A 42,861-nucleotide genomic window follows, 5' to 3' on the forward strand; every position below is an offset into this window, starting at 1 on the left:
CTACGTCGGCAACGGCCGACCATCAGGACCGCGTCCGAAGCACCCCGAATCGTCACCGAAGTCCTGACACATCAAGTGTCACCAATGTCCTGATGCAGAACTGTCACCTATGTCCTGAGACATCACACTCACGGCTGACTTTCCACGAAAATTCTCTCGAAAGTTTTTTCGCATAGCGTCTCACCACGTGAGATATGCACAGGTCAGGGACCTGCCACTGTCGGTGGGCTCTGGTTGAGTCAGGACATGGAGCAGCAGACCGGGACGCCGACCACCCCCGCGGGGGTGGTCGCGGCTGCCAATGGCCTGGTCGCGAACCTGGACGAGGCGCTGTGGGCGGCCAAGACGTCGGAGGAGCTGGTCGGCACCGTCGAGCAGCTCGAGACGCTCCGGGCGCACCTGGCCGGCCTGGAAGCGTCCGTGCTTGCGGAGGTGCACGCCCGGAAGGTCCCGAAGCAGGAGCTGGCCTGGTCCTCGACCGCCGGCTGGTTCACCCACCTGGCCGGCATGAAGCGGGGCCAGGGGCACCGCACCGTCGAGCAGGCCCCGCTCCTGGTGACGGAGCGGACCGCCACCCACGCCGCGCTGCTGGCCGGGCGGGTCTCCCCGGAGCAGGCCGCGATCATCGTGGCCGCGGTCGAGAAGCTCCCCCTCAACCCGTCGGTCCGGGCGGAGGGCGAGGAGCTGCTGTTGGAGGCGGCGTCCCGGCTCACCGCGACCGAGCTGCACCATGCCGCCAAGCGCCTGGTGCTGGTGGTCGACCCCGACAAGGCCGAACGCGACGCCGAGAAGGCCCTGGACCGCGAGGACCGGGCCGCGCACCTGCACCGGCACCTGTCCATCACCGAGGACGGCGCCGGCGGCGTCCGGCTCCGGGGCCGCGGCACCGTCGAGGACGCCGCCATCCTCAAGGCCGCCTTCCTGCCGCTCACCAAGCCCGAACCCGCCGTCGACCCCGAGACCTGCGAGGAGAACGTCGACCCCCGCGACCACGGCGCCCGCATGTGGGACGCCCTGGTGGCGACCGCCCAGCACGCCCTGGACACCGACCTCCCCCCGGACTGCCACGGCGCCCGCCCAAGGGTCACCGTCACCACGTCGCTGGAGGTGCTGCGCCAGAAGATCGACTGGGCCACCCTCGGCACCCCCGCCATCACCGATGACGGGCTCGAGCTGGCGCCCTCGGTGATCCGCCGGCTGGCCTGCGACGCCGACATCATCCCCGTCGCCCTCGGCAGCAAGGGCGAGGTCCTCGACGTCGGCCGCACCAGCCGCCTGGTCACCCCGCCCCTCTGGCGGGCCGTCGTCTGCCGGGACCGGCACTGCACCTTCCCCGGCTGCACCCGGACCCCGCTCATGTGCCACGCCCACCACATCACCCACTGGGCCGACGGCGGCCACACCAACCTCGAAAACCTCGTCCTGCTCTGCGGCCAGCACCACCGCGTCATCCACCACACCCCCTGGCAGGTCCGCCTCAACCCCCACGACGGCCGACCCGAGTTCCTCCCACCACCCAAACGCGGGCAACCACCACCCGAGTGGATCAGAAGCCGACCAAGACGCGAGTGACACCCCTTCCCCTCCCCTGCCGCCCGCGATGGAACCGATCGAGGGGCCTGAGCGGTCTTACGGTGTGACCGACGAGGGGAGGCCGATGGAGTTCACCGAGTACGTCGCCGCGCGGCGAACGGCGCTGGCAAGCACCGCGGTGCTGCTGGGCTGCCCGGCTGCCGACGCCGAGGACGTCGTCCAGACCGCGCTGCTCCGCTGCTTCCGGGCGTGGAGCCGCGTCACCAGGGCGGCGCAGCCCGAGGCCTATGTGCACAGGGTGCTGGTCAACACCCTCCACGACTCCGGATGTCCGTGCGCCGCGCCCTCGGCGCCATGAGCGCCGGGGAGACGGTTGATGTGGCACCGTTCGGGGGGATCGACATCCAGGAGGCACGACGAGCCTGGCCGCTGTTGGCCTCCTCGGCCGCCGCCGTACTCGTGGTGGCGGCCGTGGTCGCCGTCGTGGTCGGGAGCCCCGCGAACGACGGTCCGCCAACCGCCGTCGAGCCCGGCCAGGCACAACGGATCCCGCCCGTCTTCGGCTACCGGGCCAACGACGCCGCGACGATGCTCCAGGCGCTGGGCCTGCGGGCCACCGTGAGGAACCAGGACTCCTGCGAGGTCGCCGGCCGCGCGCTCGGCACGAGCCCGGCCACCGGTACGGCGTACTCCCGCGGCGAGGCGGTGACCGTGCTGCGCTCCACCGGGACCCATCCCTTGGCCTACTGCGCCTACCCGCCCGAACGCGTAGAGGCCTGGGCGTTCCTGGACTTCGCCAACGGCCGCGGTCCGGCGCCGCCCTTCGCCGAGCGGGTGTCACTGTGGGTCGATGGTGAGCACACCGCCACCCTCACGGGGGACCAGGCGACCGATCCGACCGCCTGGGGCGACGGCTCTGCGCTGCAGCGCCTGGCCTCCGACTCACGCCAGGTGTCCGAGGTCAACGGCCGCTACGTCTCCCCCGGCCTGACCACCGAGCCCGACGACGGCACCCAGTTCCTGTGCGGCGGCCAGGAGCTCCCGCTCGCCCTCAGCGGCAGGGCCTCGCAGCTGATCTACCTCGCGATCCCCGCCGACGGGGTGTTCGGCCATTGCGCCTTCGTGAACGTGTTCCGGACCTCGGGGAGGATCGACGCCGTGGTGCTGCGCACCGACGAGGGCGGCGTGCGTCAGCCTCGCTGACGCGCGCCGCCTCCCGGCGCTCTGCTCAGTGGGCTTCCATGTGCGCCGGGGTCTCCTCCGTCTGCACGTCGTCCGGAACCTCGACCGGCCGCAGCTTGGCCCAGGCAATGAAGATGGCGCCGGCGACCAGGAGCGCGAGGCCGGCCCACAGGTTGGCGTTGATGCCGCCGGTCTTGTCCTCCTGCGGATCGGCGAGGATGCCGAGCAGCGTCAGGATGACGCCGTAGATCCCCAGCAGTGCGCCGATGATGTTGCGGATGTCCAGGAGCCCGGCGGTGTGGTGACCGGTCTTGTTTGTCGACATGACGTCCTCCTCAGAACGCGGCGTTCAGCGCGATGACCATGACCAGTGCGACTCCGGCCAGGGGCAGGGTCCGGCGGTACCAGGGGTAGTCCGCCTCGCGGGCGTCCACGAGGTCCTCCTTCGGGGTCTCGGAGTAGACGAGGCCCTTGAGCTCGGAGGCGGGCTTCGGCTTGGTGACCAGCGACACCACCACGCTGAGCGCGATGTCGACGACGAAGGCGACGGACGCCGCGAGGAACGCCGCACCCTGGCCACTGACCGGGATGGTCCCGGTGCTCCACGACCCGAACGCGTCCTCGCTGAGGAACGCGACCGCGACCGCCGAGAGCGTGCCGGAGACCAGGCCGACCCAGCCGGCCGTCGCGGACATCCGCTTCCAGAACATGCCCAGGATGAACGTCGCGAACAGCGGCGCGTTGAAGAACCCGAACAGCGTCTGCAGGTAGGTCATGATGTTGGCGAAGTTGGCGGCCAGTCCCGCGGTGAAGATCGCGATGACGGTGGCGCCGACGGTCGCGACCCGACCGATCCGCAGGTAGTAGCTGTCGTCGCGGTCCTTGACGACGTAGTCACCCCACAGGTCGTAGCTGAAGACCGTGTTGAACGCGGAGATGTTGGCCGCCATACCGGCCATGAACGCCGCCAGCAGACCCGCGATGGCCAGGCCGAGCAGGCCGTTGGGCAACAGGTCGCGCATCAGCAGCAGCAGGGAGTCGTTGTAGGTGACGCCGCTGCCGGAGGAGCCTCCCGGGACGCTGCCGCCGGACTTCACCTTGGCGATCTCGCTGACCAGCACCGCGGCGATCATGCCGGGCAGGATCGTGATGAACGGGACGAACATCTTCGGGAAGGCGCCGATGATCGGCGTCTTGCGTGCCGAGGAGATCGAGTCCGAGGCCATGGCCCGCTGGACCTCGACGAAGTTCGTCGTCCAGTAGCCGAACGAGAGCACGAACCCGAGCCCGAACACGATGCCGATGACCGAGAGCACCGAGGAGTCGAAGCCCGAGAGCAGCTGGCCCGGCCAGGAGTTGAGCTGCTCGGACGCCGGCGCGGCGCCGTTCTCGCCCGCCGATTCTGTGAGCCTGTCCTTCAGGCCGCCCCAGCCACCGACCTGGTGCAGGCCGAGAAGGGTCAGCGGCAGCAGTGCCGCGACGATGACGAAGAACTGCAGGACCTCGTTGTAGATCGCCGCCTTCAGGCCACCCAGGGTGATGTAGGAGAGGACCACTGCGGCCGCCACGATCAGGGCCACCCACAACGGCCAGCCGAGCAGGGCGTGCACGATGCTGCCGAGCAGGTACAGGTTGATGCCGGCGATCAGCAGCTGCGCGACCGCGAACGACAGCGAGTTGACCAGGTGGGCCCCGGGACCGAACCGGCGGAGCATGAACTCGGGCACCGAGCGGACCTTGGAGCCGTAGTAGAACGGCATCATCACGACGCCGAGGAACAGCATCGCGGGGATCGCGCCCACCCAGAAGTAGTGGACGGTCGGGACGCCGAACTCCGCCCCCGAGGCCGACATGCCCATGATCTCGACCGCACCGAGGTTGGCGGAGATGAAGGCGAGCCCGGTCACCCAGGCCGGCATCGACCGGCCCGACAGGAAGAAGTCGAGCGACTCGGAGACCTGTCGGCCGGCCATCAGGCCGATGCCGACGACGAAGCCGAAGTAGATGACGAGCATCAGGTAGTCGGCGGCGTTCGCGTCGATGAGCGTGTCGGTCGCGAGGACCGTGATTCCCGAGCCAGCCATGCGCTGCCCTTCCGTGTCCGTGAGATGACGCCGTGGTGATCGCCCAGCACCGTAGACCGAGGCGGGGTCGACTCTTTCCAGTACCCCGTTCATGGGTGACCGACACCACCTGACATCGCGTGACATCACCTGACGTCACAAATGACGTCAAAGATGCTTGACATGACGTCACGGTGATGTCAGATTGATGCGCATGGACATCACGCCGTACATCGACAGCCTTCGCCGCGACCTCGTCGCGGCGGCCGAGGCCGCCGGCCCGGAGACCCGTCAGGCCGCCGAGCGCCTCACCTTCGCGCTCGACCCCGCTGCCCGGCTCGCTCTGATGGAGGCCGTCTCGCAGGCGGCGGCCGAGATCACCGCGGAGATGCCGGCCGGTGGTGTCGACGTCCGGCTCAACGGCCGCGAGCTCGACTTCGTCGTGCAGGCCGGCGCACCGGTCCCGCCGACTCCCCCCGCGCCGCCGACGCCGCCGAGCGCCGAGGAGGCCGAGGAGGAGGGCGGCACCGCCCGGATCACCCTGCGGCTGCCCGAGTCGGTCAAGGCCCGGGCCGAGGAGTTCGCGGCCCGGTCCGGGCACTCGCTCAACACCTGGCTGGTCAACGTCGTGCGGTCCGCGACCCGCGACAACGCCATCAACGTCGACATCGACCTGTCCAGCATCCCGTTCCTCGGCAACGACCCGTTCGGGGGCAAGGGCCCCGGGCGCGCCGGCCGCCGGATGAGCGGCTGGGTCTGACCCCCGCGGCGAGCCCGCAGGCACCGCAACACCCGTCAAGCACGACCGACGGGGCCGGCACAGGCTGGTCCCGCGGACGAACACACCCCGACACCAGGGAGCACACATGTCCGAGCACCACTTCGAGACCCACCAGCCGGTCGGCCTCTTCGTCGAGATCGGCAAGGGCAGCGTCACGATCGTGGCCACCGACACCACCGAGACCTCCGTCGAGGTGAACGGCCGCGACGCCGACTCGGTCCGCGTGGACCAGTCCGGCGACCAGATCAGCGTGGTCGCGCCCAAGCAGCGCACCGGCTTCCTCGCCGGCGACTCGCGCCTCGACGTCCGCGTCACCGTCCCCACCGACAGCGACCTGGCGGTGCGCACCGGCAGCGCCGACATCACCGTCGACGGCGTCGTCGCCGCCGGACAGGTCCGCAGCGGCTCCGGCGACGTGCAGGTCGACACCTTCGGCGGCCCGGCCGTCGTCGAGACCGGGTCCGGCAACGTCCGCGTGGAGGAGGCACGCTCCGAGCTGCGCATCAAGAGCGGCTCGGGCGACATCAACCTCGGTCACACGGGCTCGTCCGTCGCGGTGTCCACCGGCTCCGGCGACGTCGAGATCGGCACCAGCAACGGGCCGACCGTCGTGAAGACCGGCTCGGGTGACCTCGAGGTCGCCCACGCGCAGTCCGACGTCTCGCTCACCACCGGCAGCGGCGACTTCCTCATCCGCAGGGCCCTGCGCGGCCGGCTCACCGCCAAGGGGGCCTCCGGCGACGTCCGGCTCGGCATCGCGGCGGGCGTACCGGTGTGGACCGACATCTCGACCGTGTCCGGCGAGATCCGCAGCAACCTCAACGGCGCCGGCCGGCCCGAGGAGGGCGCCGACCACGTCGAGGTCCGCGCCAAGACCGTCAGCGGCGACATCGTCCTGACCGAGGTCTGAGCATCCACCCCACCACCCAGCAGCTGTCACTCAGGAGACCACCATGAACGACACCCACGCCCTGGTCGAGACCGAAGCCCGGCACCAGATCGCCGAGCGGGTCGCCCGCGCCGCCCAGCCCCGGGTCCCCACCGTGCCGCCACGCCACCGTCTGGCCCAGCGCCTGCGCAGGTTCGCCGACAGGATCGACAGCTGACCGGTCAGATGGTGGTGCGGTGGAAGTTCTGGAAGGAGCGCGACGGGGTCGGGCCACGCTGGCCCTGGTAGCGCGACCCGTACTTCGCGGACCCGTAGGGGTGCTCGGACGGCGAGGAGAGCCGGAAGAAGCAGAACTGGCCGATCTTCATGCCGGGGTAGAGCTTGATCGGCAGCGTGGCGACGTTCGCCAGCTCGAGCGTCACGTGCCCGGAGAAGCCCGGGTCCACGAACCCCGCGGTGGCGTGGGTGAGCAGCCCCAGCCGACCCAGCGAAGACTTCCCCTCCACCCGGGCCGCGATGTCGTCGGGCAGCGAGACCACCTCGTACGTCGAGCCGAGCACGAACTCTCCGGGATGCAGGATGAACGGCTCGTCCCCCTCGGGCTCGACCTGGCGGGTCAGGTCGGACTGGTCCGCCGCCGGGTCGATGTGGGGGTAGCGGTGGTTCTCGAAGACCCGGAAGAACCGGTCCAGCCGGACGTCGATCGACGAGGGCTGCATCATCTCCGGTTGCCACGGGTCCAGGGTGATCCGACCGGTGTCGATCTCGGCCAGGATGTCGCGGTCTGACAGCAGCACGTGCGCACCCTACCGGCGAGACGCCTCCGCGGTGGGCGACAGACCCTGCCGGTCGCCGGCAGACCCCTCCCGGTGGTCGACTGCCCCCTCCCGCTCGTCGGCAGACCCCTCCCGGTGGTCGAGCTTGTCGAGACCACGAAGATGGAGCCATGTCCTTCCAGCGGTACGTCGCGCTCGGCGACTCCTTCACCGAGGGGGTCGGCGACCCCCACCCCGACCGCCCCAACGGCCTGCGCGGCTGGGCCGACCGAGTTGCCGAGGCGCTCGCCCACCGGGCCGGCCCGACCGGTGACTTCGGCTACGCCAACCTCGCCATCCGGGGGCGCAAGCTGCACGCGATCATCGACGAGCAGCTCGACGCGGCGGTCGCGCTCGAGCCGGACCTGGTGACGGTCTACGCCGGGGCCAACGACATCCTGCGACCCCGCGTCGACCTCGACGCGCTGGCCGTCGACTACGACCGCGCGCTGGGACGGCTCGCGGCCACCGGAGCGCGCTTGCTGGTGTGGACGGCGTTCGACCCGGGCGGCTCCGCGATCTACCGGCCGGTCCGGGGCCGTTTCGCGCTCTACAACGAGCTGGTCCGCGAGAGCGCCGACCGGCACGGCGCCACCGTCGTGGACTTCTGGCGGCTCCGGGAGTACCGCGACTGGCGCTACTGGGACGAGGACCGGATGCACATGGGGCCCGCGGGCCACCAGCGGATGGCCATCGAGGTGCTCGACACGCTCGGTGTCGAGCACGGGCTGGAGCCGCTGCCCCTGCACGACCTGGCCACCCCCTCGCGACGCGAGCAGCTGCGCGGGAACCTCGACTGGGCCCGGGACTCGGCGCTCCCCTGGGTTCACCGCCGGCTGACCGGCCGGTCCTCCGGGGACACCGTGACGCCGCGGTACCCCACGCTCGCGCGACTCGCCGTACCGCTGTCTCCCCGACCTGTGTCCCCCGGCGGCGACTGATGAACTAGCATGTGCGCCGACCCGCATCGCCGGGTCGTGCGGATGTAGCTCAGTTGGTAGAGCGCGACCTTCCCAAGGTCGATGTCGCGAGTTCGAGTCTCGTCATCCGCTCCATTTCTTCCCCTCGGCCGTCGGCCTCTCCTCATCACCGCCCCCGTTCACCGTCCCCGGTGCCCTCACCGTCTCCGGCGACGGCTGCCTTTGCTCGTCCGGCCGGCGACGTGCTCTCTCGCGTGAAAAATGTGACTGATGGGTCACTTGACGTCTTGCGTGACCATTGGGGACAGTGGTATCTCCGTTCGTCTGACGTGTCTCGAGGAAACCGATGTCCCGCCCCCGCCCTCGCACCCTTGCCATCGGCGCCCTCGCACTGCTCCTGGCCGCCGCCCCCTTCGTCCCGCACGGCGGGGACGAGGACGGGTCTCTGCTGCCTTCGGGTGAGCAGCAGGCCGGCGCCCTCGTGCCGGCCGCGACCGCGCCGCTGGGCAGGGTCACCCCCGAGCTCCAGTCCGAGATCGACCGGGTCCTGGCGAACGGCGGCAGCGCGGCCCGGGTGCCGGTCTCCGCGACGCCCGACCGGCTGGCGGCCTCGCTGGTGCGGTGCGCCGACTTCGACGGCCAGCGCTACTGCCTGCACTCCGGCTGGACCGAGAGCTCCGAGAGCGAGGTGCAGGCCCGGGTGGCGACCGCGGCCCGCGCCATCGCCGCGCGGCCTGCCGGGACCACCACCACCGGCGACCTCGACGAGCTCGCCACCCTCCGGCGGCTCGCCCGGATGAGCCCGTCGGCCCGCGAGGCCGAGGAGCGCGCCGAGCTCGTCCAGGCGGCCCGGTCGGTCGCCAAGGTGTGGCTGCTGCGCCACGAGATCGAGGGCGTCGACGTCCCGGCGGACTTCCTGGCCGCGCACCCCGAGGCCCGGGCCACCGCCTCCACCCAGCAGGCCGTCGCCGCCCAACCGACGGCTGCCGCCCAGGCGCAGCCGGCCGCGCGCAGCAAGGCGTCCGCGTCGAGCTCGCCGACCGCCTCGCCGTCGGCCACCGCCACCGCGAACACCTCGACCACCAGCAGTCGGCCCAAGCGGTTCAAGGACTACCCGCAGCGCGACACGGTGATGAACACCAAGCGGGTCGCCGAGCAGCAGCGCACCTACTGGTGCGGACCCACCACGATGCAGATGATCACGTGGGGCTGGAAGAAGAAGGACCTCGGCCAGTCCCACTGGGCCGGCAAGCTGGGCACGACGTCGAGCGGCACCGCGATCACCGACATGGTGCGGGTCATCAACGGCAACACCGGCTGGGACCGCGAGGACCGCGCCGGCGCGTACATCGTGCTCGACATCGGCGACTACGGCTTCAAGAAGTGGCAGCGGCTGCTGATGCGCCACATCACCGACTACCGCGCTCCGGTGGTGCTGCACCCGATCCTGCTGAAGAAGTACTACCCCTACCTCGACGACGACGCCTCCGGCCACTTCCAGGCCGGTCGCGGCTACGACCGCCGGGGCGCCAAGTCCAACCTGGTCGGCTACTTCGAGCCCTGGAACCAGCAGCGCTTCGACCCCTCCGAGCCCTACATCTCCCGCGTGCAGTGGCGCTCGGCGTACAAGAGCTACCGGGCCAACGAGGCGCACTTCCAGCACAACATCGGCGTCTGATGGTCGTGCCCCTGCGCCGGTGCTCCCGACCGGTGGCGGCGCTGCTGCTCGCGCCGCTGCTCACGCTCGCCGCCTGCTCGGGCGGGGACGGCTCGGCCTCGGAGCCTCGGCGGGTCCGCGCGACGGAGGGCTCCGCCTCGGCCAGCCCGGATGCCTCGGGCTCGAGCCCGGCACCGACCGGCCCGACCGAGGGCGGGAGCAGCGCCGCGACGGCGCAGGGCGGTACGGCGGGCAAGCCGGAGGTCCTCGCCGCGCAGACCCGGCTGCTGGACTGGCAGCCGGTGCCGGGCTCGGTGGACGACACGGTCACCCGCAGCGGCGCGTGGTCGCTGAGCGTCGACAAGGCCGGGACCCAGGCCCGGCTCGAGGGGCCGGGCTCCGGGACCGGCGTCGCCGCCGGCCCACGCGAGCGGATCTCCGACGCCCTGATCGACGGGGAGTACGCCGTGGTCGTGCTGCAGGACCGCCAGGAGACCCGGCCGAGCAGCGCCGAGGTCGTCGACCTGCGCCACGGGGGCAAGACCTTCACCGTCGACGGCAGCTCCGACGTGCCGACCACCAACGGCGGGACCTGGGCCCTCGGCGACGGGAAGCTGCTGCACGCCACGATCCACCAGGGCTCCTACTGCGTCGCCTCGGTCGACCTCGCGACGCGGAAGTCCAGCCTGGGCTGGTGCGCAGCGCCCCGGCACGGCTTCAACAGCGCCGAGGTCACCCCGGCGGGCGAGTCGTTGCTGACCTTCGACGACTCCCACCCCGCCTGCCGGACCGTCGTCGAGCTCACCGGCACGAAGGCCACGCCCTTCGAGGGCGTCCCGGACTGCAAGGCCTGGGACGGCGTCGTCACCGCCGACGGCGCGGTCTGGTCGGTGATCCCGCGGGAGCGCGAGGTCGAGGCGGCCCACGCCTACGCCCGGTCCGGCGACGCGTACTTCGACCTGGGACCCTCGGCCTCGGGCACCCTGACCTGGTGCGGCGACGCGGCGTACTTCTCCCGTGACCCGCAGCGCGACAGCGAGCCCGCACGGCTGATGCGGTGGAACGCCGAGGACGGCCTCGCGGTCGTCTACGAGTCGGCCGGCGGCCACGCGTTCCTGACTCCGCCCCGTTGCGGCGGCGACACGATCACCGTCACCGCGCTCGCCCAGTCCGGCGACGAGCAGGTCAGTGCCCCCGTCGGCCCCACCGACGGCTGACCGATCCGCGTCATGGCCGGCGTCCCGGCCCGTTCCACTCCCGTCGGAGCGATCCGGCGTCCCGGACGCGGGGTGGTGGCGGGGCAGCGGCACGCCATCATCCCGCCCCCGGGCCGGGCTGCGGGGCCGCCGTAGGGTGGCCGGGTGAGTGCATCACCCGAACCCGCCGCCTTCGCCGGGATCCCGGTCGCGGCGCTCGACTTCTACGACGACCTCGAGGTCGACAACACCAGGTCCTTCTGGGAGAAGCACAAGGCGGTCTACGAGGAGTCCGTCCGGGCTCCGATGACCGCGCTCTGCGCCGCGCTGGTGCCGGAGTTCGCCCCCGACGGGCAGACCGTCAAGGTGTTCCGCCCCCACCGGGACGTGCGCTTCGCCAAGGACAAGACGCCGTACAAGACCCACCAGGGCGCGTTCGTCCCCGCCGGCCCCGCCACCGGCTGGTACGTCCAGGTGTCGGCGCAGGGGGTGCGGACCGGCGCCGGCTTCTACGAGGCGAGCTCGCCGCGGCTGGCCGCCATCCGCGCCGCCATCGACGACGAGCGCCGGGGCACCGAGCTCGGGCGCATCCTCGCCACGCTGGAGGGAGCAGGCTGGGACATCGGCGGCGACCGCCTCAAGACCAGCCCCCGGGGCTACCCCGCCGACCACCCGCGGATCGAGCTGCTCCGCTACCGCTCGCTGACGGCGGGCCGCTCGCACGGCTTCGAGCCGTTCATCCACACCCCCGAGCTGCTCGACGTGGTCCGCGACGACTGGCGGGCCCTGCGGCCCCTCGTCGAGTGGGTCGCCGAGAACGCCGAGCCGCGCCCCAGCGCCTGATCACTCGAACCAGACGCCGCTGCCCGCGATCCGGGCCAGCTCGTCCAGCGACAGCGGCGGCGCCGCCGTCGTCGGTGCGACGTCCTTGCCGTCCGGCGCGTTGTAGGACAGCGCGCTCACCTCGAAGCCCTGCTGCCAGACGGTCGCGCCCTGCGCGGTGACGCCGTCACCGGTGGTCGGCCCCCAGCGCAGCTCCGGATCACCCTGTGCGTTGGTGCTGCAGGTGCTGCCCGCCCCGCCCTGCTCGCACTGCCGCCGCGCGTTCCCGGTGTCCGGCTCGATCACCACCGTGGTCAGGGTGCCCATCCAGGAGAAGTGCGCGACGAGGGTGTCCGGCCCGGAGGCCGAGGTGTACGGCGGGGCGGTGCGCAGCGCCCCGGCACCGTCGCGGCCGACGATCCCGGCCACGGTGCCCGGCACCTCGACGGCCTGCACGCCGATGCGCACCTCGCCCTGCTGCGGGGTGGCCGACGGCGACGGCGACGGGGCCGACGACGAGGTGGGCGCGCTCGGAGTCGGCGCGCTCGAGGTCGGGTCGCTCGCCAGCCCGGTGGAGCCCGGGCGCTCGGAGGCCGCGATGAGCGGTACGACGGCCGCCCCGACGCCGAGGACGCCGAGGACGGCGAGCGAGGCGGCCGCCGTACCTGCTCGACGGCGGCGGCGCAGGGCGCGGCCGCGGGCCATGCCCGCCACGACGAGGCGGTGCGGGTCCGTGGGGGTCGGCGACCCCTCCACGAGGAGCGTGCCGACGTTCCGGTCCTGCTGGTCCATGACGTGTCCTATCGGTGGTGGAGGAGGTCGACGAGCGACGGACCGAAGACGGCGCGCAGCCGGTCCAGCGCACGCAGGGTGCGGTTGCGCACCGCCCCCTGGCTGCACCCGAGGACCTCGGCCACCTCGGCGACCGGGCGGTCGTCCAGGTAGCGCAGGACCAGGACGGCCCGGTCCAGCGGCTGCAGCGCGGCGAGCGCCCCCGCCAACGCCAGGCGCAGGTCGGTGTCCCCGTCACCGACCGCCTGCTCGGCAGCGCTCTCGACCGGACGTTCGTGCGTGCTCCGCCGCCGCTGGGCGCTGATGTAGACGCGCACGAGGCAGGTCTGGGCATACGCAGCCGGGTTCTCGATCGGGCGGCCGAGCCTGCGGTGCCACCGCACGTAGACCTTCGCCAGGGTCTCCTGGACCAGGTCCTCCGCCCGATGCACGTCCCCGCACAGCAGCCACGCCGAACGATGGAGCTGCGGAATCCGCGCGAGCGCGAACTCCTCGAACTCCTGGTCCTTCGTCATCTCACTCCTCAGGGCCGGCGTCACCTGTACGACGCACCCGCCGGAGCAAATGTCACACGTCGGGACGGCTCCCGGACCGCAACGTGGCGATCGCGCGGTCCGGCTCCCAGTAGGCCCGCATCGAGCTCACCCGGCCGTCATCGCCGACCGTGTAGACCATCACCAGGTCGGTGTCGACGACCGAGCCGTCGGGGAACGTGGTGGTGATCGTGCCGACGTTGGCGCAGGTGCGGCCGTTGGCGTGGGAGTCGCGGATGACGAAGCGGAACGACTCGATCGGCGCGATCGCGAGCTCCCAGAACGCGCGGATGCCGTCGTGGCCGCGGTGCCCGCGGCCCTCCGGGTCGAACATCGACGGCCCGACCGGGTCCTCGATCACCGCATCGGCGGCATAGACGGTCAGCCACTCCTCGAGGTCGCCCTTCGCGACCGCGGCGTAGGACCGCCGCGAGGCGGCGCGGGCCGGGTGCTCGCCCTCGGGCGCGTTCCAGATGACAGCGTCGGACGGGGTCACGGGCCCAGCGTAGGCCGAATTGGAACACGTTCTAGTGCGGCACCACCTAGTGGGGCTGCCAGGCGTCCTCGTCGGCGGTGCGCGTCGTGACGGCCTTCGGCAGCTTGCCGTCGGCGAGCTGCTGGATGGAGACCTGCTCGAAGACGTCACGCAGCGAGCGGCGCGCGGCAATCCACACGTGCTGGAGCACCTCGGCGGACTCGTTGTAGCTGACGGCCTCCGGGCGCAGGCCGTAGACCGAGACCAGTGGTCCGTCGACGGCGCGGATCACGTCGGCCACCGAGACGGACTCGGGGTCGCGCCCCATCCGCCAGCCGCCGGACTGTCCGCGCTGGGAGATCACGATGCCGGCCTTGCGGAGGTCGGCGAGGATCGCCTGGAGGAAGCCGTGCGGGATCTCCTGGAGCCGGCCGAGCTCCTCGGCACTCACCGCACGGCCGTCGCGTCGCGCGGCCATCTCGATGAGTGCACGCAGGGCGTAGTCGGACTTCGCAGATACCCGCATGGGTCCAGTCTGTCAGATTGTCGATCCAGACACTCGACCATCAGGCGGCCACGCGAGCCCCGTCCGCGGCCCGTCGGGACGAGACACGGATCACCCCGTGTTGCATGCCCCGGAACCCCCTCCTAGAATTCAAGTTACCGGCCAGTAGCAGCATCTGCCGTACCCCCGACATCGAGAAGGTGGATCCGTGAGCCACTACAAGAGCAACCTCCGCGACATCGAGTTCAACCTCTTCGAGGTGCTCGGTCGCGACGACGTCCTCGGCACCGGCCCGTTCGCCGAGGTCGACAGCGAGACCGCCCGCTCGATCCTCTCCGAGGTCGACCGCCTGGCGCGCGAGGACCTGGCCGCGTCGTACGAGGACAGCGACCGCAACCCGCCGGTCTTCGACCCGGCGTCCAGCGAGGCGCCGATCCCCGAGTCGTTCAAGAAGAGCTACCAGGCCTGGATGGACGCCGAGTGGTGGCGGCTGCAGGTCTTCGAGGAGATCGGCGGCCAGCCCGCCCCGTCCAGCCTGATCTGGGCGATCGGCGAGCTCGTGCTCGGCGCGAACGCCCCGATCTGGATGTACGCCGCGGGCCCGGCGTTCGCGAACGTCGTCTACCGCAACGGCAACGACCGCGACAAGCAGATCGCGCAGATCATGGTGGACCGCCAGTGGGGCTGCACCATGGTCCTCACCGAGCCCGACGCCGGCTCCGACGTCGGTGCCGGCCGCGCCAAGGCCACCCTGAACGACGACGGCTCGTGGAACATCGAGGGCGTCAAGCGCTTCATCACCTCGGCCGAGCACGACATGAGCGAGAACATCATGCACCTCGTGCTCGCGCGGCCCGTGGGCGTCGAGGGCGCCGGCGGCCCGGGCACGAAGGGGCTCTCGCTCTTCCTCGTCCCGAAGCTGCACTTCGACCACCAGACCGGTGAGCTCACCGGCGAGCGCAACGGCGCCTACGTCACCAACGTCGAGCACAAGATGGGCATCAAGGTGTCCAACACCTGCGAGGTCACCTTCGGCGACTCTGCCATCGGAGGGGGAGAGCCCGCCAAGGGCTGGCTGCTCGGCGAGGTGCACGACGGCATCGCGCAGATGTTCCAGGTCATCGAGAACGCCCGGATGATGGTCGGCACCAAGGCGATCGCCACCCTGTCGACCGGCTACCTCAACGCGCTGGAGTTCGCCAAGGAGCGCGTGCAGGGCGCCGACCTGACCCAGGCCGCCGACAAGACGGCCCCGCGCGTCACGATCACCCACCACCCCGACGTGCGTCGCTCGCTGATGACGCAGAAGTCGTTCGCCGAGGCGATGCGCGCGCTGGTGCTCTACACCGCGTCCTGGCAGGACAAGGTGATGCTCGCCGAGCACGCCGGCGAGCGCGACGAGCTGGCCGAGAAGGTCAACGACCTGCTGCTCCCGATCGTCAAGGGCTACGGCTCGGAGCGCTCCTGGGTGCTGCTGGGCACCGAGTCGCTGCAGACGTTCGGCGGCTCCGGCTTCCTGCAGGAGTACCCGCTGGAGCAGTACGTCCGCGACGCCAAGATCGACACGCTCTACGAGGGCACCACCGCGATCCAGGGCCAGGACTTCTTCTTCCGCAAGATCGTCAAGGACCAGGGCAAGGCGCTCGGCCACCTGGCCAAGGAGATCGAGTCGTTCATCGCCAGCGAGGCCGGCAACGGTCGCCTCAAGGTCGAGCGTGAGCTCCTCGCCACCGCCCTCGGCGACGCCAACGCGATCGTCGGCGCGATGATCAACGACCTGATGTCGGCCGACGCGAGCGCCGAGGGCGGCGACCTGCGCAACATCTACAAGGTCGGGCTGAACACCACCCGCCTGCTGATGGTGCTCGGCGACGTCGTCTGCGCGTGGCTGCTGCTGCGCCAGGCCGAGGTCGCGCTGGAGAAGCTCGACGGCGCTGATGCCGGATCTCTGGCGAGCAAGGACAAGGCGTTCTACGAGGGCAAGGTCGCGGCGGCGCAGTTCTTCGCGCACACCAACCTGCCCCGGCTCACCGCCGAGCGGGCCATCGCCGAGGCCACCGACCTCGCGCTGATGGACCTCGACGAGGCCGCCTTCTGAGCTGAGCGACCCTGTCAGGGGCCGCACCGGGGGGACCGGTGCGGCCCCTGACGTTTTCCCGCGCGGTCGCACGGGTATCACCCGGGGAGCGGTACGGCGGCTCCGCTGCCGTCGTACGTGACCGAAGGAGCACTCATGGGTATCGGAGTCGGCATCGTCCTGCTCGTCGTCGGACTCGTCCTCGTCACCGGCTCGGTCAACCTGCCGGAGGCGATCAACCAGAACATCGCCACCGACACGGTCGGCTGGATCTGCGTGGTGGTGGGCGCACTCTCCCTCGTGCTGGCGCTGGTGATCAACCAGCAGCGCACGCGCACCACCCACGTCGAGGAGCGCCGCTACGAGGCGTGACCTGACCTCTGTCTCTCGTGCAGACCCGCCCGGCTTCCCGCCGGGCGGGTCTGCTGCTGTCCGGACCCGCGCCGCGCCGGTGTTCTCAGGGACGCAGGCCGGCCGCCGCGGCGGCGCGGACGACGTCGGCCAGCCTCGTCAGCACCGGCGAGTCGATCCGCCAGCGCTGCCAGTGCAGGCGGACGTCGACGTGGCCGCGCGCCGTGAGCGGCACCAGCCTGCCGGACTCGAGCTCGGGCGCCAGCTGTGGCTCGGGCACCGCGCCCCAGCCGAGGCCGAGGCGGACCGCCTCGAGGAAGTCGGCGGAGGTGGGGACCCGGTGGGTCCGCGGCGGCGCCTCGACCCCGTGCGCGCGCAGCACCTCGTGCTGGAGCTCGTCCTTCTCGTTGAAGACCACGACCGGCATCGCCGCCCAGTCCAGGCCGCGGCCGCGCCGCCACCGGTCGAGGAGCGCCGGCGTCGCGGCCGGCACGTAGCGCAGGGTGCCCAGCGGCTCGACCGCGCAGCCCTGCACCGCGACCGGGTCCGAGGTCACCGCGGCCAGCACGTCACCGCCCCGGAGCAGGTCCGCCGACCAGGCCTGGTCCTCGACGTGCAGGCGCAGTGCGACGTCGGACCAGCCGGCGACCTCGCCGAGCACGCCGCGGAACCAGGTGGCCAGGGAGTCGGCGTTCACGGCCACCGGCAGGTCCACGTGGTCGCGGTGACCGTGCGCTAGCGCGTCGCGCACCTCGTCGTGCAGGAGCTGGGTCTGGCGGGCGAGCCGGAGCAGCGTCCGGCCGGCCTCGGTGGGCTCGCACGGGGTCGATCGCCGGACGACCACCTGGCCGACCGAGCTCTCGAGCGCCCGGATCCGCTGGCTGACGGCGGAGGGGGTCACGTGCAGGTGCCGCGCGGCCGCCTCGAAGGTGCCGTGGTCGGCGATCGCGACCAGCGCGGCGAGCTGGGCCGGGTGCAGCTCCATGAAGTAATGCTAATGCTTCTTGAGAAACATTCGCTGGCCTTCATCCCGGACGCTGCCTAGCGTTGGCCCTGTGCTCGACTCCACCCTGACCGGCCTGGTCACCGGCCTCTCGCTCATCGTCGCGATCGGCGCACAGAACGCCTACGTGCTGCGGCAGGGCCTCGCCCGCGAGCACGTGGGCGGGGTGGTGCTGGTGTGCACGCTCTCCGACGTGGCGCTGATCGTCGCCGGCGTCGCCGGGATCGGGACGATCGTGGCGGAGGCGCCGTGGGCGCTGACGGTCGTGCGCTGGCTGGGCGTGGCCTTCCTCGGGTGGTACGGCGTGAGCTCGCTGCTGCGGGCGCGTCGTACCGAGTCGTTGCGGGCCAACGGCGGCCGCACCACGTCGCGACGCGGCGCCCTGGGCCGCGCCGTCGCGCTGACCTGGCTGAACCCGCACGTCTACCTCGACACGGTCCTGCTGCTGGGCTCGGTGGCCAACCACCAGGGCAGCAGCGGGCGCTGGTGGTTCGCGCTCGGGGCATGCGTGGCCAGCACGCTGTGGTTCACCGGGCTGGGGTACGGCGCGCGGCTCGCCGGCCCGGTCCTCGCCGATCCGCGTGCGTGGCAGGTGCTGGACGTGGTGATCGGCGTGCTGATGCTCGTGATCGCGCTGCGGCTGGCGACGGGCTGACCCGACGACCTGCTCGCGTCGACGTGTCGCTCAGCCGGCGCCACCCAGCGGGAGGACGAGCTCGGCGTCGCCCGTGGTGCCGATGCGCACCGGGACGCCCCAGTCCTGCTGGTGCATCCGGCAGGCGGCGCCCTCGCCACCGTCCGCGTCGCAGGAGGCGGCCCGGGCGGCCACGTGCAGCACGCCCTCGCCGACGTGCGGGTCGAGGGTGATCGTGCGGGTGAGGTTGGTGCCGCGGCCGCCCCCGTCGCGGATCAGCGCCGGCGGCGTGGCCTCGACGACCAGCTGCGACGGCGGGCCGAAGCGGTCGTCGACCTTCTGCCCCGGCGGCGGCTCGAAGGCGACCACGAGCTCGATGCTCGCCGCGACCTCGGTCACCGGGCGCTGGGTGGTGTGGGCGAAGCCGTCGGTCGTGGTGGCTGCGGCCCCCAGCGGGACCCTGGTCAGGCGGTGCGCGCCGGACTCCACGACGACCAGGTGCCCGCCGTCGACGAACGCGCCGCTCGGCTCGGCCAGGTCGGTGACAAGCGTCGACATGCTGCGGCTCGCCGGGTCGAAGCGCCGGACCGCCCCGTTGTAGGTGTCGCAGACCGCCACGCTGCCGTCGGGCAGCACGCTCACGCCGAGCGGGTGCTGGAGCAGCGCCTGGTCGGCGGCACCGTCGCGGAAGCCGAAGTCGAACAGGCCCGTGCCGACCGCGGTCGTCACCACGGGCTGGGTGGTCTCGACAGGCTCGACCACCGGGGCCGGCTCGACCACCGAGACGTAGCGCAGGGACGAGGTCTCGCTGTCGGCGATCCACAGCCGGTCGCCGGCGGGGGCGAGCCCGGAGGTCTGGGCGAACCAGGCCGCGGGGGCCGGTCCGTCGAGCAGCCCCTCGTTGGTCGTGCCGGCCGCGACCTCGACCGCGCCGGTGCGCGGGTCGAAGGTCCAGAGCTGGTGGATGCCGGCCATCGCGACCCACACCCGGTCGCCCCACCAGGCCACGTCCCACGGGCTGGAGAGGCGTTCGGTGCCGTCGCCCTGCATCCACTGGGTGCCGTCGCCGGCGAGGACGCCGACCTCGCCCTCCTCCAGGGCGATGCCGCGGAGCTGGTGGTGGACGGTGTCGGCGACCACGACGTCGTACCCGACCTCGGCCGCCACCTCGGAGGGCAGCAGGCACAGGCCGTTGGGCTCCTTGAAGCCGCCGAACCGGCGGACCACCCGGTCGTCACCGTCGAGCTCGACCACCTCGTCGTGGCCGGCGTCGGCGACGAGCACCCGGCCGTCGTCGAGCCGGACCGCCTTGGCCGGGAAGCGCAGGTCGGTCGGCTCGATCGTCGGGGGGACGTACGGCGAGTCGCCGGGCTGGAGGGTGCCGCGCTGCCGGTGCTCCTCGACCAGCTCGTCGAGGAGGGCGTCGATCGCGTGCGCATGGCCCTCGCCCGCGTACTGCGCGACGACGTACCCCTCGGGGTCGACGAGCACCAGCGTCGGCCAGGCACGGGCGGTGTAGGCCTGCCAGGTGACCAGCTCGGGGTCGTCGAGGACGGGGTGGTGCACGGCGTACCGCTCGACCGCCTGGGCCAGCGCCACCGGGTCGGCCTCGTGCACGAACTTCGGCGAGTGCACGCCGATCACGACCAGCTCGTCGGCGTGCTTCTCCTCGACCGGGCGCAGCTCGTCGAGGACGTGCAGGCAGTTGACGCAGCAGAAGGTCCAGAAGTCCAGCAGCACGAAGCGACCGCGCAGGTCCTTCAGGGACAGGGGTCCGTCGGTGTTCAGCCAGCCGCGGCCGCGGAGCTCGGGCGCGCGCACTCGCGGTCGGGTGCTCATGCGGCCAAGTCTGCCCCGGTGCGAGGCGCGTGCCTCACCTGGTCCCGCGAACGTCGGAGCCCGCCCCGTGCTCGGTCACCTCGCGCAGCAGCAGCCACCGGCCGTCGTCGTGGAGACGCCAGGCCTCGAGGATGACCGCCCGGCTGAGGACCGCCCCCTGCCGCAGGATCCGCTTCTCGTAGAACACGAGCGCCTCGGCGTCACCGCGGCGGCTCACCATCCGGTGGGCCGCCTCCATGGCACAGCCGCGGAGCCTCCGCACCGACTCGCGCATGCCCTCGACGCCCTCGTCCCGGTCGTAGGGGAAGGACTCGGCCGAGTCCGGGCAGAACCAGCCGTGGTAGTCCGGGCCGAGGAACAGCTCGACGCCGCTCGTGTCGCCGGAGGACAGGGCCAGCTGCCACTGGTCGACGTAGGACGTGTGCACTTCCTCGACAGCGGTGACCACGGCCGGACCCTAGCCGCTCCGCCGCTGCCCGGACAGGGTCACAGGCTCGTCCGGGGCGGCGGGGACCCGTGCGCAGATCTACCCACGCACTGGTCCCGTCGAGATGGGCGCTCCTCCCGATGCGGCTCCCGCGCCCGCGACCTAGCGTCGGTGTCCTGAGGCCCCCTGGGAGGTGAGGACGATGACCGATCCCGATGTCGCCACCCGGAGCCGCGACGGACGTCGCGCCCGGGAGCAGCTGTTGCACGCGATCCCGGTCACGGAACAGCACGTCACGGCGGCTGGTGTCCCGACCGCCGTGCTCGTCGGGGGCGACGGACCGCCCCTGGTCCTGCTGCACGGTCCCGGTGAGTTCGCCCTCACCTGGATCCGGGTGATCCCGGACCTGGTGAAGACGCATCGGGTGATCGCCCCCGACCTGCCGGGCCACGGCGCCTCCGGAGTGGGCGAGGGGTCACTCGACGTGGACCGCGTGCTCGCCTGGCTGGGCGACCTCGTCGAGCAGACCTGCCCCGCACCGCCCCACGTGGCGGGTCACCTCCTCGGCGGTGCCATCGGGGCACGGTTCAGCGTCGCCCACGGCGACGCGCTCCGCGGCCTGGTCCTCGTCGACACGTTCGGCCTGCGACGGCTGCGACCGTCGCCACTGTTCACGCTCACGCTCGTCAACTTCCTCGCGAGGCCGACCGAAGGCAGCCGGGACCGGTTCTTCCGGCAGTGCTTCATCGACATGGACGCGCTGCGGGGCTCGCTCGGTCCGCTCTGGGAGCCGCTGATGACCTACGCCCTCGCGGGCGCCCACTCTCCCGACCAGAAGGTGGCGCTGCGCAGCATGATGCCGCCGCTGGGCCTGCGCGCCATCGCGGAGGAGGAGCTCGCGAGGATCCCCGTCCCCACGACGCTCATCTGGGGACGCCACGACCGCCAGACCCCGTTGTCGGTGGCCCAGCGGGTGAGCTCCCGCCACGGGTGGCCCCTGCACGTCATCGAGGGCGCCGGGGACGATCCCGCCTTCGAGCAGCCCGCCGCCGTGGTGAGTGCCCTGGCCGACGCCTGTCGCCCCTGACCCGTGCGGGCCAGGGTGCGGCCGGCGCGACCTATGCTGCGGCGGTGCCCGAGACCCTGAACACCGCCGTGTGCCTGCCGACCTTCGGCGACTTCGACGCCCGGACCCTCGGCGAGCTCGCGCGGGCGGCCGAGGAGGCGGGCTGGGACGGGTTCTTCTGCTGGGACCACGTGCTGTGGGACCCGCTGGGGCGCGGCGTCGCCGACACGACCGTGGCGCTGACGGCGATCGCGCTGGCGACCAGCCGGGTGCGGTTCGGGCCGCTGGTCATGCCGCTGGCGCGGCGGCGGCCGTGGAAGGTCGCGCGGGAGCTGGCCAGCCTCGACCGGCTCTCGGGCGGCCGGCTGGCGCTCGGGGTCGGCAACGGCGACGACGTCGACTTCACCCCGGTCGGGGACCCGGCACCGGCGCGGGCGCGGGCTGCGGTGCTGGACGAGTCGCTGGAGCTGCTGGTGCGGCTGCTCGAGGAGGAGGGCCCGGTCAGCCACGAGGGGGCGGCGTACCGGGTGACCGACGTACGGCTCAACGCGACCGCGGTGCAGCCGCACATCCCCGTCTGGGTCGCGGGCTGGTGGCCGCACCGGCGGCCGCTGCGGCGGGCGGCGAGGTACGACGGGGTGGTCCCGCTGTGGCCCGACTTCGCCATGCCGTCCCCGAAGGAGCTCGACGAGTGCCTCGAGGTGATCCGGGAGGCACGGCGCGCGGACGGCCGCGGCGAGGACCCCTTCGACGCGCTGGTGTGGGCGCGGACCGAGGGGCCGGACGACGACCGGCCGATGGCCTACCCCGAGGTCGGGGCGACCTGGTGGGTGGAGGCGTTCGACCCACGCGAGGACGACCTGGACGCCGTACGCCGTCGCGTCGCCGCCGGCCCGCCGCGCACCGCCTGACCGTCGCGTCCGAGGACCTCCGGCACTGGCACCCGGGTGCCACCGTCCCGATGCTGGGCCGGTGCGCAAGCTGCTCGTGCAACTGCGGCGCCGGCTCGCCGACCGGCGCGGCCGCCGGGTGGTGCTGCTCAGCCACTGCCTGCTCGACCAGAACGTCCGCTACCTCGGCGGCGCGGAGGCTGCCGGCGGGGTGCCGGACGTCGTGGACCGCTACCTCGCCGAGGGGACCGGCATCCACCAGCTGCCGTGCCCGGAGCGGCACGCCTGGGGTGGTGTCGAGAAGCGCGGCATGCTCCTGGCGTTCGGCGCCGCGGGCACGCCCCGGGCGCCGGCCGTGCGGCTGCTCTCGAACGCCTTCCTGCGCTGGACCCGCCTCGTCTACGACCACCTGGCCCGGCGGGCCACCCGGGAGGTGCGGGCGTACCGCCGCGCCGGGGTCGAGGTCGTCGGGTTCGTGGGGGTCGCGGACTCGCCGTCGTGCGGCGTGCACTCCACGCTCGACCTGCGCGGTGCGATCGAGGCCGTCGGCCGGTGCCCGCTGGAGCAGCTGGACCCCCGCACGCTCAACCGGGACGTGGTCGCCGCCCACACCCGGGCCGGCGAGGGGATGTTCACGGCCGCGCTGCGCCGGCGGCTGAGGGACGCCGGTGTCGAGGTCCCGTTCGCCGAGCACCGGCCCGCCCTTCCCGACGAGCTCCCCGCTCCCGGCGCCCGGGAGACCTGAGCTCCGGACCCGGCCTCGACAGTGCGGTCGGGCGGGGCAATAGGCTGCCGTGCATGACCGATCGGGAACGGCTGGCGGAGTACGTCGACATCTGGTGGCAGGCGGTCAACGACTTCCTCGACCTGCTGGAGCAGGTGCCAGCCGACCAGTGGGGCACCGCGACCGACCTCCCGGGCTGGGACGTCAAAGCCGTGGCCGCGCACATCGCGCACCTCGAGTCGATCCTCGCCGGCAACCCGGAGGAGACGGTCGACGTCGGCGAGCCGGACCACGTGACCGGCCTGATGGGCGTCTACACCGAGCAGGGCGTCGTGGCCCGGCGGGACAGCTCCCCCGACGAGCTCATCAACGAGATCCGTGAGGCCGCGACCGCGCGGCACACCGCGCTGCTGGCCGACCCGCCCACCGACGCGTCGGCGCGCCCGGAGCGGATCTTCGGCGGTGTCGCGTGGGACTGGGAGCGGCTGCTGCGCAACCGGCCGCTCGACGTGTGGATGCACGAGCAGGACATCCGCCGCGCGGTGGACCTGCCCGGCGGCATGGACTCGGCCGGGGCGCGCCACACCGCGGCGTACCTCGCCGAGAGCCTCGGGCTGATCCTCGCCAAGCGGATCGGCGCCTCGGCCGGGACCACCGCGGTGCTCGAGGTCGGCGGCCAGTCGCCGGTGGCGTACGTCGTGACGGACGCCGGCCGCGGCGAGCCGATGCCGACGGTCCCCGCCGACCCGACGGTGTGCATGCGCCTGGAGCGCGAGGCCTTCGTGGTCCTCGCCGGCGGGCGACGCGACGCGGAACCGGGCTCGGTGGAGATCACCGGTGACGAAGCGCTCGGTCGGCGCATCCTCGACTCGTTCGCGGTGACCCCGTGACCAGCGCCCACACCGACGCCTGGCGGCTCGAGGACATCCCGGACCAGGCCGGTCGCACCGTGCTGGTCACCGGCACCACGGTCGGGGGCCTGGGCCACCACACCGCGCTCGAGCTGGCCCGCCGCGGCGCCCGGGTGATCCTCGCGGGTCGCCGCACCGAGCGGCTCTCGGAGACGGAGAAGACCATCCGGGAGGAGGTCGCCGACCCCGAGCTCGACCAGCTGGTCGTCGACCTGGCCGACCAGGGGTCCATCCGTCGGGCGGCGCTCGAGGCCGAGTCGTTCGGGCCGATCGACGTGCTGGTGAACAACGCCGGCGTGATGGGGACGCCGTACCAACGCACGGTCGACGGGCTCGAGCTGCAGATGGCGACCAACCACTTCGGCCCGTTCCTGCTGACCGGGCTGCTGATGCCGCAGCTGGTCGCCAGCGAGGCCGCCACCGTGGTGACCGTCAGCTCGCTGATGCACCGGGTCGCCCGCTCGGCGCCCCTCGACGACCCGCGGCAGCCGCCCGGCCGCTACGCCCGCTGGCCGACGTACAGCCGGTCCAAGCTGGCCAACCTGCTCTTCACCCACGAGCTCGACCGCCGCGCCCGCCGGGCCGAGCTGCCGGTCAAGGCACTGGCGGCGCACCCCGGCTTCGCGGGCACGCACCTGGCGGCCAACGGGCAGTACGGCCGGTCCAGCGGCGGCATCGCCTCGATCCTCGACGCGGGGGTGCGGGCCGTCTCGCAGCCCGCCCACATGGGGGCCTGGCCGACGCTGATGGCGGCCACCGCCGACCTGCCGGGGTCGACGTACTGCGGGCCCAGCGGCTGGGCCGAGCAGCGCGGCCTCCCCGCCGTCGTCCGCAGCACGAAGCTCTCCCACGACGAGGGCGCCCAGCGGCGGCTGTGGGAGATCAGCGAGGACACCACGGGGGTCCGCTACCCCTGAGTGCTCTCGCTGCGACGCAGGATCGGTGCTTCACTTCCGGGACGACCGTGTCGTGCTCGCCTGCCGTCGTTCGTGGAGCAGGTGAACCATCGCACTCGAACCAGGAGACGTCTTGAAGCTTCTACTCACCTCAGGCGGGGTCACCAACACGAGCATCCGCGATGCTCTGGTCGAGATGTTGGGCAAGCCGATCACCGACTCCACCGCCCTGTGCATCCCCACCGCGATGTACGGGCACCCCTCGGTCGGCCCCGGCACCAGGGCGTGGCAGTTCATCAGCGGGAACTCCGAGAATCCCATGGTCGACCTGGGCTGGAAGTCCGTCGGCGTGCTGGAGCTCACCGCGCTGCCCAGCATCGATGAGGAGCGCTGGGTGCCCCTGGTCCGGGAGACGGACGTCCTGCTGGTGGCGGGCGGCGATGTCCTCTACCTGTGCCACTGGATGCGGGAGTCCGGGCTGGCGGACCTGCTTCCGTCGCTGAGCGAGACGGTCTGGGTGGGGCTGAGCGCGGGCAGCATGGTGATGACCCCCGAGGTCGGGGAGGACTTCATCCAGTGGAGACCGCCGACCGGCGATGACAGCACGTTGGGCATCGTGGACTTCTCGATCTGTCCCCACCTGGCTCAGGAGGGTATGCCGGGCAACTCCATGGACGAGGCAGAACAGTGGGCGGCCGGCATCTCGGGTCCGGCGTACGCGATGGACGACCAGACGGCCATTAAGGTGGTCGACGGATCCGTCGAGGTCGTCTCCGAGGGGCACTGGAAGCTGCTCTGACCCAAAGTCGCGGACACCCGGTCAGGACCGGTCGCGCACCCGCACCAGCCCGCCCAGGGTGCCGATGTACGCCGAGCCGTCGCGGGTGAGCGTGACGGCGGCGTAGTGGTTGTTGCTCAGGGCGCCGAGCCCGGTGCGGACCTTGAACACCGTGCGGCCGGTGCGGACGTCGAGCGCGGAGAGGTACCACGCGTTCGCGCCCCACCAGCTGTGCGGCTTGGTGTAGGCGTAGAGCAGCCCGTTGGCCAGCGAGACCTTCGGCACCGAGGACGGCGCGACCTCGTCCGAGGTCCACCGCACCGAGCACTTCCGGTCGGTCACGTCGACGCGCGCGATTCCGCCGTCGCTGGTCATGCCGAGCATCGTGCTGAGCGGGCCGCCGTACCCGTGGTTGTTCTCCACGATCACGCCGCTGCCGACCGAGACCAGCGAGTTCTCCGTGGCGCTCTCGTCGTCGCCGAAGACCGCCGCCTGGCAGACCAGGTCGCCGCTGCCGGTGCCGTAGAAGGACACGTGCATCCGCGGGTCGGCGTTGTCGGTGATCGCCACCATCCCGCCCGGCAGGAGGGTGGGCGTGCTGCCGCTGCCCTGGCTGAGCTGGCCGGACTTCTGCTCGCTGCCGCGGTCGTACGACGTCCGCCAGGTCACCGTGGGCTTCCCGGACGCGCCGGCCTCGATCCGATAGAGCGCCTCGGTGGTGACGACGAAGGCCCCCGACCTGTCGACCGCGAGCGAGTTGGCCACGTCCTCGTCGAGGTCCAGCGCGCGGATGCGGCCGGAGGCGGGCGAGACCGTGCCGACCCGGCCCTGCTGGGTGACCCACCAGATGTCGCCATGCCAGTCGGGCACCAGCGCGACCAGGCAGTCGTGCGCGGGGATCTCGTCGCCGAGGTCGTAGCTCGCCTCGGTGGTCAGGTCAGGGTCCCCGTCGGCGTCGGAGGTGCCGACGACCAGCACCCGCCTGTCGGTGGTCGCGACGACGGCGTGGTCCTCGTCATCGAGGAAGAAGTAGGCGCCGGCGCAGAGGTCCTCCCACGGCTTCGCACCGTTGTCCGGACGGTCCGGCAGCTCCTTGGTCGCGACCGGGTTCATCGAGTCGGGGTCGATGACGTGCAGCGTGGGCCCGTGCAGGTCGCCGCAGAGCCCGACCAGCCGGTCGTGGGAGTCCACCGCCAGCGAGGCGCACTCCTCGAGGCCGAACCACGAGGTGTCGACCTCGGGCGACTCCCCGAGCGGCCCGGCCCACGCGTAGGTGTCGCTCGCCCAGGCGTCGTCGTGCATCGAGCTCGCACCATTGGGCGCGAGGTGCGGGTGCTGCGCCACGTCCACCGTGATCGGACGGGCGGCGGCGGGGCGGCCGGCGTACCCCGGGGTGACCAGTGCCCCGGGCCCGGGCGGGATCGGCAGCCAGCCGTCCGGGACCAGCACGACGAGTCCGACGAGCGCCAGCACCGACGCGGCGACGGCGCCGGACACGCGCCAGGTCGGCCGCAGCCAAGCCCGCACCCGCGGGACGAGCAGCAGCGCCAGCGCGGCCGGCAGCACCCAGGGCCCGAGCGCGAGCCAGACCAGGCCCACCCCGACCAGGGCGAGCGTGCGCTGGAACCTCATCGACCCCGGGGTCCGAACTCCGGGGCGGCCTTGCGGAACGCCGCATCGCGGGCGACCTTCGTGTTGCGGGCGACCAGCAGGCGGGCCTGCTCGATCCGCTCCCGGGCGAAGGTACGCCGCGGGCTCGAGGTCCAGGTGTCGTCGAAGAGCCGCTTGGTCGCCGCGAGCTGGTCGGGCGAGCGCTCCCGGAGCTGCTCGACGAGGTCGGCGGCGGCCGCCAGCGGGTCGGCGGCGACCCCGGTGACCAGGCCGAGCTCGTGGGCCTGCGCGCCGGTGATGGTCTCGGCGGTCATGGTGAGCCGCTTGGCGGTGTCGATGCCGACCAGCTGCGCCAGGCTCTTGATGCCCGACATGTCGGGGATGATCCCCCACTTGCCCTCGAGGACCGACCAGCGCGAGTCGGGGGTCGCGAACCGGAAGTCGGCGGCCAGCGCGATCTGGAGCCCGCCGCCCAGGCAGTGCCCGTGCACCGCCGCGACGACCGGGACCGGCAGCCGGCGCCAGGCCCAGCAGGCCTCCTGGAAGGTGTTGGTGCCGCGCCACGGCCGGGGCACGAAGCTGGTCACGATCTTCGCCGGCTTCCTCAGCACCGACGCGAAGTCGAGGCCGGCGCAGAACGCGTCCCCCTCGCCGGCGACGACGACCGCGCGCAGCGTCCGGTCCCGCCGCAGCCGGTGGGCCGTGGCGACCAGCTCGTCGAGGAACTCCAGCGTCAGCGCGTTGAGCTTCTCGGGCCGGTCGAGCCGGACCTGTGCGACGCCGTCCTCGACCGTGCAGCTGACCAGGCTCATGCGCCCAAGCCTAGAAGGGCCGTGCGGCCGAGGGTGCGCTATGACGCACCCTCAACCGCACGACCTGGTCACATCAGAAGCTGTCGCTGCGGCGCAGCCGGCGGGTCCGGCCGTCGGGGTCGTGGAGGGTCAGGTACGCCGGGAGGGCGAGCGCGCGGGCCACCGGGCCCAGCTCCGGGGGCTGCAGCCGGCGCAGCCGACCCGGGGGCCGCGGCCCGCGCCGGCCCTCGGCGTGCCACCGGTCGAGGCGCTCCGCGCTCTGCTCGTACGCCGCGAACATGGCGGCCGCGTCGACGCAGTCGGCCATGACCTCCGCCAGCGCCTCCTCGGAGTCGACCGGCCGATCCAGGTGCTCGGCGGCCAGGGTGATCCGGAGCCGCCGGGCGAACCCGTGCGGGTCGGCCCCGTGGTCGACGACGACGGCCGAGAGCTCCGAGTCGTGCGTCCAGGAGCGGCGGTTGAAGTTGTCGGAGCCGATCGTGGCCCACGTGTCGTCGACGATGCAGGCCTTGGCGTGCACGTAGACCGGGGTGCCCGCGTGGTTCTCGATGCCGTAGACCGCGACCCGTCCCGGCGCCGCCCGCATCATCTCGAGCATCGCGCGGCGCCGGCCGAGCAGCTGGGGCGTGCGCGAGACGGCACCGCCGCGGTCGGGGTGCATCGGCACCACGGCGATGACCCGCAGCTCCGGGTGGTCGCGGAGGGCCTGGGTGAACACGTCGCCCACGTGGTGGCCCCAGAGGTACTGGTCCTCCACGTAGATCAGCCGCCGCGCCCGCTCCACCGCCTTGGTGTAGCCGCGGGCCACGCTGCGCTCGCCGCCGTTGGCGAACGGGTAGTCGCGGTCCAGGCGCAGGTCGGGGTAGGTCCGCAGCAGCTGGACGACGTGGGTCCCGCCCTCGACCGGCGGCGGTGGCGGCGCCTGCTCCGGCAGCGGGTCGGGGGTGAGGTCGAGGCCGCCGACCCGGTCCTTGAGGTAGCGCAGCGGGCTGCGGCTCAGCGGCGTCGGGTCCTCCCACCGCTCGCGGAAGACGGTCTCGACGTCGTGCACGGCCGGCCCACTGATGGCGGCCTGGATGTCGTGCCACGGCGGGGTGTCGCCGTACTCGTCGGCGAGCTCCATGGCCTGCGGGTCGCCGTGGTGGTCGGCGTCGTCGCGCCGGGAGTGGCACAGGTCGATGCCGCCGACGTACGCGACGTCCCGGCTCGGGTCGTCGCGGTGGCGGATCACGACCATCTTCTGGTGGTGGGAGCCGCCGAGGCGCACGCGCATGTCGAGCAGCGCCTCCGCGCCGCGGGCCTGGAGCCGCTCGCCGAGGTGGCGGTTCTGCTCGGAGGTGAAGCCGAAGGCCTCCGAGTGCGAGCGCCAGACCAGGCCGCGCACGTCGACCCCGCGCTCGTCCGCGCGGCAGAGCACCTCGCCCACCTCGCTGCCGGGCTCGCCGGTGAGTCGCTCGTCGAAGTCGCCCTGCCAGTCGGTGAAGAAGACCAGGTCGCCGGCGCGGGTCGCCTCGAGGCGCTCGTACAGCTCGGCGAAGTACGTCGCGCCGTGGACGAGCGGGCGGACCAGGTTGCCCTCGGACCACGCCCGCTCACCGGGGTGCCGGTCGTCGAGGCGGGTGCTGGGGTTGCCCCGCTCGCTCCTGGTCAGCAGCCAGTCGGTCGGGTCCTCGACGTCTCGCACGTCTCCACCATGCCCCACGGGCGGCCGCCTCACTCCTCGGGTGCTGGCGACCGGTGCTCCGCTAGCCCGTGCCCGCGACGACGTACGGCGTGCGGCCGGCCAGGCGGGTGACGACGATGCCGGTGACGGTCATGGTCAGCGCGATCCCGGCCAGCACCACGAGCTGGAACTGCGCCGCCGTCGCCGGGCTCGCGCCACCGAAGAGGGCGCCCACGAACGCGCCGGGGAGCGTGACCAGGCCGGTGGACTTGGTCTGGTCGAGGGTGGGCAGCAGCGACTCGCGCACCGCCTCCCGCCCGATCGCCTCGTGGGCCTGCGCCGGAGTGGCGCCGAGGGAGAGCCAGGCCTCGATCTCCTCCTTGCGCGCCCGGGAGCCGCGCAGGAAGTTGCGACCGGCCAGGGTGGCCGCGGTCATCGAGTTGCCGATGATGATGCCGCCGACGGCCACGAGGTAGCGCACCTGGAAGTCCACGAGGCGCAGCCCGAAGATGACGACCAGCGTCACCAGCGCGCCGGCCAGCACGCCGAGGACCGCCGTACGCCGGCCGTTCCAGAGCTCGGCGAGCCGGCCCATCGCCGTCCACGAGGCGGTGGTGAGCATCAGCAGGATGAAGCCGGCGACCGTCCACGGCACGCTCAGGATGCCGCGCAGCAGCAGTGCGATGACGGTCAGCTGGACGACCGCGCGGATGATCGCCCAGAGCGGGAAGAGGCCGAGGCCGACGCCGGCCCAGCGGGCGAGCAGCAGGGTCAGGCCCGTCATCGCCAGCAGCCCGGCGGCGAACCAGGTGTAGTCGGCGACGGTGCTCACGGGGGCATTGTGCCCCGTGGGTCAGGTGCGCCCCCGGCTACAGGTGCCAGACGACGTTGACCTCGTCGCGCTGGCCGAACCGCTCGAGGTGGGCCTTGACGACCTGGGCGAACCGGGCGGCGTCGTCGCCGTCCGGCACGGTCACCTCGACCTCGAGGGCGCCGTCGGTCGGGCGCAGCACCAGCACCTGGCCGGTGTTCCAGCGCTGGATGGTCGCACCCGCCTCGGTGGAGACGGGTCCGCGCTCCGACCAGTGGCTCACGAGCTGCTTGGCGTAGCGCTCGGGCCGGTCGGTCGCCATGGTGCCGTTCACCGTCGTCATCTTGCTGCCCCCTCGTCGTTCGTCCGGCTGCCCGGCGGGGGTCTCCCGCGAGCACCGGTGAGGGCGATCATGCCCAACCGGTGGCTGGGCGCAAGGGCCAACCGGCCGTGGTGCCCGGCCCACCTTCGTGGTGGGCCGGGTACCGGGGGCGTGCCGGGCCGGGGTCAGGCACCCTCGACGACCTCGTGGATGTGGTCGGCGAGCAGCCCGTGCGCCTCCTTGTGGACGGCGATCGCGGCCTCCGGGTCGGGGGCCTCGACGAGGCAGAAGACCTTGCTGTTGGCCTCGTCGACCCAGTAGCTGCGGTAGTCGACGCCGTACCTGCCCTGGACGCTGACGTCGGCCGCGTGGGCGCCCGCGACGTCCTCGCTGGTGGTGCCTGCCGGGACGGTGTGGATGTCCATGTAGAGCGGCATTTTCGTGCTCCGTTCTCGGTGTGGGGATGTGACACCATGAGTCTCATGTCGTGGCGACCTACGAGCCATGACCAAGTCCCCGGCGTACCTGACCAGGACCCCACCCCGGCGCTGTCGGAGGCACTCGCGGGCCTCCGGCTCAGCGGGGCGATCTTCCTGCGGGGGGAGTACACCGAGAACTGGGCCTACGAGTCGATGCCGGCGGGCGACCTCACGTCCGTGCTGGCGCCTGATGCTGCCCGCGTGGTGCTCTTCCACGTCGTGGCGGCCGGCCGCTGCTGGGTGGAGATCGACGGCAGCGAGCGGCTGTGGGCGGAGGCCGGCGACGTGATCGTGCTGCCGTACGGCGACGACCACCGGATGGGCGGCACGAACGACGCGGAGCTGGTGTCGGTGGCCAGCCTGGTCGACCCGCCGCCGTGGGCGGAGATGCCGATGATCCGCTACGGCCAGGGCGGCGACCCGACGGACGTGATCTGCGGCTACCTCATCTCCGACGACCCGCTCTTCGACCCGCGGCTGCGGGCCCTGCCGGGGATCTTCGTGGTGAGCCCGCCGGACGGGCCGGCCCGGGCCTTCGTGAGCGCCAGCATCGAGTACGCCTACCAGCAGACCTCCCGGGTGGGGCTGGACCGGATCGAGGCGCCGACCCAGGTCCCCCAGCTGCTGCTGGTGGAGGTGCTCAAGCTGCACCTGGCCCACGCGCCCGCCTCCGAGCACGGCTGGCTGCGGGCGCTGCGCGACCCGGTCACTGCTCCGGCCATGGCCCGGATCCACGGGGACCCGGGCCGGAAGTGGACGGTGGCCGAGCTGGCCGCCGCCGGGCACGTCTCGGCCTCGCTGCTCGACGAGCGCTTCCGCGGCGTGCTCGGGATGCCGCCGATCCGCTACCTGACCGAGTGGCGGATGCACCTCGCGCGCACCCTGCTGGACAGCGCCGAGGTCGGCGTCGCCGCGATCGCGCGCCGGGTCGGCTACGAGTCCGAGGAGGCGTTCAGCCGGGCCTTCAAGCGGGCCCACGGGGTCGCTCCTAGCCGGTGGCGGCGCGGCGTCGTACCGCCCTCGGGTGCCACACCAGGGAGAGCCGGCTGAGGCGCTTGGTACGCCGCGGCGCGGGGTCGCGGGGCCGGCGGGCCAGCCGCTGCTCCTCGGCGCGGCGGACGCGCTCGTCGTTGGTGTGCCGGACGTAGGCAAGCGCCACGGCGGGGTTCGCGGTGATCGGGTTCATGACCTCACGCTCGCCGTAAGCCCGGCCCGTCACATCGGGCAGTTGCCCTAAGTGGGGCACGAAGGGCCACCTCAGACGGGCGTAGCGTCCGGTCATGTCCTATCCCGAGCCCTCCTACTTCGGCCGCACCGGCGAGGTGACGGCGCGGTTCCGCCCCGTCGGCACGCCCCCGGAGCTGCCCCGGCCCGGCGGCGCCGCGAGCTACCTGGCCACCGGCGCCACGACCGACGGCCGGTTCGGGCTCTACCGCTGGGACATGGGGCCCGAGCCGGGCGGCGCCAACGCGCACTTCCACCGGACGATCAGCGAGTCGTTCTTCGTGCTGTCCGGGACGGTGAAGCTGTTCGACGGCAAGGACTGGGTCGACTCCCACCCTGGCGACTTCGCCTACGTGCCCGAGGGCGGGCTGCACGGCTTCCGCAACGAGTCGGGCGAGCCGGCCTCGCTGCTCATCCTCTTCGCGCCCGGCGCCCCGCGTGAGGCCTACTTCGAGGGGCTGGTGGAGCTGGCGGAGGGGCGCTGGCAGCCCAGCCACGAGGAGCTCCTCGCGTTCTTCGAGGAGCACGACAACCACTACGTGTAGGCGCTCCTGCGACGCTCCGGCCGGGCCGGTCACGACACGCCCGCCCACCCCGGGTCTCCGCCCTCGGCGGGACCAGCGTTCACTGTGGTAGCTGACCAGGCCCTCTCTCGGGGCCCGGCCGTGCACGCTCACCAGCTCACGACCGCAGGAGCCCGTCACCCATGCCTCTCCCCCACACCGTCGCCCGCCGCAAGTTCCTCCTCGGCGCCGGCGCCGCACTCGGGGCCACCGCGGCGGTGGGCCTGACCCGTGCCGGGGCGGCGGCCGCCACGGGCGTGCGCCGACCCGGCAGCCGGCCCAACGTGCTGTGGATCATCACCGACGACCAGCCCCGCCACACCCTTCCCACGATGCCGCGCACCTGGAAGCGGCTGGTCCGGCGTGGGGTGCGGTTCACCCGCGGCAACGTCGCGGCCCCGCTCTGCGGCCCCTCGCGCGCCTCGATGCTGACCAGCATGTACGTCCACAACCACGGCTGCCAGGACAACGAGACGATGGCGGAGTTCAACGGCCAGGGTCTCGACCAGGACACCATCGGGACCCGCATGACGCAGGCCGGGTACACGTGCGGCTACTTCGGCAAGTACATGAACGGCTACAGCGACAGCCCGACGTACGTCGCCCCGGGATGGCAACGCTGGGTCGCCAGCCTCGGCACCGTGAGCCACGAGGTGAACGTCGCGGGCCGGGTCCGCACGGTGGACATGCACGTCGACCAGTTCGCGACCAACCAGCTCAAGAGGTGGCTGAAGCGTCGGGCCACCGAGGCAGCCCCCTGGTTCGCCGTGTTCGCGCCCACCAACCCGCACAGCGACGGCTGGAAGGTCGACAGCTACGGGCCCTCGACGGAGCACGAGCACGACTTCGACGGCGTGGCCTGGAACCCCCCGGCGCTCAACGAGAAGGACATGCGGGACAAGCCCAGCTGGATGCAGGACCTCCCGTTCCAGCGCAGGGCCAAGATGCGGGCGGCCTACGAGGGCAAGCTCGAGGAGCTCCAGGACGTCGACGACCAGGTCAACGCCATCCTGAACCGCCTCGGCAAGCTGGGCATGCTCGACAACACCTGGATCTTCTTCGTCACCGACAACGGCTACATGCTCGGCGAGCACCGGCTGGCCAAGAAGGAGACGGCCTACGAGGAGTGCGTCGGGACGCCGTTCGTGGTGACCGGCCCCGGCGTCCGGCAGGGCAGCCTGTCCCAGAAGCTGGTCTCCACGGTCGACCTGATGCCGACCACGCTGGAGGTGGCCGGCCTCGACCCGGAGGCGGGCCGGCCCCTGGACGGGCGGTCGTTGGTGGGACCGCTCACCACGGGCGACTGGAGCGGCTGGCGCACCCGGATGCTCACCGAGCACCCGCTCAAGAGCTGGGCGCACCTGCGCGAGGGCAACACCGTGCTGGTCGACCACTACGCGGCGGGCGAGCAGGAGGTCTACGACATGGCTGCCGATCCGCACCAGATGAGCAGCCTGCACGCCACCACGGACACCGCCGCGATGACCGCTCGCCTGACCGCGCTGCGCAACGCGAGCGGCCGGACGCTGCGCGCGCTGGAGATGTGAGGACGGACCCGGCTCCCGGGTCGCGGTCCGTGCCGCGTGCGTTCATCCACCGGACGCCCGGGCGTTCCGGGCGCGTAGCCGGCGCGCCTACGGTCGCTCGGATGCAGACCAACTCACCCGTCCCTGCCCGAGCACGCCGAGCCTCGGTCGCACTGGTCGGCCTCGCGGCCGCGGCGATCACCCCGGTCGCGCTTGCCGCCCCCGACCACACCGGCCCGGCGGCGACGTCGTCCAGCTCCACGCGGGCGCTCGACCTCGGACCCGCCGACCTCACCGAGACCCGTCGTACGACGACGCTCCAGCCGGGCGTCACGCTGACCCGCATCGACCGCGGGCACAGCGACCCCAGCCTGTCCTGGACCAACGAGATCTCGATCCCCGCCGGCGCCACCTCGCCGGACCCGGACGCGCCGCCGCGCTCGATCTCCGACCGCGCCAGCGCGCAGGCCGAGGCCGACCGCCTCGAGGGCGAGGGCTTCACCGCCCGGGTCGAGGAGGTGCGCCAGCCGGAGACCGCGGACGTCCCGGCCGGGGTCCTGGGCTACCGGGTCCGGGTCGGCAGCTACCCGACCCAGGCCGAGGCGGACGCCGGCAGGGCCCGCCTGGCGCAGGCCGGGGAGACCGCCAGCAGCGTCTACACCGGCTGGGACGGCGACGCCTCGGACCGCGGGCCGTGGCACGTCAACGTGCTGCGGATCGACCCCGGGAAGTTCGACGGCCGGCTCGCCGGCTCCTTCGGGCCCGACCTCTACCACCGGGAGACCACCTCCCAGCTGGCGGCGGCCGGCGGCGCGACCGCCGCGGTCAACGCGGGGTTCTTCGTGCTCGACCCCGCCTCCGGCGCACCCGGTGACCCGGCCGGCGCCGGCGTGTACGACGGCCGCGTGCTCTCGGAGTCCACCGACGGCCGCCCGGCGCTGGTGCTCCACGACGACGCCCGCCGCAGCGCCGTGCGGCGGCTGACCTGGGGCGGGGTGGCCCGGATCTCCGACAAGGCGGTGGCCCTCGACGGCGTCGACCGGGTGCCCGGCCTGATCCGCAACTGCGGTGGGGACACCACCGACTCCCCCACCGACCTGCCGCTGCACGACGTCACCTGCACCGACGGCAGCGAGCTGGTCGCCTTCACGCCCGAGTACGGCGACAGCACGCCGACCGGCGACGGCCGCGAGGTGGTCCTCGAGCACGGCGTGGTGACCGCTGTCCGCGACAGCCGCGGCACGGCCCTCGCGCCGGGGCAGACCTCGCTGCAGGCCACCGGCGACGACGCCGCGCTGCTCGACGGCGTGGCCGTCGGCGACGAGGTCCCGGTCCGCACCCGCCTCGAGGCCGGTGGCTCCCCGCTCGCCACCCCGCGCGGCACCACCGTCACCAATGGCGGCCCGCTGCTGGTCCGCGACGGCGAGGTCCACATCACCCAGCGCCGCGACGGCTTCGTGCACCCGGGCGACCCGAGCTTCGCCTACGGCTGGTTCGTCAAGCGCAACCCCCGCACGATCGCGGGCGTCGACGGCCAGGGCCGCACCGTGCTCATCACGGTCGACGGCCGGTCCGCCCGGGATCTCGGCCTCTCGGTCCCCGAGGCGGCCGACGTGGCGCGCTCGCTGGGCCTGGTCGACGCGATCAACCTCGACGGTGGCGGGTCGACCACGATGGTCGTCAACGGCTCCGTGATCTCGCACCCGTCCGACGCCACCGGGGAGCGGCCGGTCGGCGACGCACTGCTGATCCAGCCCTGACCCCGTCGGGTCGTGTGCCCGAGGACGCGTTAGGACGCGTTGTCAGGCACACGACCCCTCCGGGCTCGCCGTATCACGGCCATCCCGGTGCCGTACGCCGTTCACCGCGGCGTACGGCGCGCTGCGCAGGCTCGCCCGCATGATGACTCGGAACATCACGGGCGGCCTCGCCCTCCTGCTCGGCGCGGTCCTCGCGACCACGCCCGTCCAGCCGGCCCCCGCCCAGGCGGCGGCCGACCAACCCACCTTCGACCTGCAGGCGCACCGCGGCGGGATCGGCCTCACGGTCGAGAACACGCTGGCGTCGTTCGACAAGGCGATCCGGCTCGGCGTCAGCACGCTCGAGCTCGACGTCCAGATCACCCAGGACGGCCAGGCGGTGATCACGCACGACCGCAAGGTCAACGGCGCCAAGTGCGAGGACACCGGGCCGGCCACGCCCGGCGACCCGGAGTACCCCTACGTCGGCAAGTACGTGAACACCCTGTCCCTCGCGCAGGTCCGCACCCTCGACTGCGGCAGCCGGACGCTGCCGCAGTTCCCCCAGCAGCAGGCCTCGCCCGGCGAGCGGATGCCGCTGCTGAGCGAGGTCTTCGACCTGGTCCGGGCGTACGACGCGGACGCCGTGAAGCTCAACGTCGAGACCAAGGTCGAGGCGGGCGCCCCCAGCGAGACCGCCCCGCGCGAGCAGTTCGTCCAGGTCGTCGACCACGAGGTCCGCGCCGCGGGCATTGCCCGGCAGGTGACGATCCAGAGCTTCGACTGGGGCTCGCTGATGCGGATGCACGAGGTCGACCCGCGGCTGCCGCTGGTGGCGCTGACCAACTACGACTTCCTCCAGGTGGGCGAGCCGGGCAGGTCCCCATGGCTCGGCGGGCTCGACATCGACGACTTCGGCGGCGACCCGATCAAGGCCATCGACAGCTTCGGCGCCGCGGCGTTCTCGCCGGTGCACGGCTTCCCGCAGGACGGCAAGGTCACCGACGACGACTACAAGCCCTACGTCACCAGGGAGATGGTCGACGAGGCGCACGCGCACGGCATCGCGGTCATCCCGTGGACCGTCGACGACGCACCGACGATGAACAAGCTCATCGACGACGGCGTCGACGGACTGATCACCGACTACCCGGACCGGCTGCGCCAGGTGCTCGCCGACCGCGGCTACGCGCTGCCCCCGGCGTACGACACCGCCGACCAGGCGACGCCGCTGCAGCGGGCGCACGCGCACAACGACTACGAGCACCGGCGCCCGCTCCAGGACGCGCTGGACCACGGCTTCACCAGCGTGGAGGCCGACGTGTGGCTGGTCGACGGGCAGCTGCTCGTGGCCCACGACCGGGACCAGGTGGTGCCGGGCCGCACGCTCGAGCGCCTCTACCTCTCGCCGCTCGAGGCGCGCCGGAAGATGAACGGCGGCACCGAGTACCCGGACTGGCACGGCACCTTCCAGCTGCTCATCGACGCGAAGTCCGACGCCGGGGCGACCTGGACCGCGATCGACCGGGTGCTCCGCGAGCACCCGAACCTGATGACGACGTTCACCGCCTCCGAGACCCACCCCGGCGCGGTGACCGCGATCATCAGCGGCAACCGGGACCGGGCGGCGATGCTCGCCCAGCCGACCCGCTACGCCGGGTACGACGGCCGCCTCGCCGACCTGTCCTCCGGGACTCCCGCCTCGTTCATGCCGCTGGTCAGCGACAACTGGACCAAGAGCTTCACCTGGGACGGCACCGGGCCGATGCCCGCCGCCGAGGAGCAGAAGCTGCGCGACATCGTGGCGCAGGCGCACCAGCACGACTACCGGCTGCGGTTCTGGGCGACGCCCGACAAGGCCGGGCCGGCGCGTGACCGGCTGTGGTCGAAGCTCGTCGAGGTCGGTGTCGACCAGATCAACACCGACGACCTGGACGGGCTGCAGCGCTTCCTCGGGAACTGATCGTCCCCTGCTCGCCCGAGGCCATCCCGGCCGGAGCCCTGCGTGGTTTCCGGTCCGGGGTGGCCTCTTGGCGTTGGCCCCCGGGCGTCGCTCCGGCTTCGGCAGGTACGGCCGGGTTCGGCAAACAACTCGGATGGCGGTGCCTAAATGCCAAGCACGTCCGGAGCCGAGATCCGGTAGATGGGAAGCTGACGGTCACCTTCCGATTCGAGTGTCCGCGCTCAGGGCGGACTCGTGTACTCGCTGAGCAACCCGCCCGCTCGGTCCGCGATCACCGCACGGTACTGCCCCAGCGCCCTGGTCGCGTCGGGGCGATGGATGCGGGCGGCCCATCGGCCTCGGACGACGGGCACGACGAACCGCTCACCGGTGTCGGCAAAGGTGAACACGATCCGGCGCGCATCCGTGGCGATCTGCCCGCGCTCGTCGTACAAAGTGCCGCTGCCGTGCCACAGCTGTCCTGCGATCGGTGTGTGGGCGGTCTTGATGCTCAGGGACGAGCCGTTGAACGAACGCTCGCCGACGAGGTCGTGGCCGTCTCCGGACTGTCGACGGCCGAGCTGGACGTCACTCAGGACGGGCAGATCGACCACCTGCCCGCTCCCGGAGTCCCAGCCCGGTGGCTGCAGGCTGCAGTACGCCGTGTAGCCGTTCGTCGAGGCCAGCACCGCCTCCACCCCTTGGGCCGCTGCCATCGACGTCAGCACGGACCAACCGGTGAAGTCGTGCCCGGCCACCGAGCCGCACTGAAGGAGGATGCCTGAGTCGTCGGTCGCGATCGGTTCAGGCACGTTCCGGGGCAGGATCACATCCTGGAGGCGGCACTCGACGCGGACGGCCTCATCGTCCCGTCTGGCGATGACCTGGCGCCGAAGGGTGTTTCTGTTGCTCAGCACCAGGACCCAGTCCGCCGCCGGGTCATGACCCGCCGCCAGTATTTCATCGCGGCAACCTGTCGCCAGGTGGGAGTTGATCTCTCCGGGGAACTCCGGCTCGTATACGAACGGCGTGTAGGCCCCCGCCGGGTCCGCCGCCGGGTCCGCCGCCGCACTTTTCGAAATCGCGGAGCGACCCGGCCTAGATCCGTCGCTCGCGAGGGTCTCGGAGGCAACAGGGGCGCAACCAACGGTCAGGGCCATAGCCGCGATCCGCGCGGGAACGTGCCACTCAGCCGACGTGGCGCCCTCCCTGCCGCACAATGACGCAGTGAGCAACCAGGTGAGCCCGCTGGTCCAGCGCAGGGACCGTTCATGGCGAGACTTCGCTGCGGGCGCCGTCGGCGCTGCGATCGTTCTGCTGCTCGGCTGCGGTGTGCTGGCCCCGCGGTCCGCGGAGCTGGCAGCGCTTGGACAGACCGTTATCGGCATTGGTCTGGCCGTCGCCGCCGTAGGTGCTGTGCTCTGCGCCGCTCGGACGACACGGGCCGTTGGAGCAGGAGTTGTCACAGGGGTCGTCGTTGGCGTGGCTGTTGCATGGTCCGCACTCATCGCCTACGTCGGGCTTCTCATGCGCTGACCCCGATGGGTCGACCATAGGGCGCGTGGGCGCGGGACCCGATCCTGCCGCATAGTGCGCGCGTCAGCGCGAGCGGAACAAGCAGCCGCGATCCGGTCGGCGGCATGGCGCCCGCTCGTGCCACCGGTCGAGTGGGTCTTGGAGTCGCACCATTTTCGTCTTACGATATCTATGTGGTGACTGAGGATCAGATCAAGAAGTGGGCCGATGAGGCTGAGGCCGGCTACGACGTCGAGGAGTTGAAGCGTCGCGGTCGTGGGCGCCCTGGACGTGGTGCCGAGCCGATGCAGGTCGTCGCCGTTCGGCTGACTGCCGAAGAACTCGAAGCCCTGGATGCCATGGCCGCGAAGAACGCGATGAGCAGGTCCGAAGCAATTCGCGCCGCCCTCGCCCACTTTGCAGCGTGAAGGTCCACCCCGGGGCGTTGAAGCATGGCGTCACAGCCGAGGATGCTGTGCAAGCGGCCGAGTGGTCCCTATGGATCGAACCGCTCGACGACGCCCACCGGAGCGCGAGCTCCGCCTGGGGTTCGACACCAATGCGCGGCTACTGGAGACAGTCGTCCTCGTCTTCGAGAACGGTGATGAACTTGTTATCCACGCGATGCCAGCTCGCAAGAGGTACCTCGACCTGCTGCCCTGATTAGCCTGGTCCCGGTCGACTCGCACCGACGCACTACTTTGCCGCGATCCGCTCGATCGTGCCGATGAGCGTGCTTGCGCTTCAGCCTGGCGGTCACCGACCTAGTGGAAGGTCGGGCAGGCTCGCGATGAGCGAGCGAACCTCGTTCTTCGTGGCCCCGACGCGTGTATGAAAGTCCCGGTCGTCGCCCGTCTCCAACGCTTCGATCATCAGCGACTGGACGAGGAAGAACTCGGCCCTGCTCATGCGCACGGCGATCTCCTCGCCGTGGTCCTCCACCTTCACGCGCTTCACCTCTCACTCGACGTAAGCACTATGCCGCGTCGCCCTCTCATGCCGCGATCCGCTCGTGGGGATCAACGTCCCGGGGGCCGGCCGGTCAAAATAGGCACCCGCTATCCGAGTTGTTTGCCGAACTCAGGTACGGCTGGGGTCCGCTTGCGTCCGGCCATCTCCCGGCGTGCGGGTCTCCTCTGGTCGCGGTCTTGGCTGGCTACGGCGGAGGTCCGCTCGGGGTTCCGGCCGGCTCCCGGCTCACGGCCGGAACCCATCCGAAAATTCTCTCGAAAGTTTCTTCTCATAGCGTCTCATCAGGTGAGATACCCACAGGTCAGGAGCCCGGGACTGTCGGTGGGCTCTGGTTGAGTCAGGACATGGAGCAGCCCACCGATCTCCCCACCACCCCGGCCGGGGTGGTCGCGGACGTGAACGGTCGGCTGGCCTGCCTGGACGAGGCGCTGTGGGCGGCCAAGACGTCGGAGGAGCTGGTCGAGGCGGTCGCCGAGGCCGAGACGCTCCGCGCGCACCTGGCCGGCCTGGAGGCCTCGATGCTGGCCGAGATCGAGGCCCGGAAGGTCCCGAAGCAGGAGCTGGCCTGGTCCTCGACGGCCGGCTGGTTCACCCACCTGGCCGGGATGAAGCGGGGCCAGGGGCACCGCGCCGTCGAACACGCCCCGCTCCTGGTCGGCGAGCGGACCGCCACCCACGCGGCGCTGCTGGCCGGACGGGTCTCCCCGGAGCAGGCCGCGATCATCGTGGCCGCGATCGAGAAGCTGCCCCTCAACCCCGCGGTCCGGGCGGAGGGCGAACAGCTGCTGCTGGAGGCGGCGTCCCGGCTGACCGCGACCGAGCTGCACCATGCCGCCAAGCGCCTGGTGCTGGTGGTCGACCCCGAGAAGGCCGAACGCGACGCCGAGAAGGCCCTGGACCGTGAGGACCGGGCCGCGCACCTGCACCGGCACCTGTCCATCACCGAGGACGGCGCCGGCGGGATCCGGCTCCGCGGCCGCGGCACCGTCGAGGACGCCGCCGTGTTGAAGGCCGCCCTCCTCCCGCTCACCAAGCCCGCACCCGCGGTCGATGAAGAGGACCCGGACTGCGAGACCCTCACCGACCCGCGTGACCACGGTGCCCGGCTGTGGGATGCGTTGGTGGCCACCGCCCAGCACGCCCTGGACACCGACCTGCCCCCGGACTGCCACGGCGCCCGACCCCGGGTCACCGTCACCACCAGCCTCGACGTCCTGCGCCAGCAGATCGACTGGGCCACCCTCGGCACCACCACCAGCACCGCCGCGCCCCTGGGTGCCATCACCGACGACGGGCTCGAGCTGGCCCCGTCGGTGATCCGCCGGCTGGCCTGCGACGCCGACATCATCCCCATCGCCCTCGGCGGCAAGGGCGAGGTCCTCGACGTCGGCCGCACCAGCCGGCTGGTCACCCCGGCCCTCTGGCGGGCCGTGGTCTGCCGGGACCGGCACTGCACCTTCCCCGGCTGCACCCGCCCCCCGATCATGTGCCACGCCCACCACATCACCCACTGGGTCGACGGCGGCCACACCAAGCTCGACAACCTCGTCCTCCTCTGCGGCCAGCACCACCGCGTCATCCACCACACCCCCTGGCAGGTCCGGCTCAACCCCCACGACGGGAGACCCGAGTTCCTCCCGCCACCGAAACGCGGGCACCCACCCCCGGACTGGATCAGAAGCCGACCAAGACGCGAGTGAACGCAGTCAGCGACGCAACCAACCACCCCCCACCCAGCCAGAAGCGGCGAGGGCGAGGCTGCCGCACCGTGGGGTCGGCAGCGCGGGCAGGGCGCGAGGAGCGTAAAAGCGAGCCGGGGGGCGCCGCCACGGCGCGCAACCCCAAGCAGACGACGCTGCGGCGCCAACGGCGAAGCAAGCGACGGCGCCCTGCCCGCGCAGCCGACCCCACCGATGAGACCCC

Annotated in this window: 45 protein-coding genes and 1 tRNA gene; 27 read left to right on the forward strand and 19 right to left on the reverse strand. The window is 72.2% G+C overall.

Translation table 11 applies throughout. The features are described from left to right. Positions 1-246: 246 nt before the first annotated feature. The 3 genes from ABD268_RS22145 (at position 247) to ABD268_RS22155 (ending at position 2,736) form a co-directional block, all read left to right on the forward strand. On the forward strand, positions 247-1,572 hold the full coding sequence (locus ABD268_RS22145; protein WP_344157917.1) for an HNH endonuclease signature motif containing protein: 1,326 nt from the start codon (positions 247-249) through the stop codon (positions 1,570-1,572). Positions 1,573-1,657: 85 nt separating this feature from the next. Beyond that, positions 1,658-1,891 carry a sigma factor gene (locus ABD268_RS22150; protein WP_344157920.1) on the forward strand — a complete coding sequence of 78 codons (234 nt, stop codon included), beginning with the start codon at positions 1,658-1,660 and terminating at the stop codon, positions 1,889-1,891. Further along, the gene (locus ABD268_RS22155) at positions 1,861-2,736 is read left to right on the forward strand and encodes a PASTA domain-containing protein (protein ID WP_344157923.1); all 876 of its coding nucleotides are present in this window, start codon (positions 1,861-1,863) and stop codon (positions 2,734-2,736) included. Before ABD268_RS22150 ends, ABD268_RS22155 begins: the two co-directional genes overlap by 31 nt. 25 nt (positions 2,737-2,761) lie before the next feature. Here the strand turns inward: ABD268_RS22155 and ABD268_RS22160 are convergent, their stop codons facing one another. Then, on the reverse strand, positions 2,762-3,040 hold the full coding sequence (locus ABD268_RS22160; RefSeq protein WP_425573791.1) for a hypothetical protein: 279 nt from the start codon (positions 3,038-3,040) through the stop codon (positions 2,762-2,764). 10 nt (positions 3,041-3,050) lie between these two features. Further along, positions 3,051-4,799: a sodium:solute symporter family protein gene (locus tag ABD268_RS22165; protein WP_344157926.1), complete on the reverse strand. Its 1,749-nt coding sequence runs from the start codon at positions 4,797-4,799 to the stop codon at positions 3,051-3,053. Between the two features lie 193 nt (positions 4,800-4,992). Between ABD268_RS22165 and ABD268_RS22170 the strand changes: the two genes are divergently transcribed. The 3 genes from ABD268_RS22170 to ABD268_RS22180 all read left to right on the forward strand — a co-directional run bounded on the left by ABD268_RS22170 (position 4,993) and on the right by ABD268_RS22180 (position 6,665). Further along, a complete protein-coding gene (locus tag ABD268_RS22170) occupies positions 4,993-5,538 on the forward strand; it encodes a pilus assembly protein HicB (RefSeq protein ID WP_344157929.1) in 546 nt (181 codons plus the stop codon). Between the two features lie 106 nt (positions 5,539-5,644). Beyond that, entirely contained in the window at positions 5,645-6,469 is an 825-nt protein-coding gene (locus ABD268_RS22175) for a DUF4097 family beta strand repeat-containing protein (RefSeq protein ID WP_344157932.1), read from the forward strand. 43 nt (positions 6,470-6,512) lie between these two features. After that, positions 6,513-6,665, forward strand: a complete 153-nt coding sequence (locus ABD268_RS22180) for a hypothetical protein (RefSeq protein WP_344157935.1) — start codon at positions 6,513-6,515, stop codon at positions 6,663-6,665. A 4-nt stretch (positions 6,666-6,669) separates the two neighbouring features. Here ABD268_RS22180 and dcd read toward each other — a convergent pair whose 3' ends face one another. Next, a complete protein-coding gene (dcd, locus tag ABD268_RS22185; RefSeq protein WP_344157938.1) occupies positions 6,670-7,245 on the reverse strand; it encodes a dCTP deaminase in 576 nt (191 codons plus the stop codon). 149 nt (positions 7,246-7,394) lie between these two features. Here dcd and ABD268_RS22190 point away from each other — a divergent pair, with 149 nt between their 5' ends. The 5 genes from ABD268_RS22190 (at position 7,395) to ABD268_RS22210 (ending at position 11,879) form a co-directional block, all read left to right on the forward strand. Continuing rightward, positions 7,395-8,204, forward strand: a complete 810-nt coding sequence (locus tag ABD268_RS22190) for an SGNH/GDSL hydrolase family protein (protein ID WP_344157940.1) — start codon at positions 7,395-7,397, stop codon at positions 8,202-8,204. A gap of 38 nt (positions 8,205-8,242) precedes the next feature. Next, positions 8,243-8,318, forward strand: a tRNA-Gly gene (locus tag ABD268_RS22195). 211 nt (positions 8,319-8,529) lie between these two features. Further along, positions 8,530-9,861 carry a C39 family peptidase gene (locus tag ABD268_RS22200; RefSeq protein ID WP_344157943.1) on the forward strand — a complete coding sequence of 444 codons (1,332 nt, stop codon included), beginning with the start codon at positions 8,530-8,532 and terminating at the stop codon, positions 9,859-9,861. Beyond that, on the forward strand, positions 9,861-11,057 hold the full coding sequence (locus ABD268_RS22205) for a hypothetical protein (protein ID WP_344157946.1): 1,197 nt from the start codon (positions 9,861-9,863) through the stop codon (positions 11,055-11,057). The genes ABD268_RS22200 and ABD268_RS22205 overlap by 1 nt, the downstream gene beginning before the upstream one ends. 144 nt (positions 11,058-11,201) lie before the next feature. Next, positions 11,202-11,879, forward strand: coding sequence for a DUF2461 domain-containing protein (locus ABD268_RS22210; RefSeq protein WP_344157949.1), 678 nt, complete (start codon positions 11,202-11,204; stop codon positions 11,877-11,879). Here the strand turns inward: ABD268_RS22210 and ABD268_RS22215 are convergent, their stop codons facing one another. Genes ABD268_RS22215 through ABD268_RS22230 form a run of 4 tightly spaced genes read right to left on the reverse strand, consistent with a single transcriptional unit; the run spans position 11,880 to position 14,184 of the window. Beyond that, a complete protein-coding gene (locus tag ABD268_RS22215; RefSeq protein ID WP_344157952.1) occupies positions 11,880-12,650 on the reverse strand; it encodes a hypothetical protein in 771 nt (256 codons plus the stop codon). It lies immediately after the preceding gene. Positions 12,651-12,658: 8 nt separating this feature from the next. After that, the gene (locus ABD268_RS22220) at positions 12,659-13,165 is read right to left on the reverse strand and encodes a SigE family RNA polymerase sigma factor (protein WP_344157955.1); all 507 of its coding nucleotides are present in this window, start codon (positions 13,163-13,165) and stop codon (positions 12,659-12,661) included. A 52-nt stretch (positions 13,166-13,217) separates the two neighbouring features. Continuing rightward, positions 13,218-13,679, reverse strand: a complete 462-nt coding sequence (locus ABD268_RS22225; protein WP_344157958.1) for a nuclear transport factor 2 family protein — start codon at positions 13,677-13,679, stop codon at positions 13,218-13,220. Between the two features lie 46 nt (positions 13,680-13,725). Next, on the reverse strand, positions 13,726-14,184 hold the full coding sequence (locus ABD268_RS22230; RefSeq protein WP_344157961.1) for an RrF2 family transcriptional regulator: 459 nt from the start codon (positions 14,182-14,184) through the stop codon (positions 13,726-13,728). Between the two features lie 187 nt (positions 14,185-14,371). On the opposite strand from ABD268_RS22230, the gene ABD268_RS22235 reads away from it, so the two are divergent. Together ABD268_RS22235 and ABD268_RS22240 are read left to right on the forward strand one after the other, a co-directional pair. Next, positions 14,372-16,261 (forward strand): acyl-CoA dehydrogenase, encoded by a 1,890-nt coding sequence (locus ABD268_RS22235; protein ID WP_344157964.1) that lies wholly within the window; start codon positions 14,372-14,374, stop codon positions 16,259-16,261. A 135-nt stretch (positions 16,262-16,396) separates the two neighbouring features. Next, positions 16,397-16,612 carry a DUF6458 family protein gene (locus ABD268_RS22240; protein WP_344157967.1) on the forward strand — a complete coding sequence of 72 codons (216 nt, stop codon included), beginning with the start codon at positions 16,397-16,399 and terminating at the stop codon, positions 16,610-16,612. Between the two features lie 85 nt (positions 16,613-16,697). Here ABD268_RS22240 and ABD268_RS22245 read toward each other — a convergent pair whose 3' ends face one another. After that, positions 16,698-17,576 carry a LysR family transcriptional regulator ArgP gene (locus ABD268_RS22245; RefSeq protein WP_344157970.1) on the reverse strand — a complete coding sequence of 293 codons (879 nt, stop codon included), beginning with the start codon at positions 17,574-17,576 and terminating at the stop codon, positions 16,698-16,700. A 70-nt stretch (positions 17,577-17,646) separates the two neighbouring features. On the opposite strand from ABD268_RS22245, the gene ABD268_RS22250 reads away from it, so the two are divergent. Continuing rightward, a complete protein-coding gene (locus ABD268_RS22250; RefSeq protein ID WP_344157973.1) occupies positions 17,647-18,249 on the forward strand; it encodes a LysE/ArgO family amino acid transporter in 603 nt (200 codons plus the stop codon). Positions 18,250-18,279: 30 nt separating this feature from the next. On the opposite strand, the gene ABD268_RS22255 is transcribed toward ABD268_RS22250, so the two are convergent. Beyond that, positions 18,280-20,067, reverse strand: a complete 1,788-nt coding sequence (locus tag ABD268_RS22255; protein ID WP_344157976.1) for an NHL domain-containing thioredoxin family protein — start codon at positions 20,065-20,067, stop codon at positions 18,280-18,282. A gap of 34 nt (positions 20,068-20,101) precedes the next feature. Further along, positions 20,102-20,515 carry a hypothetical protein gene (locus ABD268_RS22260; RefSeq protein ID WP_344157979.1) on the reverse strand — a complete coding sequence of 138 codons (414 nt, stop codon included), beginning with the start codon at positions 20,513-20,515 and terminating at the stop codon, positions 20,102-20,104. 181 nt (positions 20,516-20,696) lie between these two features. Here ABD268_RS22260 and ABD268_RS22265 point away from each other — a divergent pair, with 181 nt between their 5' ends. The 6 genes from ABD268_RS22265 to ABD268_RS22290 all read left to right on the forward strand — a co-directional run bounded on the left by ABD268_RS22265 (position 20,697) and on the right by ABD268_RS22290 (position 25,780). Continuing rightward, entirely contained in the window at positions 20,697-21,581 is an 885-nt protein-coding gene (locus ABD268_RS22265) for an alpha/beta fold hydrolase (protein ID WP_344157982.1), read from the forward strand. 44 nt (positions 21,582-21,625) lie between these two features. Next, positions 21,626-22,471 carry an LLM class flavin-dependent oxidoreductase gene (locus tag ABD268_RS22270; RefSeq protein ID WP_344157985.1) on the forward strand — a complete coding sequence of 282 codons (846 nt, stop codon included), beginning with the start codon at positions 21,626-21,628 and terminating at the stop codon, positions 22,469-22,471. A gap of 61 nt (positions 22,472-22,532) precedes the next feature. After that, positions 22,533-23,195, forward strand: coding sequence for a 2-thiouracil desulfurase family protein (locus ABD268_RS22275; protein ID WP_344157988.1), 663 nt, complete (start codon positions 22,533-22,535; stop codon positions 23,193-23,195). Between the two features lie 53 nt (positions 23,196-23,248). Next, positions 23,249-24,064 (forward strand): maleylpyruvate isomerase family mycothiol-dependent enzyme, encoded by an 816-nt coding sequence (locus ABD268_RS22280; protein ID WP_344157991.1) that lies wholly within the window; start codon positions 23,249-23,251, stop codon positions 24,062-24,064. Continuing rightward, positions 24,061-25,002 (forward strand): oxidoreductase, encoded by a 942-nt coding sequence (locus tag ABD268_RS22285; RefSeq protein WP_344157994.1) that lies wholly within the window; start codon positions 24,061-24,063, stop codon positions 25,000-25,002. Before ABD268_RS22280 ends, ABD268_RS22285 begins: the two co-directional genes overlap by 4 nt. Positions 25,003-25,114: 112 nt before the next feature. Further along, positions 25,115-25,780 (forward strand): Type 1 glutamine amidotransferase-like domain-containing protein, encoded by a 666-nt coding sequence (locus ABD268_RS22290; protein ID WP_344157996.1) that lies wholly within the window; start codon positions 25,115-25,117, stop codon positions 25,778-25,780. A gap of 21 nt (positions 25,781-25,801) precedes the next feature. Here the strand turns inward: ABD268_RS22290 and ABD268_RS22295 are convergent, their stop codons facing one another. The 6 genes from ABD268_RS22295 to ABD268_RS22320 form a co-directional block, all read right to left on the reverse strand. After that, the gene (locus tag ABD268_RS22295) at positions 25,802-27,391 is read right to left on the reverse strand and encodes an SMP-30/gluconolactonase/LRE family protein (RefSeq protein ID WP_344157998.1); all 1,590 of its coding nucleotides are present in this window, start codon (positions 27,389-27,391) and stop codon (positions 25,802-25,804) included. Then, positions 27,388-28,182: a crotonase/enoyl-CoA hydratase family protein gene (locus ABD268_RS22300; protein ID WP_344158001.1), complete on the reverse strand. Its 795-nt coding sequence runs from the start codon at positions 28,180-28,182 to the stop codon at positions 27,388-27,390. Before ABD268_RS22300 ends, ABD268_RS22295 begins: the two co-directional genes overlap by 4 nt. Positions 28,183-28,255: 73 nt before the next feature. Further along, positions 28,256-29,866, reverse strand: a complete 1,611-nt coding sequence (locus ABD268_RS22305; protein ID WP_344158004.1) for a phospholipase D family protein — start codon at positions 29,864-29,866, stop codon at positions 28,256-28,258. 61 nt (positions 29,867-29,927) lie between these two features. Further along, positions 29,928-30,677: an ABC transporter permease gene (locus tag ABD268_RS22310; RefSeq protein ID WP_344158007.1), complete on the reverse strand. Its 750-nt coding sequence runs from the start codon at positions 30,675-30,677 to the stop codon at positions 29,928-29,930. A gap of 37 nt (positions 30,678-30,714) precedes the next feature. Continuing rightward, entirely contained in the window at positions 30,715-30,999 is a 285-nt protein-coding gene (locus ABD268_RS22315; protein WP_344158010.1) for a DUF2218 domain-containing protein, read from the reverse strand. A 164-nt stretch (positions 31,000-31,163) separates the two neighbouring features. Next, positions 31,164-31,415, reverse strand: coding sequence for a DUF4242 domain-containing protein (locus ABD268_RS22320; RefSeq protein ID WP_344158013.1), 252 nt, complete (start codon positions 31,413-31,415; stop codon positions 31,164-31,166). 45 nt (positions 31,416-31,460) lie between these two features. On the opposite strand from ABD268_RS22320, the gene ABD268_RS22325 reads away from it, so the two are divergent. Continuing rightward, positions 31,461-32,507 (forward strand): AraC family transcriptional regulator, encoded by a 1,047-nt coding sequence (locus tag ABD268_RS22325; RefSeq protein ID WP_344158016.1) that lies wholly within the window; start codon positions 31,461-31,463, stop codon positions 32,505-32,507. Here ABD268_RS22325 and ABD268_RS22330 read toward each other — a convergent pair. Beyond that, positions 32,446-32,643: a hypothetical protein gene (locus tag ABD268_RS22330; protein WP_344158019.1), complete on the reverse strand. Its 198-nt coding sequence runs from the start codon at positions 32,641-32,643 to the stop codon at positions 32,446-32,448. The genes ABD268_RS22325 and ABD268_RS22330 overlap by 62 nt on opposite strands. Positions 32,644-32,737: 94 nt before the next feature. Here ABD268_RS22330 and ABD268_RS22335 point away from each other — a divergent pair, with 94 nt between their 5' ends. The 4 genes from ABD268_RS22335 to ABD268_RS22350 all read left to right on the forward strand — a co-directional run bounded on the left by ABD268_RS22335 (position 32,738) and on the right by ABD268_RS22350 (position 38,472). After that, complete coding sequence (locus tag ABD268_RS22335) at positions 32,738-33,226, forward strand: cupin domain-containing protein (protein ID WP_344158022.1); 489 nt, start codon at positions 32,738-32,740, stop codon at positions 33,224-33,226. A 161-nt stretch (positions 33,227-33,387) separates the two neighbouring features. Next, positions 33,388-34,791, forward strand: coding sequence for a sulfatase-like hydrolase/transferase (locus tag ABD268_RS22340; RefSeq protein ID WP_344158024.1), 1,404 nt, complete (start codon positions 33,388-33,390; stop codon positions 34,789-34,791). A gap of 101 nt (positions 34,792-34,892) precedes the next feature. Then, positions 34,893-36,530 carry a phosphodiester glycosidase family protein gene (locus tag ABD268_RS22345; protein WP_344158027.1) on the forward strand — a complete coding sequence of 546 codons (1,638 nt, stop codon included), beginning with the start codon at positions 34,893-34,895 and terminating at the stop codon, positions 36,528-36,530. A 139-nt stretch (positions 36,531-36,669) separates the two neighbouring features. Next, positions 36,670-38,472, forward strand: coding sequence for a glycerophosphodiester phosphodiesterase family protein (locus ABD268_RS22350; RefSeq protein ID WP_344158030.1), 1,803 nt, complete (start codon positions 36,670-36,672; stop codon positions 38,470-38,472). A 221-nt stretch (positions 38,473-38,693) separates the two neighbouring features. Here the strand turns inward: ABD268_RS22350 and ABD268_RS22355 are convergent, their stop codons facing one another. Beyond that, positions 38,694-39,611 carry a hypothetical protein gene (locus ABD268_RS22355; protein WP_344158033.1) on the reverse strand — a complete coding sequence of 306 codons (918 nt, stop codon included), beginning with the start codon at positions 39,609-39,611 and terminating at the stop codon, positions 38,694-38,696. Positions 39,612-40,160: 549 nt separating this feature from the next. Between ABD268_RS22355 and ABD268_RS22360 the strand changes: the two genes are divergently transcribed. Next, positions 40,161-40,394, forward strand: a complete 234-nt coding sequence (locus ABD268_RS22360) for a ribbon-helix-helix protein, CopG family (RefSeq protein ID WP_344158036.1) — start codon at positions 40,161-40,163, stop codon at positions 40,392-40,394. A 328-nt stretch (positions 40,395-40,722) separates the two neighbouring features. On the opposite strand, the gene ABD268_RS22365 is transcribed toward ABD268_RS22360, so the two are convergent. After that, a complete protein-coding gene (locus ABD268_RS22365) occupies positions 40,723-40,914 on the reverse strand; it encodes a hypothetical protein (protein WP_344158039.1) in 192 nt (63 codons plus the stop codon). Positions 40,915-41,282: 368 nt separating this feature from the next. Here ABD268_RS22365 and ABD268_RS22370 point away from each other — a divergent pair, with 368 nt between their 5' ends. After that, positions 41,283-42,638, forward strand: coding sequence for an HNH endonuclease signature motif containing protein (locus tag ABD268_RS22370; protein WP_344158041.1), 1,356 nt, complete (start codon positions 41,283-41,285; stop codon positions 42,636-42,638). Positions 42,639-42,861: the final 223 nt, after the last annotated feature.

This window comes from Nocardioides koreensis (assembly GCF_039531775.1).
GTDB lineage: Bacteria > Actinomycetota > Actinomycetes > Propionibacteriales > Nocardioidaceae > Nocardioides > Nocardioides koreensis.

What these genes read in the sequence shown, in the direction of transcription:
- ABD268_RS22240 (WP_344157967.1), top strand. Translation starts at nt 16,397, where the DNA reads ATGGGTATCGGAGTCGGCATCGTCCTGCTCGTCGTCGGACTCGTCCTC.
- ABD268_RS22190 (WP_344157940.1), top strand. Translation starts at nt 7,395, where the DNA reads ATGTCCTTCCAGCGGTACGTCGCGCTCGGCGACTCCTTCACCGAGGGG.
- ABD268_RS22265 (WP_344157982.1), top strand. Translation starts at nt 20,697, where the DNA reads ATGACCGATCCCGATGTCGCCACCCGGAGCCGCGACGGACGTCGCGCC.
- ABD268_RS22330 (WP_344158019.1), bottom strand. Translation starts at nt 32,643, where the DNA reads ATGAACCCGATCACCGCGAACCCCGCCGTGGCGCTTGCCTACGTCCGG.
- ABD268_RS22205 (WP_344157946.1), top strand. Translation starts at nt 9,861, where the DNA reads ATGGTCGTGCCCCTGCGCCGGTGCTCCCGACCGGTGGCGGCGCTGCTG.
- ABD268_RS22160 (WP_425573791.1), bottom strand. Translation starts at nt 3,040, where the DNA reads ATGTCGACAAACAAGACCGGTCACCACACCGCCGGGCTCCTGGACATC.
- ABD268_RS22350 (WP_344158030.1), top strand. Translation starts at nt 36,670, where the DNA reads ATGATGACTCGGAACATCACGGGCGGCCTCGCCCTCCTGCTCGGCGCG.
- ABD268_RS22300 (WP_344158001.1), bottom strand. Translation starts at nt 28,182, where the DNA reads ATGAGCCTGGTCAGCTGCACGGTCGAGGACGGCGTCGCACAGGTCCGG.
- ABD268_RS22295 (WP_344157998.1), bottom strand. Translation starts at nt 27,391, where the DNA reads ATGAGGTTCCAGCGCACGCTCGCCCTGGTCGGGGTGGGCCTGGTCTGG.
- ABD268_RS22280 (WP_344157991.1), top strand. Translation starts at nt 23,249, where the DNA reads ATGACCGATCGGGAACGGCTGGCGGAGTACGTCGACATCTGGTGGCAG.
- ABD268_RS22245 (WP_344157970.1), bottom strand. Translation starts at nt 17,576, where the DNA reads ATGGAGCTGCACCCGGCCCAGCTCGCCGCGCTGGTCGCGATCGCCGAC.
- ABD268_RS22170 (WP_344157929.1), top strand. Translation starts at nt 4,993, where the DNA reads ATGGACATCACGCCGTACATCGACAGCCTTCGCCGCGACCTCGTCGCG.
- ABD268_RS22145 (WP_344157917.1), top strand. Translation starts at nt 247, where the DNA reads ATGGAGCAGCAGACCGGGACGCCGACCACCCCCGCGGGGGTGGTCGCG.
- ABD268_RS22175 (WP_344157932.1), top strand. Translation starts at nt 5,645, where the DNA reads ATGTCCGAGCACCACTTCGAGACCCACCAGCCGGTCGGCCTCTTCGTC.
- ABD268_RS22335 (WP_344158022.1), top strand. Translation starts at nt 32,738, where the DNA reads ATGTCCTATCCCGAGCCCTCCTACTTCGGCCGCACCGGCGAGGTGACG.
- ABD268_RS22345 (WP_344158027.1), top strand. Translation starts at nt 34,893, where the DNA reads ATGCAGACCAACTCACCCGTCCCTGCCCGAGCACGCCGAGCCTCGGTC.
- ABD268_RS22315 (WP_344158010.1), bottom strand. Translation starts at nt 30,999, where the DNA reads ATGACGACGGTGAACGGCACCATGGCGACCGACCGGCCCGAGCGCTAC.
- ABD268_RS22255 (WP_344157976.1), bottom strand. Translation starts at nt 20,067, where the DNA reads ATGAGCACCCGACCGCGAGTGCGCGCGCCCGAGCTCCGCGGCCGCGGC.
- ABD268_RS22325 (WP_344158016.1), top strand. Translation starts at nt 31,461, where the DNA reads ATGTCGTGGCGACCTACGAGCCATGACCAAGTCCCCGGCGTACCTGAC.
- ABD268_RS22320 (WP_344158013.1), bottom strand. Translation starts at nt 31,415, where the DNA reads ATGCCGCTCTACATGGACATCCACACCGTCCCGGCAGGCACCACCAGC.
- ABD268_RS22230 (WP_344157961.1), bottom strand. Translation starts at nt 14,184, where the DNA reads ATGCGGGTATCTGCGAAGTCCGACTACGCCCTGCGTGCACTCATCGAG.
- ABD268_RS22220 (WP_344157955.1), bottom strand. Translation starts at nt 13,165, where the DNA reads ATGACGAAGGACCAGGAGTTCGAGGAGTTCGCGCTCGCGCGGATTCCG.
- ABD268_RS22340 (WP_344158024.1), top strand. Translation starts at nt 33,388, where the DNA reads ATGCCTCTCCCCCACACCGTCGCCCGCCGCAAGTTCCTCCTCGGCGCC.
- ABD268_RS22180 (WP_344157935.1), top strand. Translation starts at nt 6,513, where the DNA reads ATGAACGACACCCACGCCCTGGTCGAGACCGAAGCCCGGCACCAGATC.
- ABD268_RS22165 (WP_344157926.1), bottom strand. Translation starts at nt 4,799, where the DNA reads ATGGCTGGCTCGGGAATCACGGTCCTCGCGACCGACACGCTCATCGAC.
- ABD268_RS22200 (WP_344157943.1), top strand. Translation starts at nt 8,530, where the DNA reads ATGTCCCGCCCCCGCCCTCGCACCCTTGCCATCGGCGCCCTCGCACTG.
- ABD268_RS22355 (WP_344158033.1), bottom strand. Translation starts at nt 39,611, where the DNA reads ATGGCCCTGACCGTTGGTTGCGCCCCTGTTGCCTCCGAGACCCTCGCG.
- ABD268_RS22150 (WP_344157920.1), top strand. Translation starts at nt 1,658, where the DNA reads ATGGAGTTCACCGAGTACGTCGCCGCGCGGCGAACGGCGCTGGCAAGC.
- ABD268_RS22215 (WP_344157952.1), bottom strand. Translation starts at nt 12,650, where the DNA reads ATGGACCAGCAGGACCGGAACGTCGGCACGCTCCTCGTGGAGGGGTCG.
- ABD268_RS22155 (WP_344157923.1), top strand. Translation starts at nt 1,861, where the DNA reads ATGTCCGTGCGCCGCGCCCTCGGCGCCATGAGCGCCGGGGAGACGGTT.
- ABD268_RS22370 (WP_344158041.1), top strand. Translation starts at nt 41,283, where the DNA reads ATGGAGCAGCCCACCGATCTCCCCACCACCCCGGCCGGGGTGGTCGCG.